Below are 57,509 nucleotides of genomic sequence, written 5' to 3' on the forward strand. Positions count from 1 at the left end.
CTTTCTATATTGATTCTGCTGGCCATTAAACTGACTCCGCTGGCACAGTTCTTTCCTTACGTGGAAAAACAGGGCATTACATTAGGCATTATCATTCTTACGGTGGCGGTCATGGCACCGCTGGCGAGCGGTTCGCTGCCTGCGTCATCACTGCTGAAGTCCTTTGCCAGCTGGCAGTCGATTGTGGCGATTCTGGTGGGCATTTTTGTCGCCTGGCTGGGCGGACGTGGCGTGAGTTTTATGAGCGTACAGCCTTCCGTTATTGGCGGATTGTTAATGGGGACGGTGATTGGTGTGGCGTTTTTCCGTGGCGTCCCGGTAGGGCCACTGATTGCTGCGGGCATTGTTTCCTTGTTTATCACCGCCAAATAGCGTTGAGGAGCATTCTGAAACGCCAAAAAGGGGGCGGACTTTCACAGTCAGTTGGCTATAATAACCGACACTCAACATACGACGACTAAAGGAATACCCGATGAGTTTGAACCAGGTGCCAGCAGGTAAAGACCTGCCAGAAGATATCTACGTAATTATTGAGATCCCGGCCAATGCCGATCCGATCAAATATGAAGTTGATAAAGAGTCTGGTGCCCTGTTTGTGGATCGCTTCATGTCCACTGCGATGTTCTATCCGTGCAACTATGGTTACATCAACCATACCCTGTCGCTGGATGGTGATCCGGTCGACGTGCTGGTACCAACCCAGTACCCACTGGAGCCAGGCTCAGTCATCCGTTGCCGCCCAGTTGGCGTGTTGAAAATGACCGACGAGTCAGGTGAAGATGCCAAACTGGTTGCCGTTCCGCACACCAAGCTCACCAAAGAGTACGATCACATTAAAGATGTGAACGACCTGCCAGAACTGCTGCGTGCGCAGATCACCCACTTCTTTGAGCACTACAAAGATCTGGAAAAAGGCAAATGGGTTAAGGTTGACGGCTGGGATAACGCTGAAGCGGCAAAAGCCGAAATCATCTCTTCTTTCGAGCGTGCGGCTAAGAAGTAATTCTGTTTCCTGGCTGCGTGATTCATCTCAGCTGAACAAATAAAAACACCGTCCAACTGGACGGTGTTTTTATTCAGGCTTTCGACTCCTCATCACGCTTCAGCCAGTCACCACTCATAATACGCTGGCGTCCTGAGACTGAACGTTGATAGACATAAAGCCATGCGCTACCGAACGGCGTCTGAATCAGATGACGTTTGTATTCTCCACCTTTAGTACGAAGCGCATCTAACTCGGCGAGGATGGAGGCATCAATCCGGTATACTTCGCAATATACCTTTCCTTCGCCATTAACCACGCCGGGATAGTGACCAAGACTGTAGAGTTCATAGCCCTCAATCTGATGGTCACCCAACCATTGCGCGTGTGTCATCCAGTGACTGTTTCCCTGTTTGCGCCGTAAACTGCCATAGACAATTATTCGCATTGCTAAAACTCAAACTGATAAAGCAAATCAAGAGCCTGATCCACACCGGACACGGCTTCCAAATAGAGTTTAGGCATCAGGCGGTAACGTAAGGTTAACGTTGCCAGTGAATCAAAGATGCCCACTCCGTATTTTACTTGTAGACCCGGCAGTACATAGCCACTGACCTGCACCTGCTGACTGTCGCCAACGCCGGTGGTATCAAGAGCAAGGTTACTGACGCCGAATGTCTCGCCGATTTTACCCACAACCTGACCACTTTGTGCAACCCCTAACCCCACTAACGCTGAAGTTAGTGCATTACCGTCACCGTCGCTCTTCAGTCCCTGACCCCGTAACAGGTAAGAAAGGGCTTCCTGCTGTGACATCGCCGGGTCCGAGAACACTTCAACTTTCGGCTCGTCCGCCAGTCCGGTAACGCGCAGGCCTGCCGTCACGCTGTCCTCCGTCGCATCCGGATTACGAATCGCCTCCAGGTTGATGTAAGGCTGATCCGGTGGCCCGGCGAATTGCAGCTCGCCTTTGCGTACGATTAAATCCTGGCCATAGGCATGGAAACGGCCGGAAGGAATGTTGATCTGTCCGTTCAGCCCAAGACCTGATTTATCCTGTACCATTTTCAGGTCGCCATTCAGTCGCGCTTTCAGGCCAAATGCGGACAGGCGCACGTCGTTGCCGACATGGATAATCAGGTTACTGTTAATCGGTATTGAAGCGGTTTGAGGCTCAATCGGTTTAAGGTTTTTATCCAGCATGACCTCGTCAGAGGAGACGCCCACCGCGCTCTCTGGCACCTCTTGTACCGTAATGCGTGCCCAGGGAATATCCACCCGGCCGTCAAGGTTAAAGGCGGCTGGCGTGGCTTCAAAGACCACATCCGGCGAGACATCCATCCGCACCATTGGCGGCACCGTAACCCGTACCCGACTTCCTTTGGCGGCGACACGTGCACGCCAGTTGTCCAGTTGGCTCCAGTCCGCATCACCCGTGAGGTTGATATTGCCCTGCGCGGTCTGCAGCAGACCATTCAGGGTTGAGCTCATGCCGTTGAACACCATGTTGAGGCTGGCGCGGGTTAAATCCACCGGCATAAAGTTGCCTTTCACATTCACATCTTTCAGGCCGAGTTGACCAAAGACCTGGGGCTGCTGTGCCGTTCCGCCGAGGCGTAGGTTACTGTTCAGATTGCCTTTAATGCTTTCACCCTGCATCAACGCCGGATTGATTATTGCCAGAGAGATATTGCGGATATTCACATTACCGCCCAGCGTTCGGCGCTGTTGCGGATCGGTGATCTGCACATTGCCATCCAGTTGACCGTTGTTAACGATACGAATCAGCCAGTCGAGCTGCGCCCGTCCATCGCGTAGTGCGGCATTGATATTGAGCGTGTTAAAGGCGACAGGCAGCGTATTGCCCTGCACATCCTGCGCGACTTTAACGCCGTTGCCCTTCAGCGCCAGGCTGCCGGTCGGCAGTTTGCCGTCCGCCGTCCAGTTTACTCGGGCATCCCCGCTAAACACGCCGCTCAGCTGTGTCTGGTTAGTGAGGAAAGGTTTTAACATCGCAAGGTCAAAACGGTTTAACACCACATGAGCATGGCCATCTGGCCCGGCTTCTATGGGTTCAGGCACACAGAGTTGCGCATTGGGGTTTTGCCAGCAGTGCGGGCCAATGGTGGCGGTCTGTTTCTGATTGACATAGTCGATCGCCATGGCGCGCGTCAGTCGCCATTCCCCCACCGGCGTATCAAAACGCGTATTGTTCAGATTGCCCTTCCACTGCTCGGTCTGACGGTCGAAGCTGCCTGTCAGCGCGAGCTGGCCTGACACCGGCTTGCCCTGCACGTTGAGTTTGAGCTGGTGCTGCTTTTCATCGCCATCGGCATTGAGCGTCAGCAGGCTGATATTAAGTGCATCCTGCGTCAACTGCTCAACCCGCAACTGCAGCTTACCGGCGATTTGCTCGCTGGAGCGCACATCACTCTTCAGGGTGATGCGGCGGACAAGCAGTTGCTGCCAGCGTAAACCGGTGGCGGTAAGATCGGCCAGCAGTTGTGGCGCTTTCAGCGTTCCCCGTGCCTTGATATCCCCTTTGACCACCCCGCCCAGCCCCGGCAGCGCATTATCGAGATGCGGAGCATCAACGCTGGCATCCAGGTTGAGTGTATCGGCCAGGCTGCCTTTTACATCCAGATGATTACGTCCCAGCGCTATCTTGATGCCGGGAATATCCCACTGGTTGTAGCTGTTGCCCCGCAAGGTGCCGTCAGCGCTTACCGCGTTCTGTTTAACGTTACCTTTTAGCATCAGCTGCGGTACGCTCACCTGCCAGCTGCCACCATACAGGCTGCCACGGGTGGTAATCTTACCGTCCAGTTTCGCCGGCCAGTCAGGATACTGGCGCGCGGTATTGATGCCGTCCAGCGTCAACTCACTGCGCCAGCTGATGGCTTTGCTCCAGTCCACCAGCGCGGTGAGATCGATGTTGCCCTGCAACGCCGCCACACGCAGCTTATCCAGACTGAACTGTTGTACGTTGCCTTTGCCATCCAGCGCGACCGTAGCAGGCGGCACTGATTCCCCTTTGACCGAGGTGCGCAGAGACATGACATAGTCTGTCGCCTTGCCTTTGAACTGATAGTTAAGGTTATCGGCCTGATACTGAATCGCCCCGGCCAGCGGCCAGCGCAACTGCGGACTGGTCAGGTTTAACGCCAGCGGTAGACCAGCCACGGCGGGCTGAGCGCTGGCATCAAGCTGTGCGCGTACCGGGCCGGAAAGGTTCAGCGCCAGTTTCAACTCGTCACGCATCGCCCCCTTTAAGGTCAAACTGAGTTTTTCCCCTTTGACAGGGTCAACGTTCACCTCACCGTTCAGGGCAAAATCAACGGGCCAGTTGTCAGCCAGCGTAGCCTGACCAGCGCCGTTCAGCTTGCCCAGATTTGAGTCAACCTCCAGCGTTTGCAACTGCATATGGCGGTCCAGCGTTTTCGCCTTAACCCGCAGTCGGCTAACCGAAATATCAGTATCACCGGTGATGCGTAGCTGCTCGCCCAGAATTTCCTGTACATCAATATCCAGCGGTAGCTGAAAGTCGGGCTGCGCGGGCAACAGCGGTTTTGCAAACAGCGCCTGTAAGGTTTCGCCCAACGGCTTCTCATCCGGCTGAGGCTGTTGTACTTTGGGTTGCACCACCTGCTCTTTAGCCACCTGCGCCGCTTTAGGCAGCGCTATCAGCAAACTTTGGATATGGGTGGGATTCAGCGTCAGGGCACGATCCTGCCACTGCAAGCCGGTGGTAAAATCCGCCAGCGAAATAGCGCTCTCATCGACTTTCACGCTGATGTTGTGCAGGCCCACATGACGCAGGCTGATCGGATAAGGTGTGCTGAGATTGCTGGTGCCGCTCTCTTCTTCCGGGGGTGCCGTCGATGGCGTCATCTTTTTGCTGTCGACCACCACACTGATATCTTTCAGCGTCAGATCGTTAACACAGACCGACGAGTGCAGCAGGCAGTTGAGATCCACAGCAAGATGGATAGTGCCCGCATTAACGCTGACGCCAGGCATCTCATAGCGCAATCCACTAAGGGTAAGATTACGCCAGCCGCCGTCCACTTTGTTGATCGACAAGCCCGGCACCCAGCGCGACGCGCCGTTTAACACCAGATGTAATCCCGGCGTCGTACCAATTAAAAATGCCAAACCCGCAAACAGCAAAACCAAAAAAATCAGAAAGCCAATCAGGACCTTTTTCCAGCGCTTCATAGTTCAGGCCCCAACCCTACGTAAAATTGCACACCATGCTCCTCGCTATCCCCAATGGGGCGGGCAATATCAAACTTAATGGGCCCCACCGGTGATGACCAACGCACCCCAATACCTGCACCGGTTTTTACATTGCTTTGCTTAATGTCATTGACCGCCTCGCCTGAGTCGACAAACACCGCGCCCCACCATTTGCCGCTGACGTTGTACTGATATTCCAGCGAGCCGGTAACCATTTTGGATGCGCCGGTCAGCTTGCCGTCACTGTCACGTGGAGAGACGTTTTTATATTTATAACCGCGAATACTGCGGTCACCACCGGCGAAGAAGCGCAGATCCGGCGGCACTTTGTCAAAGTCGTTGGTTTCAATCCAGCCCACCGTACCGCGGGCGATAAAACGGTTCTTTTCACCCAGCGTGCGAATCCAGACGTTTTGCGCCTGCAGGATTAAGAAATCGACATCCGAACCCCATGTGGTATCGGACACATCTGCGGAATAACGCTGCGAATCGCCCCAGGTTGGCATTAAGCCGCCGCGTGAACGGGTGCGGTTCAGACTGACGCCGGGATAGAGCAGCATCGTGGTATTGGTGACGTTACCCTGCGTAAAGTGATCCAGGCTCCAGCGCAGGTTAAGGGCTCTTTGCCAGCCGCTGCTGCTGTCCCAGTTGCGCGATACCGCCAGCGTACTGGTATCTGCTTTGGTGTCGTTAAGATCGGTGCGTTTCAGGCCGCCGGAAAAGGTGTAGTACTGCTCCAGTGGGCTTTTCAGCAACGGGACTTTGTAACTGAGATCGACCTGCTGCTCGGGGGCGGAAACATAGGCACTGGCGGCCATACTGTGGCCCCGATCGTTAACCCAGGGTTTTCTCCACGTTCCTTTCAGGCGCGGTCCAACATCCGTCGAATAACCGACACCGGCTTCAATGGTATTTTTAGCGCGGGGTGACACCACGGCATTTAAGGGCAGAACTTTGGTTTTACGGCCCTGCTTAAACTCGGGCGCAACCACCACTGACTGGAACCAGCCGGTCGCGGAAAGACGGCGGTTAAGTTCAGCCAGATCGCGGGAACTGTAGTAATCCCCCTCTTTGAAGGGCACTAAATTTTGCAAATAGGCTTCGCGGATCTGCGAGCCTTCAAAGGTGACATCGCCAAAGCGATAACGCGGACCGCTGTTGTAGTCCAGATCCCAAAAGGCTTCATGGCGGTCAACAGACACACCTAACTGGCTTTTTTCAAACTCACCATCGAAATAGCCGTTACGCAGGGCAAGGTTGGTAAAGCCGCTTTTGAATTTATCGTACTGGCCGTGGTTAAGCACCGTCCCGACTTTGGGCCGTCCCTGTGCAATCCAGTTTTTATAATCCGCATCGTTTTTCGCCTGACCGGTGACGACAATCGTACTGCCCGCAATTTTTATCGGCTGACCAGGCGTAACACGGGCGATTAACACCGGACGGCCACCCTGAGGAGGCGCGGGGCGCGATTCGAAGTCGATATCCGGCTCATAATAGCCAAGCGCGCGCAGTCCCTCTTTGATCGCCGAAGAGACGCGAGAGCGAAAGCGGCCGTCGTTGGTGACTTCGTCGCTGCTAATGGTCGACAGGCGTGCCCTGACGTTTTTTTGCAGTTCTCCGGTTAGCCCTTCCAGCTGTAGTCGAACCGGTGCCGCCCCGAAGGCGGGCGCGACGAGCAGCAAACCCGTCATGCAATAAACATAAAATCGTGGCACTTGTACTCCTGTCTGTCATGCCTGCCCCATTCCACAGGGCGCGTGTTAATCCTCGTTACCGATACAATCGCGACGGCAACTCACTCATCATAGCCGCACTTTTTGCCAACTGGCAGTGTACAACGAGATCTAAGCCAAATTGAGCATTATTGTCGGCAAAACCCACTTAGGTTACAACGGCGTTGTAACGTCCTGGGCGTCATTGCAGTTTGCCCGCTGACCGGGCGATTGATGACAGGCGGCGTAATCAACACGTCGAAAACGCTCTGCAGGCATTCCGTGGCGTCTTCCTGGCCCGGCTTCATGCCCGGATTGAGAGATGCTTCGTAGAGAATGTTTTCTTTCGGAATCTCGCTCCACAACCCAATGAGCGCCCTTAGATGCGCCTACGCGACGCTCTCAACATTCATATGAAAGGCATGGGAGATCACCCCGAACCACACTTAGAACATGGCAGGCATGTTGAGCCTCCTCGTCCTGTGCTGGTCTGTGTCGCCGTTCTGTTTATAATCTGATATACAGACCTTTAAGGGTTTTTAAATTCAGTATGAGGGAAAATGAAAGTCAGCGAAGAAACGCTTTTGCATGCCGGTTTTACACCTCGTGAGCTGGGCAGAATCAAAAAAAACACGCAGCGCGTTGGCGATACCTTGGGCGAAGCCATTCATGATCTGGCGAGACGCTTTATCATCGCCACCTGTGCTGTGCTGCTCTGCCTGGCAGTATTCCTCGTACTGCTTGCCTTTGGCTCGGCACCGTCAGTCGTTTCGGGTGGCATAGGCCTGGCATGTGGCGCGGCGGTGGCAGCCTTCTCACAGCCGCCGGTCATTGCTTTCAAGGCGTGGCGCTTCAGACGTGCTCAGCGTGACTGAGTTTTGTTATCACTGTCATGGATAAGCTCGAAAATGACGTTGGCTTTCAGGCCATAGTTCACTATCTTCATGGTCAACTGCGCCCGGAAGTATCCTCGCAGTTCATCAACCTGGGGTGGAATATCAGGCTGGTTCAGTCGCTCCCCATAAGCCATGACTGCCGCCGCTAACTCCTCGTTAGCAAAAGGAACAAGTTTTCTGCTCCTGATTACCTTCTTCGGCGCAAAGGAGCCGAAACTGAATCCGTTGAAGATTTTCCGTACCCGCTCTGATATCACCGATAGGGTGTTTAATGCGCGCTAGCGCATCAAGGTGCCAGCAGATGCCTGCCAATGGCACCGGACACAGGAAGCCATCGTTTGCCCTCTGGCGGCGGCATCGTCGCTGCTGCTATAATCACCCACCGCAGGCATCCCGCCTGTCTTCATTTCTGCCCCTGCACCTCACTGATATTGTTGAATGGGCGCAGACATTTTTGGCACGGATAGCTCCCCTTAAGTCGCCACTACAGGGAATGAGCGCATAAACCGCACGCTGCCCAGGCCAAAAATGACAAGTGAATAACTCTTTGGATCTCATATGCTTGATAGCCTACTTGTCATTCTGCTACTGATTGTAATCAGTGCTTTTTTCTCTCTGTCGGAAATCTCGTTGGCCGCCGCCCGCAAGATTAAGCTGAAACTTCTTGCTGACCAGGGCAACATCAACGCCCAGCGCGTTTTGAAAATGCAGGAAACCCCTGGCATGTTCTTCACCGTGGTGCAAATCGGTCTGAATGCCGTGGCTATCCTCGGTGGTATCGTGGGTGATGCAGCGTTTTCGCCGGCCTTTTCCAGCCTGTTCAACCGTTTTGTGTCACATGACCTTGCCGAACAACTCAGCTTTATCTGCTCGTTCACCATCGTAACCAGCCTGTTTATTCTGTTTGCCGACTTAACGCCGAAACGGGTAGGCATGATCGCGCCCGAAACCATTGCTCTGCGGATTATCAATCCCATGCGCTTCTGTTTGCTGGTGATGCGCCCGCTGGTGTGGTTGTTTAACGGTCTGGCCAACGTGTTCTTTCGCGTCTTTAAACTGCCGATGGTGCGCAAAGACGATATCACCTCAGATGATATCTATGCGGTTGTGGAAGCAGGCGCGCTGGCCGGTGTACTGCGCAAACAGGAACATGAGCTGATCGAAAACGTATTCGAACTGGAATCCCGTACCGTACCTTCATCCATGACCTCACGTGAAAACATCGTCTGGTTCGATCTGCATGAAGATGAAGTCAGCCTGAAAACCAAAATCGCTCAACATCCTCACTCCAAATTCCTGGTCTGTAATGGCGATATTGACCACATTGTCGGCTACGTTGATTCCAAAGAATTATTGCTGCGCGTTCTGGGTAATCAGAGCATGGCGCTGAACAGCGGCGTTCAAATCCGCTCTGCGCTTATCGTACCGGATACCCTGACGTTGTCTGAAGCGCTGGAAAGCTTTAAAACGGCAGGCGATGACTTCGCGGTCATCATGAACGAGTATGCGCTGGTGGTCGGCATCATCACACTTAACGATGTCATGACGACGCTGATGGGCGACCTTGTAGGCCAGGGCATGGAAGAGCAAATTGTCGCGCGTGACGAGAATTCCTGGCTGGTGGAAGGCGGTACGCCAATTGATGATGTTATGCGCGTGCTGGATATCGATGATTTTCCGCAGTCGGGTAACTACGAAACGATTGGCGGCTTTATGATGTATATGCTGCGCAAGATCCCGAAACGGACGGACTTTGTGAAGTTTGCAGGCTACAAGTTTGAAGTGGTGGATATCGACAGCTACCGAATTGACCAGCTGCTGGTAACGCGGATTGATGAACGACCGCCGATGCTGAATGTGGCAAAAACCGAAGAATAGAAAGACTAAGGGCGCCATCGGCGCCCTGTTTTTTAGTTGAACTCTAGCTTGAGACGAACGACCTGGCGGTTAATTTCTGACATCACGCTCAGGTGCTGTTTGTCTTTGACCCGTGGGATCAGGACTTTACCTTTATCAAACTCGAATGCGCCAACATCCTTGATGTATAACCTTCCTTTAAACAGCGTCTTAACATATTTTGCTATCTGTAGTGGATTATAGCGCTGGAAGATTTTCATACTGATTAACTCCTTCATTTTTAAGCACGCTTCACCGTTGCCAAATTCGGTACGGGTCCATGAAGCGCGAATTCGAGATAAACTATAGAACACTCTGTTTACTTCGCACGATAAGAAATAAGTTTTTTTACCGTTCTGACAGAACATTACAGAATACTCTGTTATTTACTTTTCACTATTCAGTATAAACCTTCATTCGTTACGGAATTGTGTAGTCGATAACAAAGCTGACAGCTTTTTGAGACAGGCGCATCATCCCTGCTTACTATTACAGTTGAATGACTAACTGGTCTGATCACTGGAGAGGATGATGATGCGTGTAACTCTGGCAGCACTGGCTTTATCACTGTTGATTCCCGTCAGCGCACTGGCTCACGATATTGAGCTGGGAAAACGTGTACCGGCGGTAGGCGTTAATGATAAAGGCGAGCTGATTTTACAGCAGGAAAAATTCAGTTATAAAAACTGGAACAGCGCCCAGCTAAGTGGAAAAGTGCGGGTGGTACAACATATTGCCGGACGCTCATCAGCGAAAGAGATGAACGCTGCGTTGGTTGAAGCAATTAAGGCAGCCAGGTTGCCTCACGATCGCTATCAGACCACCACGATTGTTAACACCGATGATGCTATTCCCGGCACCAGCATGTTTGTCCGCAGCAGTATTCACAGTAATAAGCAGCAGTATCCGTGGTCGCAGTTTATTGTCGACAGCCAGGGTAACGTGCAGCACGCCTGGCAATTGCAGCAGGGCGGCTCGGCTATTGTGGTGTTGGATAAAACAGGCCAGGTTAAATACGTTAAAGATGGTGCCCTGTCTCAGCAGGAGGTTGAGCAGGTGATGACCTTATTAAGGTCGCTGTTGCAAGAGTAGATAAAGATGAAGGCGGGAGGCTGATGCCTCCCGCACTGCATCAAAACAGTGAAACGCGAAAGCCCGGGTTAAGGAAAGACTCACGCGGCGCGTAGTCCAGCGTTCTTCCCTGCCAGTCATGTACGTGCGCACCCGCAGCAGCGGCTACGGCATGGCCCGCACCCGTATCCCAGATGTTGGTTGGCCCAAAACGCGGATAGAGTTGGGCTTTCCCTTCAGCCACCAGGCAAAACTTCAAGGAAGAACCGGTCGCAACCGTCTGGTGTTCACCCAGTTGCTTCAGGTATTCCTGCATCTCTTCATCGTCATTATGTGAACGACTCACCACCACTAACGGCGGACGCGCATCAAGCACATGAATTTGCTGTCGCTCTCCGTTCTCTTCTTTCCAGGCTTTGCCCTCTGCGGCGGAATACATCACGCCCAGTGCGGGCGCGTAAACCACGCCCATGACCGGCTTACCCTGCTCAATCAATGCGATGTTCACGGTAAACTCACCGTTACGTTTGATAAATTCTTTGGTGCCATCCAGCGGGTCGACCAGCCAGTAGCGCTGCCAGTGCTGGCGGACATCCCAGCCAGGCGGATCTTCTTCTGACAGGACCGGGATATCCGGCGTCAGCCGTTTTAGGCCCGATACAATCACATCATGAGCGGCCAGGTCTGCCGCCGTGACAGGAGAATCATCCGCTTTGTGGGAAATCTCTGCCGGAACAGAACCGTTGTAGACCTGCATAATCGCGTCGCCTGCTTCACGCGCCAGTTGGCTTATTTGCTCTAACATTTTTCACCTCATGTATGCGAATGCTACGCGTTAACTGTCATACCCATTGGAGTACAGTCTAGCAGCTTCATGCTTACCGCTGATTTCAGGCAAACATTCTGAATCATTTTTCAGCTATATCAACACAATAGACAGAAATAGCAACGATCTTATTCGGCTTAAGCGATGAGATCGACGGCCCGAGCGCGACGGATGGCAGGCTCAAAACGTTACATCCATCACGATTTAATCTGCCCTTTCATCAGACTTTTACATTATTTTTGTAGCCTTGATCTTTTAGCTTTGGGAGAGAGCATGTTTAAGGCGGGAATGATGTTACTGGCGTTGAGCGTTTCAGTTGCAGTACAGGGAGCCACCGTGGATTTGCGCGTGCTGGAAACAACCGATCTGCACAGTAATATGATGGACTTCGACTATTACAAAGATACGCCCACAGAAAAATACGGTCTGGTGCGCACGGCGTCGCTGATCCATGCAGCACGTCAGGAAGTCACCAACAGCGTATTAGTGGACAATGGCGACCTTATTCAGGGCAGTCCCTTGGGCGACTATATGGCAGCCAAAGGACTTAAACAGGGCGATGTTCATCCGGTCTATAAAGCCATGAACACACTGGACTATAGCGTGGGTACGCTGGGCAACCATGAATTCAACTACGGCCTGCCCTATCTGCACAAGGCACTGGCGGGCGCGCGTTTCCCCTATGTCAATGCAAACGTCATCGATCTTAAAAGCGGCAAGCCGCTTTTTACCCCTTATCTGATTAAACCCACTCGCGTGACCGATCGTGACGGGAAAACGCATACTTTGCAGGTAGGCTATATCGGCTTTGTTCCCCCGCAGATTATGGTGTGGGATAAAACTAACCTGCAGAACAACGTTCGGGTAGATGACATCACTGAAACCGCACGCCGCTACGTGCCAGAAATGCGAGCAAAAGGCGCGGATGTGGTTATCGCCCTTGCCCACTCGGGCCTGAGCAGCGAACCCTATCAGGCGATGGCCGAAAACTCTGTCTACTACCTCAGCGAGGTTGCAGGCATTGATGCCATTATGTTTGGTCATGCGCATGCCGTGTTCCCGGGCAAGGAGTTTGCCGGGATCAAAGGTGCGGATATCGAGAAAGGCACACTAAACGGTATTCCTGCGGTGATGCCAGGCATGTGGGGCGATCATTTGGGTGTGGTAGATCTGGTGCTAAACAACGGTGATGGTCGCTGGCAGGTCACTGGCGGTACAGCACAGGCGCGCCCCATCTATGACACCGCCCATAAAAAATCGCTGGCCGCTGAAGATCCCGCACTGGTTAAGGTTCTGAAAGACGATCATCATGCTACCCGCGAATTTGTAGCTCAGCCCATCGGCAAATCGGCTGATGTGATGTACAGCTATCTGTCACTGGTTCAGGACGATCCGACCGTACAGATTGTGAATAATGCGCAGCGTGCCTATGTTGAACATTTTATTCAGGGCGATCCCGACCTGGCGAAGCTGCCGGTGCTGTCAGCGGCGGCCCCCTTTAAAGCCGGCGGGCGCAAGAACGATCCTGCCAGCTATGTGGAGGTCGAGAAAGGCAACCTGACGTTCCGTAATGCGGCCGACCTCTATTTGTATCCCAACACCCTGGTGGTGATGAAAGTCAGCGGCGAACAGGTGAAAGAGTGGCTGGAATGCTCTGCGGGCCAGTTTAATCAGATCGATCCTGCCAGCAGCCGGACGCAGCCGTTGATCAACTGGGATTTTCGCACCTATAACTTCGACGTTATCGACGGTGTCAGCTATCAAATTGATGTGACACAACCGGCCCGTTACGACGAAGAGTGCAAACTGATCCATCCTGATGCTTCACGCATTAAAGATCTGCGCTGGCAGGGGAAACCTGTCGATCCTAAAGCGACCTTCCTGGTGGCGACCAATAACTACCGTGCCTACAGCGGAAAATTTGCCGGAACAGGCGATAAGTACATTGCTTTTGCCTCGCCGGATGAAAATCGCGCAATACTGGCGGCTTATATCAGTGCAGAAACCAAAAAGAATGGCGAGGTCCGTCCGCAGGCCGATCATAACTGGCGACTGGCCGCGATACATAGCGCACAGCCTCTTGATATTCGTTTTGAGACCGCACCTGGCGATAAAGCAACTCGCTTTATTCAGCAGTATGCGCAATATCCGATGAAGGCAACAGGGAATGACGAGACGGGATTTGCTATCTGGCAGGTAAATCTACAACAGTAAAATACCTAAGGGCGGCACGGTGCCGCCCTTATCCTTTACAGGATTTCCAGCAGTTCAACTTCAAAAATCAGGGTGCTGAACGGCGGAATGGAAGCACCGGCACCGCGCTCACCGTAAGCGAGGTCGTGCGGGATCACCAGTTCCCACTTAGAGCCAACAGGCATCAGCGTCAGCGCTTCGATCCAGCCTGCAATCACGCCAGTCACCGGGAATTCAGCGGGTTCGCCACGGGCAACGGAGCTGTCGAATACGGTGCCGTCAATCAGTTTGCCGGTATAGTGCACACGTACGCGGTCCTGACGGGAAGGAATCGCGCCTTCGCCCTGGGTAATCACGCTGAACTGTAAACCTGACTCGGTGCTGCTGACGCCTTCACGCTGGGCATGCTGCTGCAGGAAAGCCTGGCCTTCTGCGGCCATCGCTTCCACGCGCTCACGACGCACGCTTTCAGCCCGCTCATGAACTTCACGCAGCGCGCGGTGAACCACATCAACAGGCACCGCGGGTGAGTTCCCTTCCAGCGCGTCGCGCAGGCCCGCGAGCAGTGCTTCTGGCTGCAGCCCCTGCAGACCAGACTCCAGCAGCTGCTGGCCAACCTGTAAACCAATACCGTAACTTGCTTGTGCTTCGACGCTGTCGAAAGAAGGGGTAGTCATCTTCGTTCCTTTCACTCTCGGATATAGTAAGACGGGCAGCATAGCAGCGCAGGCCGCTGGCGTAAAATCCGCAGCGTCGTAGATGACTTTTGCTGGCGAAAGAGAAACAATACGCAGGTCAAATTTATCAATGCTGGCAGGCACTTCGCGTCCACATTGCCCATACTGTATAAGTGACACGTTTCCCCTTATCAGTGGCACAATAAGAAAGAGAGAAAATATGGGCCAGATTGCCCCTCGTCGCCGCAGGATGCTCGCACGGCGTATGTTAACCCGGTTACAAGCTCGACTGCCGCAACGAAAGCAGCCGCAAGGTGCCGGAGCGGAGGAACCCGATATGACTTCAGACGTCCCGTCTCGCCTGCCAAACTGGCTGTATCGCCTCTGGCATTTTACAGACGATATTCGCTGGATGGACCCGTTGCCGGCGTTGCACCGCCGTGGAATTGTGATTGCCGTATTCATCCTGTTGCTGGCCTTCCTCTGGCCGTCCAGCACACCGCAGTATCCGGTAGAGCGTCCCGTTACCCCCTCGGCTGAAAAAGAGGTACCGATGCAGGCGGACATTTATGATAACAAACCCGCTAAATCCACCTCCCAGCCGGAGGCAAAAGCCGATTCGCAGGGCGACTGGCGTAGCTACCAAATCGCCTCCGGGCAGACGCTGGCGCAGCTGTTCCGCGACAATAACCTCCCGGTTAATGACGTGTTTGCGATGGCGCGCGTGGAGGGCAACGGTCAGCCGCTCAGTACGCTGAAAGAAGGTCAACAGGTGAAAGTACGTCGGGATGCGAAAGGTGTGGTAACAGGATTAACGCTGGATGGTACGAACGGCCCGGTGCTGTTTACCCGCCAGCCAGACGGCAGCTTTCTGCGCGTGGAATAAGCGACAACCGGTGGCGAAACGCCACTGGATGGGCGCTAACACGGTTGTTTGATGTTCTTTACCAGCACGCTTCCCACGCAGACCCGCAGCGCAAGTAAAGACAGGATGATTTCAGCCTCGGCAGGAAAGCGCGCCGGGCGCAGCGTTCCGGCTACAGGAACAGAGACAGAGACAGAGACAGAGACAGAGACAGAGACAGAGACAGAGATTTGGCACCCGGTTGGCCAACAATAAAATAGCGCTGCATTCTGTGTTGAACATGTCGATGCTTGTGCGGTGCGGCAAGCGGGCAAAAGGAAGGTTATTCAGGGCTTAAAACAAAAACGCCGACACAAGTGTCGGCGTTCAGGTGCGGCAGATTAATAAAATTAACCTGCTACTACGTTCACGATCAGTTTCGCGAATACTTCGCTGTGAACCTGGAAGTCCACTTCGTGCTCACCGGTGGTGCGCAGAACGCCGTTCGGTAAACGAACTTCGCTCTTAGCCACGTCAACGCCAGCTGCAGTTACAGCGTCAGCGATGTCGCGAGTACCGATGGAACCGAACAGTTTACCTTCATCGCCTGCTTTAGACGTGATGGTAACGGTGCCCAGTGCGTTGATTTTTTCTGCGCGCGCATTTGATGCTGCCAGAACGTCAGCCAGTTTGGCTTCCAGTTCTGCACGGCGTGCTTCGAAGAATTCAACGTTTTTCTTGGTAGCAGGAACAGCTTTACCCTGTGGAACCAGGAAGTTACGAGCGTAGCCCGCTTTAACGTTAACCTGATCACCCAGGCTGCCCAGGTTTGCTACTTTATCAAGCAGAATAACTTGCATTACCTTATCCTCTTAAAGTCGTTAATGGACAGTTGCCGATTACTGATGACGATCAGTGTACGGCAGCAGAGACAGGTAACGCGCGCGCTTGATAGCACGAGCCAGCTGACGCTGGTATTTTGCGCGAGTACCAGTGATACGGCTTGGTACAATCTTGCCGCTTTCAGTGATGTAGTTTTTCAGCGTTGCGATATCTTTATAATCGATCTCTTGAACGCCTTCCGCGGTGAAACGGCAGAACTTGCGACGACGGAAATAACGTGCCATTTGGCTAGTCTCCAGAATCTATCAATTCAATCTGCTCGGCATGTAACACCATTTTACTCTGACCATTTCGCGCCTGATGGCAGCTGATAAAGCCTTCGAGAATGAGTTGCGTGCCGACCGTTATATGTTGAGTAATCACCTGATGGGCGCTGCCGCTAATAATAACAGGCATTCGACACCAGGCTTGCCGGTGAAATCCGGCCTCCTCCTGCACCGAGTTGTGCTCAAGCACGAACTGACAGTGCGGAATTCCTGACGGGCTAATTTTCCGAACTGGCGTCTTACACACAGTGCCAGACAAGCGCAGCCGATTAACCGTCACGATGGATTACTCTTCAGAATCCCCAGCATCTGAGTCATCAGCGGATTCGTTAGCAAAATCTTCGCGGCGCTCACGACGCTCGTCTTTCGCTTTAACCATCGGTGATGCTTCAGTTACCGCGTTTTTAACGCGCATAACCATGCTACGGATAACGGCGTCGTTGAAGCGGAAGTTCGTTTCCAGCTCATCGATCGCTTCCTGCGGCGCTTCTACGTTCAGCAGAACGTAGTGTGCTTTGTGCAGTTTGTTGATCGGGTAAGCCAGCTGACGACGGCCCCAGTCTTCCAGACGGTGGATCGTGCCCTCTGCACCAGTGATAGCACCAGTGTAACGCTCGATCATGCCCGGAACCTGTTCGCTCTGGTCAGGATGAACCATAAATACGATTTCGTAATGACGCATCGAAATTGCTCCTTACGGATTATTCAGCCTCCTGTCAGGGTCAGCTGCGGCCCACGGAAGCAAGGAACGTTATAGGTTGTGAATCATTGAAATGACACACACCTCTGAATGCAGCTGAAAAATTGACGCGTAATCATACTGGCGACGCCGGACAAACTCAAGCGGGGATTTCATGTAAATGGCCAGAAATCGCCCTGTTCCCCGCCCTTTTGTGCGGAAAGCGGGAACAGGGCAATAAACCGTGGCAGACGCAGGAGGTGATGGCGTTGACGGCTACAGCTGACGCTTAAAAAAGCTGACCAGCGCGGTCAGGCCCGACGGCGTGATTTTGTGGCCGATATGCTTTTCAGACAAGGTGATCAGATGAGCATCAAGCCCCTGTTCGCGCAGAGCGCGATCCAGCCGCTGGGTTTCCGCGAAAGGCACCACTTCGTCAGCCTCGCCGTGCCATAACAGGAGCGGCCGGTTCGCAAGATTCGGCAGACGGCTTGAAGGATCATACTCCGCCAGCGGAGCCATGCGTTTCGTGAACAGGGCTTTCTGCTCTTCGCTCGTCACCGTGACGGGAGGGAAAAGCGTCTGGCTGAGCTGCATAAAATAGCCGGAACCCATCATACAGGCGACGCTGTGAATATGCGGATAGCGCGCCATAATGCCCAGCGCCGTCATGCCGCCCATGGACGCGCCCGCCACGGCAAGACGTTCACCGGCAATCAGATCGTCGGCGCGCAACGCCGTTTCTATCAACGGGAATTCATCGATGTTCTGTTTAAGAATGTCCCAAAAATGCGTAAACCGCGTGTCGGCATCGCCATTGTAGCGCGCGCCGTGCATATCGGCGTCGGGCATTAGCGCACGAAATCCCGCCTGTGCCAGTGCCACAGCAAAGTAGGCGTACACCTCTTTCGACGAGGTAAAGCCATGATAAAACACTACCGTTGGCAGTCGCTGCTGGCGCTGGCCCGCAGGTGCCGCATGCAGACATTCAATACCTGCAAACCTTTCCGTGGTGAGTTCTATCATTTTGTCTCCTGAAACAGGGGCTGATTAGGACGCCTCGCCAGCAAACATAAGCCGGGTGAGGGTTTTCAACATTACAATAGTAATAATTTCTTAACTAAACATTTCCGCTGCGCTGCCGTTGTTAATGCATATTTGACAAGAAAACAAAGGTATTCTATGAAACGTTTCTCTCTTAGCCGCACTAGCCTCGGAGTGAAGCTGTGCGTCATAACGTCCTTCAGTGTAGGCGTTTTGTTGTTGGCTTTGACACTTATTCAAAGCCAGAATGCTTCACGCCAGCTGGAAAGTCTTGCCGTAGATGACATGGTCAATCAGGTGCAGGGCATCACTGAAATGACGTCCATGTTTAATGCGACGCTGACCCAGGAAGTGGGCAACTACACTCAGCTCTTCGTCAGCTTTTTACCTAAGCGCTTCAGCCGTGATGAAACCTCACGTATTCAGGTTGGTGAGTTTTCCACCCCGACGCTGCGCGCCGGACTTAAAACCCTTAACCTTGATCAGACTGCCGTTGATGATTTTACAGATCGCACCGCGGCAGTCGCCACCATCTTTGTCCGTGATGGTGATAATTTCATCCGGATTTCAACCTCACTGAAAAAGCAGGATGGTAGCCGGGCGATCGGTACCCAACTGGACCGCGCCAGTGCCGCCTGGAAAAGCGTGACGAAGGGGGAAACCTACCGCGGACTGGCCACCTTATTTGACCACCGCTACATCACCCAGTACCAACCGATAAAAGACGACAGCGGCACCGTCATCGCGATTTTATTTGTCGGCGTACAGATCGACAAACAGTATGGCCTGATTCGCGAAAAAGTGCTGGCTCGCCGTCTTGGCGATAGCGGACATTTTTATGTGCTAAACGGCTCGCCGGGCGCAGCGCAAGGTCAGTATCTGTTTGATAAACAGAACGAAGGCAAACGTCCAGACTGGCAGGATAGCGTCATGAAGCAGCTGCTGACCCAGCCCGAGGGCGTGCAGCAAGCCGAGATCGACGGTGAAGCCAGGATGCTGGCCTGGCAACAGTTGCCCGGCTGGAACTGGATTGTGGTCGGTGAAGTTAACCGTGACAGCCTGCTGGCACCGGTTATTCACAGCCGAAATATGTTTCTTATCACCGGACTGATTCTGGTGTTGCTGTTTGCCCCCTGCTTTGTCTGGTACAGCCGCCGCGCCATCACGCGCCCATTGCAACAGGTTATTCACTTAGCCGAGCAGTATGCCGCCGGTAATTTGCTGGAGCACCTGGACACCAGGCGCCATGACGAAGTTGGCCAGTTGATTAACGCGATCAACGGTATTGGCGAAGGTCTGGAGAAAATTGTCGCTCAGGTTCGCAGCGCCGCGCAGGAGATCAGCGACGGCACGGATACGATTGCGGCCAGCAGCCACAACATTAGTGCGCAGATTGGACGCCAGGCCAGCAGTGTCGAAGAGACATCGGCCAGCATGGAGCAGTTTGGTGCAACCGTTGAGCACACCGCCGATAGCCTGCGTCAGGCGATGTCTCTGGTCGCCGAAGCCAGCGGTATCGTGAATAACGGCAACCAGACGGTGACGCGCTCGGTCAGTACCATGTCGGCGATTAACGTATCGTCGCAGAGCATTGCTGACATTACTCATGTCATTGAGTCCATTGCGTTCCAGACCAATATTCTGGCCCTGAATGCCGCCGTTGAAGCCGCGCGTGCAGGTGAACACGGTCGCGGATTTGCCGTGGTGGCCGCCGAGGTGCGCGCGCTGGCACAGCGTTCGGCTCAGGCAGCAAAAGAAATCGATACGCTGATTGCGACCTCGATACGTCACGTCGCGGAAGGTCATACGTTATCCGAGCAAACCCGGGATGCGATGAGTAATATCGTGACGCATATTGAGCAGGTACAGGCATTGATGGGTGAAATTAACGTGGCCGCGCAACAACAGTCGGCGGGCATTGGTCAGGTTAACCTGGCGATGAACCAGATTAGCCAGGCGACGCATCAAAATAGCGAGTTGGTGGCACAGGCAGAACAGACGGCGCAGAGCCTGAGTGACAAAGGTCATCATTTGACACAGTTAGTCAGCGTGTTCTCAATCAAGTCGTGATGATTGCGAGCCAGTGGCTTACACTTGTCCTGTTAACATGACTGCCAGGAATCTGCTATGCGTTACGCTCTGTTACTGACGTTAAGTCTGTTTTTAAGTGGCTGCTCGCTGTTCCAGGATACGCCAAAAGCCCCGCCCGCGCCGACTGGCGAGGCGCAGTCCATTACCCGTGCCCAAAGTTACGGTTTACCGAAGCTGGGTACCATTAGCGCCAGCGTACGCGGCTCGCCCGATGACGCGGAGCGCGCCATTGCCGCGCGCGCCAACCAGGCCGGTGCCGTTTACTATCAGATTCTGATGGTTGATGAGACGATCACGCCAGGCATCTGGTACACGACCGCTATCCTGTATGGCGCCTCACCTGCCGCTGGCGCGCGCCAGTAACCGGTCAGTCAGTGGGCCCTCGAGTAAGCGCATACCGCGCCTGTCGAGCCACTGACTGCACCACGCATCCGCCAGCAAGGGCTCGGCATGCTTCAACAGCTGCGTTGCCGTTGCCAGATGCAGCAGATTTTCGCTGAGTTCGCGGGCCTGAACCTCATCAATTTTCCTCAGGCCCAGGGCTAACTGTCGCCAACTGCGATCGAAATGGCGATTACATCCTTTCACTGCGTCAAATTCCTGTTTGAGCATGTCCAGCATGCCGCCCTGTTTGGTCAAAACCCGCAGGACGTCCAGGCACATCACGTTGCCCGATCCTTCCCAGATGCTGTTTACCGGGATGTCACGATAGAGGCGAGGCAGTTCACTCTCTTCGCAGTAGCCTGCACCGCCCAGCATCTCCATCGACTCGGCGATAAAGGGCGAGCCCGCTTTGCAAATCACGTATTTTGCCGCTGGGGTAAATAACCGGGCAAACGCCGCCTCATGTGCATCGCCCGGCGAGGACCACGCGCGTGCCAGCCGCATCAGCAGTGCCGTTTGCCCTTCTAACTGCAAAGCCTGACGTGCCAGCACTTGCCGCATCAGCGGCTGATCCACCAGATTTTTCCCCATAACCTGACGCTGATGCGTGTGATAAAGCGCGACGGAAAAGGCGCGGCGCATTTGGCCGTGGCTGCCCAACGCGCAGTCAAAACGCGTCATGCCCGCCATCTTGAGGATCAGGCGCACGCCGTCTCCCTCGTCGCCCAGCAGCCAGCCGGTCGCCTCTTTGAACTCAACCTCGCTGCTGGCGTTGGATCGGTTACCGAGCTTGTCTTTTAGCCGCTCAATGAAAATGGCGTTACGAGATCCATCCGGCAGTAAGCGGGGTAAAAAGAAGGCGCTTAGCCCCTGTTGGGTTTGCGCAAGAATCACATGCGCATCACTTTGTGGCACAGAGAAAAACCATTTGTGGCCGACGATTCGATACGCTTCGCCACTTCCGCGCCCATTAAGAGGCTCCGCACGCGTCGTATTGGTCAGCACATCGCTGCCGCCCTGCTTTTCGGTCATGCCCATGCCAATCAGCAGTCCACGCTTTTGATCGCCCGAAACCGCATGCGTATCATAATGATCGCTGAGTAAAGGATCGATCCAGGATTCAAAATGGGCAGGCAGATAGCGCTGTAGCAAGGGAATCGCAGCGTGGGTCATGGTCACCGGGCAGAGCGTCCCGGCCTCGACCTGGGCATGTAGAATAAACCGGGCCGCACGGGCCACACTGGCATTGGGTAGTACGTCGGGCTGCCAGCTAAGGTTATGCAGGCGGCTGGCGCAAAGGCCCTGCATCAGTAAATGCCAGGCCGGATGAAAGCGGACGTCATCCAGCCTGACACCGCGAGCGTCGTAACGATGGAGTTCCGGCGGACAGGCATTGGCGAGCCTGCCCAGCTCCAGGGATTCGGCGCTGCCCAGTTGCCTGCCCACCGACGCCAGCCATTCACTGTCCCATCCGCCGCCTTCACGTAACAGTGCGTCACAGAGGGGAACATCGGACAGAAACAGGTTGCTGTTACTGAGGGGAAAAGGTTGATTGAAAACGGTGTGCGTTGTCCAGGTCATAACGGCTCCTCGCGGATGTCACCCACTTAGTATGTAAGGTGCGTTACCATTATGACCTGACAGAGAAACGAATTTGCGGCAGCGATCACGCGTTGCGCTGACGTACCGCTTCAAACAGACACACGCCAGTGGCGACTGAGACATTGAGGGATGAAACGCTTCCGGCCATCGGAATGCTGATCAACTCATCACAATGCTCACGTGTCAGGCGGCGCATACCTTCACCTTCTGCGCCCATCACCAGCGCCATCGGGCCGGTCATCTTGCTTTGGTAAACGGTATGGTCTGCTTCGCCGGCGGTGCCGACAACCCAGATGTTATATTCCTGCAACAGGCGTAAGGTGCGCGCCAGGTTCGTCACCCTGATCAGGGGAACGTTTTCGGCAGCACCACTGGCGACTTTTTTCGCGGTCGCGTTCAGCGGTGCGGAGCGATCTTTGGGAACAATCACGGCATGGACACCGGCAGCATCGGCGCTACGTAAGCAGGCACCGAGGTTGTGCGGATCGGTAACGCCGTCCAGCACCAGCAGGAATGGCTTCTCCAGGCTCTGTAACAGGTCGGGCAGATCCCCTTCCTGATACTGGCGGCCGGGCTTCACCCGCGCCACAATCCCCTGATGCACGCCGCCTTCTACCTGGCTGTCCAGCCATTTACGGTCGGCCAGCTGAATCACGATCCCTTGAGCTTCTAACGCGGTCACCAGCGGTTGCAGGCGACGATCGTCGCGGCCTTTGAGAATAAAGACGTCCTGGAAACGCTGAGGATCGCGTTCCAGCAGTGCCTGCACGGCATGGATACCAAAAATAATTTCGCTCATCAATCTGCTCAGTGGTTGGAAATGAATGGATAACAGCCCCTGCGCGCTTGCAGGGGCTGATGTGCGCATCAGGCAGGCTTCGCCTTCTTCGCGGCACGCCTGGCCTTAGTGGCGGCGGCGATTTTACGGGTTTTCTCTGAAACTTTTTTACTTTTTTTCTCAGTCCGGGCCTCGGCAGGCTTACTGCTGCTGTTGCGGAAGGCTGAATCCGGCTCGAAATTGGTTTTACGGCTGGCCTGGCGACGATGTTTTGTCGGCGCTTTGCCATCACGCTTCGCCTTATCCCGTTCGGTTTTGCCTTCACCACGAACCTGGCGCTTACTGGACACCAGCGCAAAGTCGATTTTACGCTCGTCCATATGGACCGCTTCGACCCGCACTTCAACGGTATCACCGAGACGATAGGTACGACCGCCGGATTCACCAATCAGTCGCTGTCCTACGGGATCGAAACGATAGTAATCGTTGTCCAGCGTCGAGACGTGAACCAGCCCGTCGATAAACAGATCGCTAAGGCGCACAAAGAAGCCGAACCCGGTTACGCTGGAGATCACGCCATTGAAGACGTTGCCCACCTGATCCTGCATAAAGTCGCACTTCAGCCAGTCCGCAACGTCGCGGGTCGCTTCATCGGCACGGCGCTCGGTCAGGGAACAGTGCTGGCCCAGCTGCAGCATTTGCTGCATGTCGTAGTGGTAACCGCCGGTTTCCGTGGTCAGCCCTTTCACTTCGCCCTGCTCTTTTGCCAGCAGATACTTGATGGCGCGATGCAGCAATAAATCCGGATAGCGGCGGATTGGCGAGGTAAAGTGGGCATAAGAGGACAGCGCCAGACCAAAGTGGCCGCGGTTTTCTGGATCGTACACCGCCTGTTTCATGGAGCGCAGCAGCATAGTTTGCAGCATTTCCGCATCCGGACGATCGGCAACCTGCTTCAGCAGCGCGGCATAATCGATCGGTTGTGGTTTATTACCGCCCGGTAAGCTCAGGCCCAGCTCATTCAACACGGTGCGGAAGCTCTTGATGCTGTCATCGCTTGGACGATCGTGATCGCGGAACAGCGCCGGCTCCTGGTGCTTCTCAACGAAACGCGCGGAGGCGATGTTCGCCAGAATCATGCACTCTTCAATCAGCTTGTGAGCATCATTACGCGAGGTACGCTCGACGCGTTCGATGCGACGTTCCGCGTTAAAAATAAATTTCGCTTCTTCGGTTTCAAATGAGATTCCGCCGCGCTCTTCACGCGCGGTTTCCAACACCTGATACATGTTGTGCAGTTCCTGCAGATCTTTCACCAGCGGCGCGTATTGCTCGCGCAGTTCCGGATTGCCCTGCAGGATATTCCAGACTTTGTTGTAGGTCAGACGTGCGTGGGAATTCATCACCGCTTCGTAATGTTTAAAGCCGGTAAGCTTACCTTTTGACGACACGGTCATTTCGCACACCATACACAGGCGATCGACCTGTGGATTCAGTGAACACAAACCGTTCGACAGCACTTCTGGCAGCATCGGAACGACCTGCGAAGGGAAATACACCGAGGTACCGCGCTGCTGCGCTTCGTTATCCAGCGGTGTACCGGGGCGCACGTAGTAACTCACATCCGCAATGGCAACCCACAGCCGCCAGCCGCCACCGCGTTTTTTCTCGCAGTAGACCGCATCATCAAAGTCACGCGCATCTTCGCCATCAATGGTCACTAACGGCAGATCGCGCAGGTCAACGCGGCCTTTTTTCGCCGATTCTGGTACTTCTTCATTCAGTTTGCCAACCTGCGCCTCAACTTCTGGCGGCCAGTTGTGTGGAATCTCATGGGTGCGCAGTGCCATATCGACCGCGAGGCTGGTGCCCATGTCATCGCCCAGAATCTCGGCGATTTTGCCAATCGCCTTCGAGCGACGCGTGGGACGCTGCAACAGTTCGACCACCACCACGGAGCCCATACGGGCATTCATGGTTTCTTCAGGGCCAATCAGGATGTCGAAGCTGAGACGACTGTCGTCTGGCACCACAAAACCGACACCTGCGTCCGTAAAATAGCGGCCGACGATCTGATTGTTACGCGGTTCCTGCACCCGCACCACGCGGGCTTCACGACGACCTTTGCGATCGGCACCCAGTGGCTGAGCGAGAATCACATCGCCATGCATACAGAATTTCATCTGTTCAGCCGACAGGTAGAGGTCATCCTTTTGTCCTTCTGCACGGAGAAAGCCATAGCCATCACGGTGACCAATGACTTTTCCACGAAGCAGATCGAGACGTTCTGGCAGGGCATAACACTGGCGGCGGGTAAAAACTAACTGACCGTCACGTTCCATCGCACGTAGACGACGGCGCAAGGCTTCGAGGTGCTCTTCTTCCTGCAGGTTCATCTCTTGTGCCAGCTCTTCACGGCTGGCGGGTTTTTCTCGTTTTTCTAACAGAGCCAGAATAAATTCACGGCTCGGAATAGGGTTTTCGTACTTTTCAGCTTCTCTGTCCAGAAAAGGATCTTTTGACATTAGGGTTCCTCCGATGTCATTTAATATTCATTGCCACCGGCGGTTCGGACAATATAATTTCATATAAAGGTGTATTACCTTCCACTAAATCTGCCAGCGTATAGCCATCCAGCTCCTGTAAAAACAGCTGCACGGCATCATGTAAGGCCTTTTTGAGGCGGCAGGCAGGCGCGATGGAACAGGTCGTGCAATCGACTAACTGTAGTGGCTCCATTTTGCGTACCACTTCACCAATCACGATGTCGCTGGCGCGCATTCCCAGCCGAATACCACCGTTTTTGCCCCGGATGGCCGAGACAAACCCTGCACGACTAAGCTGATTGATAATTTTGACCATATGATTACGCGATACGCCATACGTATCGGTGACTTCAGAAATATTGGTCAGCCTGCCTTCAGGCAAGGTGGCCATATAGATCAGCGCCCGCAGGCCGTAATCGGTAAAACTTGTTAGCTGCACAGTGACCTCAGTCAATCATCCGGTGGCACGTCTATGCTCGCCCGTCCTGCTTTTTATTTCAATATTGAACTGGCTCTTACGTATCGAGCTACGATGATAAACCAGACTGATGACGGCTGTGTATTTTTTTCAGCCAGTGAAAGGTTTGACAAGCGAAGGGGCATTTAGTGGCATTAAATAACATAAAAAACAAAGGCCGGACAATGTCCGGCCACAGGATGATTAGGCGTTGAAAGGATCGCGCAGAATCATCGTTTCGCTGCGATCGGGACCTGTTGAAATAATATCAATCGGTACACCCGTCACGTCTTCTACGCGTTTAATGTAGTTACGCGCGGCCTGAGGCAGGCCTTCCAGCGTTTTGACACCAAAAGTGGTTTCGCTCCAGCCCGGCATGGTTTCATAGATCGGCTCAATGCCTTCCCAGTTTTCCGCTGCCAGCGGCGTGGTGGTGACTTCGCTGCCGTCAGGCATGCGGTAAGCCACACAAATTTTCACTTCTTTCAGACCGTCCAGTACGTCCAGCTTGGTCATACAGAAGCCGGAGAGCGAGTTGATCTGCACGGCACGGCGTACCGCGACCGCATCCAGCCAGCCTGTGCGACGACGGCGGCCAGTTGTGGCACCAAATTCGTTACCCTGCTTGCAAAGGAACTCACCGGTTTCATCGAATAACTCAGTCGGGAACGGACCTGCACCCACACGCGTTGAATACGCTTTAACGATACCCAGCACGTAATCCACATAGCGTGGACCAATACCTGAGCCGGTCGCAACGCCACCTGCAGTGGTATTAGAGGACGTGACATAGGGATAAGTACCGTGGTCAATATCCAGCAGTGTCCCTTGCGCGCCTTCGAACATAATCAGATCGCCACGCTTGCGCGCCACGTCCAGCAGTTCAGAAACGTCAACGACCATACCGGTGAGAATGTCGGCAACCGCCATCACATCACTCAGCACTTTGTCGTAGTCAACGGCTTCTTCTTTGTAGTAATGCACCAGCTGGAAGTTATAGAGATCCATGACTTCTTTCAGCTTGGCGGCGAAGGTTTCTTTATTAAACAGGTCGCTGACGCGCAGTGCACGACGGGCAACTTTGTCTTCATAAGCCGGCCCAATACCGCGGCCTGTTGTACCAATGGCTTTCGCACCGCGCGCTTTTTCACGCGCCATATCCATGGCCACATGGTATTGCAGGATTAACGGACAGGCTTCAGAAATCAGCAGACGTTCGCGTACCGGAATCCCACGCGCTTCCAGGCCTTTCATCTCTTTCATCAGAGCTTCAGGTGAAAGCACCACACCGTTACCAATAATGCTGGTCACGTTGTCGCGCAGAATGCCAGAAGGGATTAAGTGGAGTACGGTTTTTTCACCGTTGATGACAAGTGTATGGCCCGCATTGTGGCCGCCTTGATAACGCACAACGTAATTAGCGCGCTCAGTCAGAAGGTCTACAATCTTACCTTTACCTTCGTCACCCCATTGGGTGCCCAGTACGACGACGTTCTTACCCATTTCTCAAAATCACCGATTGCTTAAAAAAGGATTCTACCATCTGATTTTGCGGTTTTCAGCACTTTTAGCATACGATTGCGCGCTTTTTTGCCTGGGTTTTGATCACTACAACATCCAGGGGTAAAAACAAGGCTGAGATACCATTCAGACGGCGATACTGACCCATTACAGCTCGCCATGCAGCCGCAACATACAATAGATCACCATACCTGCCACCACTAAGCCACCGCCAAACCGATGTAACAGGCGATCGGGTAGCTGCGTCATGCTCAAAATCACCCGTCGCCACAGCCGTGGCATAAACATCGGCCCCAAGCCCTCAAGCACCAGCACTAACGCCAGTGCCATCCAGATATTCACGTTCATACTGCATCCAAAAAAAAGGCCGACAACATTGTCGGCCTGTTAGTTATATCAGTTCTTAACGCGTGGCGTTAGAAGGTGCCTTCATGTAGCGGAAGAAGTCGCTATCCGGGCTCAGTACCATCACATCCTGATTGTCATTGAAGCTGTTTTCATACGCGCGCAGGCTGCGGATAAACGCATAGAAATCCGGGTCCTGACTGAATGCGTTGGCAAACAGCTTCGCAGCTTCTGCATCACCATCACCGCGGGTAATCAATGCCTCACGCTGTGCTTCTGCAAGCGTACGGGTAACCTGGTAATCGGCCTGAGCACGAAGTTTTTCGGCCTCTTCCTGACCCTGCGAACGCTGGCTTCGTGCAACGGCTTCACGTTCTGCACGCATACGGTTAAAGATCGCATCTGACACTTCTGTTGGCAGATTGATCTGTTTAATCCGCACATCAACCACCTGAATGCCTAACGCCGCCATACTGTTTGGATTTGGCGCAGGCTCACTGCTGTTGGTTTCACGCTCGACACGCGCGGCCGCACTGGCGATAGCATTATCCGCTGCAGGCGTGGCCACTTCATCGTCGCCCCCCGCCGTGCCGGTATTCAACGCATCACGGACATCGGTGGTTAAACGCCCACGGGAATCGGTCACGATGTCTTTGACATCAAGACGTCCCATCTCTGAACGTAAACGGTCACTGAATTTGCGTTTCAGCAGCACTTCGGCCTGAGAAACATCACCACCGCCGGTCGCCAGGTAGTAACGACTGAAATCGCTGATGCGCCACTTAATGTAAGAGTCCACGATCAGGTCTTTCTTCTCTTTGGTCACAAAGCGATCGGCCTGGTTGTCCATGGTCTGGATACGCGCATCAAGCGTTTTCACCGTTTCGATAAACGGAATCTTGAAATGCAGACCCGGCGCAAACACCTGCGGTTTGTTTTCGCCGTCGCGCAACACTTTACCAAAGCGCAGAACAATGCCTCGCTCACCTTCCTGTACCACGAACAGCGACGCATAAAGTGCCACCAACGCGATAATGATTAGTACAATTACTGGCTTACGCATTGATTACTCTCTCCCTTCGCGCTGGGTATCGTTGCGCTGAGCATTAGCCCGACGCTGATCCATGATGCTGTCTGGACTGTATGACGAGGTGTCACTGCGGCTGGCACTGCGATCGCCAAGCGATGGCAATGTTGAGCTGCTTTTCTGTCCACTTTTCGCGGATGAAGACTGACCGCCACGCATCAGTTGATCAAGAGGCAGGACCATGAGGTTATTACCACGGTCGCTTACCAGCACTTTCCGTGTATGGCTCAGTACGCGCTCCATGGTCTCAATGTACAGGCGCTCTTTAGTGATTTCTGGCGCAGCTTTGTATTCAGGTAAAATCTTGGCAAAACGCGCCACTTCACCCTGAGCTTCCAGAACCGTACGCTCTTTATAAGCGCGCGCTTCTTCCAGAACACGTTGTGCCCGACCGTTCGCACGCGGCTGAACTTCGTTGGCATAGGCTTCGGCTTCACGTACGTATTGCTCACGGTTTTCACGTGCGGCAATCGCATCGTCAAAGGCAGACTTCACTTCTTCCGGTGGACGTGCCGCCTGGAAGTTGACGTCAAGCACCGTGATGCCCATATCGTACGGACGAATGGTTTCGTCGATTTCACGTTGCGTTTCGCTACGCACGACCGTACGACCTTCAGTCAAAATACGATCCATGGTAGAACGGCCAATCACGCCGCGCAGGGCGCTGTCGGTGGCCTGGCGCAGGCTGTCATCAGCACTGGTCACAGCAAACAGATAGCGTTCAGGATCGGTTACGCGATACTGCACGTTCATTTCAACGCGCACGACATTTTCATCCGAGGTCAGCATCACGCCAGACGCGGCCAGTTCGCGAACGGCCTCGACATTGACGGCACGAACCTGATCGATAAAGGTCGGTTTCCAGTTCAGGCCGGGCTCGACCAGGTGGCTGAACTTACCAAAGCGAGTAACGACGCCGCGCTCCGCTTCTTTAATGGTGTAAAATCCGCTCGCGGCCCAGATGACGATGGCCGCCACGGCGACGATGCCAAAAATTTTGCCGCTACCGCCGGCACTGCGCTGACCGTTATCACCTTTTTTGCCACCACCGAATCCGCCGAGCTTTTTGCTCAGTTTACGGAAGATATCATCCAGATCAGGAGGCCCAGATTCCTTACCTCCCTTATTCCCCCCAGAGTTGCCGCCTTGATTATTGCTGCTTCCCCACGGGTCGCGGTCCTGTCCGTTATTTCCGGGCTGATTCCACGCCATGTCATTACTCCATTTATAGTTTTAGCGGCTTACCCGTTGTATTTGATATTGTCACAGCGCGGGTTGTGCTCCTTGCCTGACCGTAAGCAAAATCGCAGTCAGAGATGAATCAACCCACACCGCACGACAACATAAAATCCTCAGAGTAAGTTCGATTTGGCAATATCAAACAATATAACTGGTCAGCGACGGCTCCTGCTTGCATAAGCGGCGCCAGTCAATAATCGGCATTCGCACATGCAAACCAACACTGCCGTCTTCTTCATTCCACTCTTTTTCAATCGCCTGCAACTGGTAGAAGCGGCTGCGTAAGCGACCCGCATCCGGTGGCAGACGTAAATCATACTGCGCAATCTCACCTGACAGTCGCTCGGAAAGCGCCTGCCATAATAAGGGAATACCGACACCGGACTGCGCGGACAGCCACACGCGAACCGGCATATTGTCTTCATCACGGTCAATGCGTGGCTCGAAACCGTCCAGCACATCGATCTTATTCATGATCAATAGCGTGGGGATTTCATCAGCTTCGATTTCTTCCAGCACCTCATTAACCGCATCGATATTTTCGTTAACCCGCACATCGGCAGCATCGATGACGTGCATCAGCAGTGTGGCCTGACGCGTCTCTTGCAGAGTGGCTTTAAAGGCGGCAACCAGGTCGTGCGGAAGATGGCGAATAAAACCGACGGTATCGGCCAACACCACTTCGCCCACATCGGCAACGTTCAGCCGACGTAGCGTCGGGTCCAGCGTTGCAAAGAGTTGATCCGCGGCATAGACATTGGCAGACGTGATGGCATTGAAGAGGGTAGATTTACCGGCGTTGGTGTAGCCCACCAGTGAAACGGTCGGCACATCGGCTTTGGCACGCGCCTGTCGTCCCTGCTCGCGCTGTTTCTCAACACGTTCAAGACGCGACAAAATTTGGCTAATGCGCCCACGCAGCAAACGGCGGTCAGTTTCTAACTGGGTTTCACCCGGGCCACGCAGGCCGATACCGCCCTTCTGGCGTTCAAGGTGAGTCCAGCCACGTACCAGACGTGTTGCAAGGTGACGCAACTGCGCCAGCTCAACCTGCAATTTACCTTCATGGGTACGCGCGCGTTGGGCAAAGATATCAAGAATAAGGCCAGTGCGGTCGATAACACGGCACTCGCACAGGCGCTCAAGATTACGTTCCTGAGCGGGCGTTAAGGCATGATCGAAAAGGACGACCGATGCTCCACTTGTTTTTACCGCATCGGCAATTTCAACGGCCTTTCCTTCACCGACAAAATACTTGGGATGTGGCGCTTTACGACTGCCGGTAATAACCTGCAGTGCTTCAACGCCAGCAGAAGACACCAGGGTTTCGAATTCCTGTAAATCTTCCAGCTCTTTGTCTTGGGAGAACCAGATGTGTACCAGTACGGCCTGCTCACCGGCATCATAACGGTCAAACAAGCTATAACCTCGCTTATATAAAAAGACCAGGACGGAAAGCATGACGCTTTCCGATCCTGGTGAAACGGTGCCGCTTTACTCTGCGTTATCACCGTCTTGTTGTGGCTGCGACTGAGCAGAAGTGCTGCTGCCGCTATGATGGTAATTATTGCTGCTGCCACCGCCAGGATTATTGCTATGGTGAGAAACCGGGCGTGAAGGCACAACGGTAGAAATGGCATGTTTATAAACCATCTGACTTACCGTGTTTTTCAACAAAATTACGAACTGATCAAAGGATTCAATCTGACCTTGCAGCTTAATACCGTTGACCAAATAAATCGAAACCGGAACACGTTCACGACGCAGTGCGTTCAGAAACGGGTCTTGTAATGATTGCCCCTTAGCCATTCTATCTTTTCCTTATATGCTTGTTGTTTGTTGCTTGTAGAACACAGTGGTTCTGAAAAAAACTGCGTAAAAATTTGCGCACGTAACTTGCCAATTGTACACAATCACCCATGCTTCGCACTAACAACCTTCAGTACTGTATCACGCGCTAAGTGAGGTTCATCACTGTCTAGCCAGTGAATATTCTCCCAACCACGTAACCAGGTCATCTGGCGTTTAGCGAGTTGCCGGGTTGCGCAAACTCCCCGATAAACCATTTCGTCGTAATCGATCTCGCCAACTAAATAAGACCACATCTGGCGATAGCCAACACAACGAATGGAAGGCATATCCGTATGCAAATCACCTCGTGCAAACAGGGCCCGAGACTCCGCTTCAAATCCTGACGCCAACATCTGCTCAAAACGCAATGCGATGCGCTGATGCAACAGCTCGCGACTCGCGGGGGCGATAGCAAACTGATGGACATCGTAGGGTAACGCTTCACCAGAAATTTTTGTCAGTTCCGTTAAAGTTTTACCCGAAATAAAAAAAACTTCCAGTGCTCGCGAAAGTCTCTGCGGATCATTCGGATGAATACGACTGCCTGCGACCGGATCAATTTCGCAAAGTTGACGATGTAAAGCTTCCCAGCCTCTTTCATTCGCCATTTGCTCTATTTTTTGACGAACCTCCGGATCGGCCGAGGGCAGCGGCGACAATCCTTCAAGTAACGCCTTGAAGTAGAGCATAGTTCCACCAACAAGCAACGGAATTCGTCCATGCTGAACGATATCCGCCATTTCTGCTAACGCATCACGTCGAAACTCTGCCGCCGAATAGGCTTCAGCCGGATCGCGAATGTCCAGCAAACGATGAGGCGCCTGTGCCAGCTCTTCAGCAGAAGGTTTTGCCGTACCGACATCCATCTGACGATAAATCAAAGCCGAATCAACGCTGATAAGCTCTACAGGCAAGAGTTTGCGCAGTTCAATCGCAAGTGCGGTTTTACCTGACGCTGTAGGCCCCATCAAAAATATTGCCTTAGGCCGGCCAGCCTGGTTCAGTTCACTCATGCTTCAACGCGTTTACCGCGCTCTCAATCTCGATGGCTTGTACTAAGCCAGAAGGTGGCGATTTAAGTAACTGCGGACAAAGCCTTTCAAGCTCAGCCAACAGGGTAATCGCCTGGGAGTGATTCCAGTTTTGAGGCTCTGCATCTTCACGTCGCGCCAGCCACTGGGCCAGTTGCGTAGCAGAGTTCTCTTGCTGCCGGGCGAGATAGCCTAACAGTTCAGGAATCAAGATTTGTAAATTTTGTGTTCGTAACGGTAAAGGCACCGCCCGCAAAATAATGTGGTCACCCTCAGGGTGTAAATCAATGCCCATCTGATTAAGCAGGCTCAGATTTTCCTGGGCTGCTTTGCGTTCGGCAGGGGCGATTTTTAAGCGCACCGGAATCAACAGCGGCTGTGATTTCAGCCCACTTTCGCGGGGTTCTAGCTGTGCCTGCTTTAACCAGCGGGTCGCCACAGGCAGCGCCATCAGCAGTAAACTCTGGTCCTGTTCAAGCAGGGCATATTGCCCGTCAAGCACGGTTAACACACGACCAAAGCTATGGGAATGGGCCGCCAAAGGCGGTGCGGCACTGACTGGCGCACGTGCCGCAGGCTCTGCACTTTTTGCTGCAGGTGCACTGGCAGGCGTTTTCAGCAGTTGCTGGTAAACCCGGCCTTCGCGCTGACTGTATCCCGGCTCTTTGCTTTGCCAGGCGGGAGCTGCCGATGCCGATGGCCCGGCAGCCTTCGCCGTGACAGCCGGCTGGCTAAAATGGTTGCCGCCCGCCGCCTGACGGTTTTCTTGCTGCCAGCGCGGAGACGGTTCTTCCGCCTGCAACGTCGGCAGGACGGGCGAGGCACTTTCCTGCAACACACTCATCACGCCCTGATAGATGAAGTCGTGCACCAGACGCGACTGATGAAAGCGCACTTCGTGTTTTGCCGGATGCACATTCACATCCACCTGATGAGGATCTATCTCTAAATACAACACGTAGGCAGGTTGTTGGTCATCCTGCAGCTGGCTCTGAAACGCCTGGCGAATGGCATGATTAATCAGCTTGTCACGCATCATGCGACCATTCACATAACAGTACTGTATATCGCTCACCTGACGCGACCCGGCCGGATCGGCAACCCAGCCGCGTAACGCCAGATCATCATGCTGCCACTCAATGCGAAGCGCATGCTGCATAAATGTCGTGCCGCAAATCGCCCCCAGCCGACGCTCACGTTGCCCTTCATCGTTGACAGCCCGGTACTGACGCATCAGTTTGCCGTTATGGCTCAATGAGATAGCAACATCAAAGCGCGCCAGCGCGATGCGTCGGATCACTTCATCAATATGACCAAATTCGGTTTTTTCGGTGCGCATAAATTTGCGACGAGCCGGCGTGTTGTAAAACAGGTCGAGCACTTCCAGCGTAGAGCCACAAGGATGGGCGGCGGGTTTAACGGTAACCGCCATATCACGCCCTTCGGCGTAGGCCTGCCAGGCTTCGGTTTGTTCGGCCGTGCGCGATGTCAGGGTCAGGCGAGAAACCGAACTGATACTGGCTAAGGCTTCACCGCGAAAGCCCAGACTCATGATGGCTTCAAGATCGTCCAGCGAAGCAATTTTACTGGTGGCATGGCGAGCCAGCGCCATGGCCAGTTCGTTCTTTGCAATCCCACAGCCGTTATCGCGGATACGAATCAGTTTTGCGCCGCCCTTCTCAATATCCACATCAATGCGCGTTGCACCTGCATCAAGGCTGTTTTCCACCAGCTCTTTGACAACCGATGCGGGACGCTCAACCACTTCTCCGGCGGCAATCTGGTTAGCAAGTTGCGGCGGCAAAATTTGTATTGGCATGCTGGATATCCTTGTGGCTGGCAACCCGGCGCAGAGGCCGGGCTAACAATCAGGATGCAGGGATTTTCAGATTCTGACCCAACATCACGTTGGTGGATTTCAGGTTATTCGCCTGGAGAATCGATTTTGGGCTGACGCCATAATGGGCGGCGATACTGCTCAGCGAGTCACCGCGCACCACTTTATGTCGCACCGGACGGCGCGCCACTGGCGAAGCGGGCGCAGTGCGGCTTGCCACGGCACTGGCAGGCACTTTCAACCGCTGACCGACCCAGACCACATCCCGCTTCAGGGTATTCATTTGCCGCAAGGTGGCCATGCTGACGCCATATTTCGCTGCAATCCCTGAGAGCGTTTCGCCGCGCGTCACGGTATGACGCTGAATAGCCCCCGTATACTGCGTCTCGCCGGTCGCCGGATTACTGGCTACGCTGACCGCTGGCGGCGTATCCAGCGGCCGGTTTTCCTCCTTTGGGACCGATTGTAGCGGGTGCGCCAGGAAATAAGCGCGCAGTCCTTTATATATCGACTGAGCAATCTTATCCTGGTGTGCGCTACTGCCGAGCAGTCGCTCCTCCGAGGCATTACTGATAAAACCGGTTTCCACCAGAAGCGAAGGAATATCCGGCGAACGTAACACGCCAAGGCTGGCATGCTCAGGTAAACGCTTGTGTAAGGACGTCACGCCACGCAGTTGCTGTATGACCTTTGTGGCGATGTCGTAGCCGACGCGCTGCGAGTGACCAAACTGCAAATCCAGTACGGCCTGACTCAGGTAAGGATCGGCCTGGCTGTTCGCCAGCAAATCACCGGCTCCACCTAAGAGCTCAGACTGTTTCTCTTTCTGTTCCAGCCAGTTGGCCATTTCACTGTTGGCACGACGGTTGGATAATACCCAGACCGAGGCTCCCGTTGCTGCATGACTCGGTGCCGCATCGGCGTGAATCGACACCAGTACGTTAGCATTTGCTTTACGCGCAACATCCGAGCGGCCCATCACGGAGATAAAGTAGTCGCCATCACGGGTTAAAACGCCTTTAAACATCGGGTCGTCGTTTAACAGCACTTTCAGTTTGCGCGCGATGGCGATGGTGACGTTTTTCTCTTTAAGCCCATGCTGGCCTATCGCCCCAGGGTCCTGACCGCCGTGACCGGCATCAATCGCCACGATCACCGTATCATCCCGGTTGGCCACACCACCCGGACGGGCGGTGCTGTTAGTGTTGGTTACCGTGGTCACCGGATTAGCGTTAAACGGATTGCTGGCGGCGGTTTCCCGCGCACGCGATGGCTGTGCTTCCGTCGTGACAACAGGCGCACTGCGTGTGACGGCAGGACGTTTGCCCTGAATGGTGAAAACCACGCTGTAGTTATTACCATTACGTTGCGTGACGGCACGGGTTTTTCCCGACTGAGTCAGCTCAAAGACCAACCGTATGCTTTGTTTATCTTTCGGGGTACTGGTACGAATGCGCTTAACGATGTTATCGCCACTAAACGTCAGCGGTAAGCCTTTAATGACACCGCTTTGGCGAATATCCAGCACCACGCGATCGGGATTGTGCAATGGAAAATAGGCGTAAATCGGCTGACCGGAAAAACTCAGCGTCACCGTGGCCTGATTTCCACCGTTTGATACCTGAATATCAGACAGATTCGCCGCAAAAAGAGGCCTGGCGATAAGTAGCAATCCTGCCAGTACAAGCATTTTCATCCATGACATCATGCCTGCGCCCTGCCTTGTTCAATCTGTTCAACCCAGCGCTGCCCCAGCGCGGAATGCGCTACCAACTCGGCTTCACGTGCCTCATTGACGTAACGCAGCGTCAGCGCGACATCCGGCGGTGGCAAAATGCCTGCGCCCTGCTGAGGCCATTCGACCAGACAAATAGCGTCATTCGTGAAGTAGTCACGAATGCCCATGAATTCCAGCTCTTCTGGATCGGCAAGGCGATAGAGATCGAAATGATAGACGGAACGCCCCTCCAGAGCATAAGGCTCAACCAGGGTATAGGTCGGGCTTTTCACATTGCCCGCGTGACCGGATGCCTGCAAGAAACCGCGGCTGAATGTGGTCTTCCCCGCGCCGAGGTCGCCATAAAGATAGATCACCGCCGCATTGCCGCAGGCATGCGCCAGTTGAGCACCCAGTTCGAGTGTTGCCGCCTCATTGGGCAAAGGTATAACACAGCTCTTCATGCTTCTTGATTCATCTCTGGATTAACAAACTGCCACAGCAGATCAAATAAGTCTGATGCCAGCATGCCGCGCGTGCCCCGCTGCTCAGCCAACGTATCAGCGGCAGCACCGTGAACAACGCAACCTGCACAGGCAGCATCAAACAGCGCCAATTTTTGTCCCATTAACGAGGCAATAATACCGGTGAGCACATCACCCATACCACCCGATGCCATCCCGGCATTACCCACATCGGCAAAAGCCATTTGCCCGCTTTCACTGGCGATAATCGTGCCCGCACCTTTTAAGACAGCCACACCACCATAGCGTTTCGCCAGATCCCGAGCAGCTTGTAAGCGGTCACTTTCAATTTCGCTGGTTTTGACGCCCAGTAAGCGAGCAGCCTCACCAGGATGCGGCGTTATAATGCGATTCTGACGTTTCTCCGCGCTTATTGCCAGCAAGTTAAGTGCATCTGCATCCCAAAGCATGGGCTTTTCAGTGCTTTTAACCTTTTCGAGTGCCTTTTTGCCCCATTCCCGCTGTCCCAGCCCCGGCCCAATTGCGATAACGTCAGCCCACGCGAGTGCTTCATCCAGTCGCGCCTCGGTTAACGCATCCACCATGATCTCAGGGCGCGCAGTCAGGATGGGGAGAATATTATCTTTGTGAGTAAGTACTCGCACCAATCCACTTCCCGTGCGCAGTGCGGCTTCTGCCGACATCCGAATAGCGCCTGCCGTCCCGCTGTCGCCGCCAATCACCAGCAAACGGCCCTGATCGCCTTTATGGGATGTCGCCTTACGCGGTGTCAGCCAGTGAGACAGGAAACGCGCATCGTAGCGGGCCATGGGCGGCTGCTGTACCGCCAGAAAACCCTGTAATCCCAGGTCGGCAAGGTAAAGCGATCCAATACAGTCACGGGCTTTGCCGGTAAGCTGCCCGGGTTTCAGCGCAATAACGCTTAACGTGTGCGTGGCATTCATGACGCTTCCCGGCGTATTTCCCGTTGCTGCAGACAGGCCGGAAGGAATGTCCACCGCCATCACCGGCGCGGCATGCACGTTTGCCTGGTCTATCAGGGTGGAAAAAGGGTCGCCGGGCGCACGGCTGATTCCCGTCCCCAGTAACGCATCGACGATAATATCGACCTTTTCGGGCCAGACCGCATGAGGCGCATGGATCTCACCGCCCGCTTCAAGCCAGCTGCTTCTGGCGGTTTCTGCTTCTTCGGGCAAGGATTTGCTGCCTTCGCAGGCCAGCAGCGTTACCTGTTTGCCTGCGGCCTGTGCCAGCCTCGCAACGACGTAACCGTCGCCCCCGTTATTGCCGGGTCCACACAAAACCAGCCAGTGCTCTGCATCCGGCCAGTGCGCACGAATATGCTCATAGACCGCCTGACCCGCACGTAACATCAGTTCATACAGGGTGATGCCGAGTGCATCTGCCCCCTCACGCTCAAGTTGCGCCAGTGCCTGCGCAGGCCAGACAGAGTGTGGTAAGCTGTCGGCGTTTCTCTTCGAATTCTGGTTAGTCATGTCATACCCTCTCGATCTTGATCAACTCGCTCAACACATTAAACAGTGGGGACGCGATCTGGGCTTTCAGCAGGTCGGCATTGCCGACACCGATCTCAGCGCTGAAGAGCCGCGCCTGCAGGCCTGGCTGGACAAGCAGTACCATGGCGAGATGGAATGGATGGCACGCCACGGAATGATGCGTGCCCGTCCGCATGAACTGCTACCCGGTACGCTTCGGGTTATCAGCGTTCGCATGAACTATCTGCCTGCCAAAGCCGCTTTCGCCAGCACACTGAAAAATCCCCAGTTAGGTTATGTCAGCCGCTATGCGCTGGGCCGTGATTACCACAAAGTATTGCGCAATCGACTGAAAAAGCTTGGAGAAATGATTCAGGCCCACTGCGGCGAAAGCCATTTTCGGCCGTTTGTTGATTCTGCCCCCCTGCTTGAGCGTCCTCTGGCGGTGAAGGCGGGATTAGGCTGGACTGGCAAGCACTCGCTCATTCTGAACCGGGAAGCGGGCTCATGGTTTTTCCTGGGTGAACTGCTGATTGACCTGCCCCTTCCCGTCGACACACCTCAGGAAGAACAATGTGGACGCTGCGTGGCCTGCATGACCATTTGCCCGACAGGGGCCATTGTCGCGCCCTATACGGTGGACGCCCGACGCTGCATCTCCTATCTGACGATTGAACTTGAAGGTGCCATCCCCGAAGCGTTGCGACCACTAATGGGGCACCGGATTTATGGTTGTGATGACTGCCAGCTCATCTGTCCCTGGAACCGTTATGGACAGTTGACAGATGAAGAGGATTTTTCACCTCGTGCAGCACTGCATGCGCCAGAGCTAACGGCGCTGTTTCAGTGGGATGAAGCCAAATTCCTGCGGATTACTGAAGGCTCTCCCATCCGCCGTATCGGCTATCAGCGCTGGTCACGCAATATTGCGGTGGCGCTGGGCAATGCGCCCTGGAGCACTGAGATCCTCACCGTACTTGAACAGCGACGAGGTGAAAGTGATTTGCTGGATGAGCATATTCAATGGGCTATTACTCAACAACAGGTTAAGCGGAAACGCGATGAGATTGACGTTCAACCCGCGCAGCAGAAAAGGCTGGTCAGGGCTGTTGAGAAGGGATTACCCCGTGATGCTTGATTGCGCAACGTTCGCAAGCTATAGATTTCCACATCCTGTGAATAAAAATAAAAATACCTTGTCATTCAATCGTAATAACACAAGTGACAGAATCAAATAACATAATGAAATATTATTAATTCTTTATATATCATTAAGTTAAATAAAATTTGTGTTATTTTGCAAATAAGGCTAGCGTCTGGCTTAATCCATAAAGCTGTGGATAACTCTGTTTAAAAAAGTTTTACGGAATGGCAAAAGTGGCGTGGACAGTAACCTGCCTGCTGTGGATAACTCTGATTGTCGTGCTGAAGATCTTCATTCAGCCTGTAACACTGAGACGAAGTAAGTGACAAAAAACTGGAGCGGGAAACGAGACTCGAACTCGCGACCCCGACCTTGGCAAGGTCGTGCTCTACCAACTGAGCTATTCCCGCATAGAAGGGCACTACTAAACACATTTTGGAGCGGGAAACGAGACTCGAACTCGCGACCCCGACCTTGGCAAGGTCGTGCTCTACCAACTGAGCTATTCCCGCATAGAGGGTACTGCTAAACATAATTTGGAGCGGGAAACGAGACTCGAACTCGCGACCCCGACCTTGGCAAGGTCGTGCTCTACCAACTGAGCTATTCCCGCGCCTTGTACCGTAATAAATTCTTCACCGGTACGGGGTGCGCATTATACGAGAAATCGCTGCTGCTGCAAGATGCTTACAGCAAAATTTTGCGCTTTTGATGCGTTTGCTGATAATTGCAGCAACCTGGCGATTTCCTGCGCACCCTTTGCGGTTTAAAGCTGCAAAAAGTGTTGGCGGTAGTACGCCAGCTCGGCAACAGACTCGCGAATATCATCTAAAGCCTGGTGCGATCCGCTCTTTTTGAAACCCGGAAGAATGTCTGGCTTCCAGCGACGAGCCAGTTCTTTCAGCGTGCTGACATCCAGATAACGGTAATGGAAATAGGCTTCCAGCTCCGGCATGTACTTAAACAGGAAACGGCGATCCTGCCCAATGCTGTTGCCGCAAATCGGGGACGTATTGGCTGGCACCCACTGCTGCAGGAATTCGATGGTCGCCTTTTCTGCTGCGCGATCGTCAATCTTGCTGGCCTTCACTCGTTCCACTAAACCGCTATGAGTATGTGTACGGACGTTCCATTCGTCCATCAAGCCCAGCTGCGCATCTGACTGATGAACCGCCATGACCGGACCTTCTGCCAGAATGTTAAGGTCGGCGTCGGTAACGATAGTGGCAATCTCAATAATGCGATCGCGTTCCGGATCGAGTCCGGTCATTTCAAGGTCAATCCAAATTAGATTATTTTCGTTTCCAGTTGCCATGCTGTTACCTGTGGTTGCTGAGTCGTCATTCATCGTGAATAAGGTGTATCATAGACGTTTTGCCCCCCAGGGCGAAATCCAGCTAAACCAGTGAGGGTGAGTGAGTAAAAATAAACTGTCGAAAGGTCAACAACGTCGCGTCAGCGCTAACCACGATCGCCGTTTAAACCAGCGCAAAATGCGCCCGGAAGCGGACGATAATATGTTCGGGCAGGACGCAGAAGGCGTGGTGGTCAGCCGATTTGGCATGCATGCCGATGTCGAGGACAGTGCAGGCCTGACGCACCGTTGTAATATTCGCCGCACGATCCGCTCACTGGTCACAGGCGATCGCGTGGTGTGGCGTCCCGCGTTAAACGGCGGCAAAGGTATTGTTGAGGCTGTGCATGAGCGTACCAGCGTTCTGACGCGTCCCGACTTCTATGACGGCGTGAAACCCATTGCCGCGAACATCGATCAAATTATTATCGTGTCAGCCATTCTGCCAGAGCTGTCATTGAACATTATCGATCGCTACCTGGTGGCCAGCGAAACGCTGGATATTGAGCCCCTGCTGGTGCTGAACAAAATCGATCTGCTGGATGACAACGCGCGTGCATTGGTTGATGAGCAGATGGAGATTTACCGCAAGATTGGTTATCGCGTCTTGATGGTTTCCAGCCATGCGAAAGATGGCCTGAATGCGCTGCAGAATGCGTTGACTGACCGGATAAGCATCTTTGCGGGTCAGTCTGGCGTAGGCAAATCCAGTCTGCTGAATGCCCTGCTCGGCTTCGACCAACAGAAAGACACGGCCATTCTGACTAACGACGTTTCTGACGTATCCGGGCTGGGTCAACACACGACCACCGCATCCCGGCTTTATCATTTTCCAGAAGGCGGGGACGTTATTGATTCTCCCGGCGTACGTGAGTTTGGTTTGTGGCATCTTGAGCCGGAACAAATCACGCGTGGATTTGTCGAATTCCGTGCATTCTTAGGTGATTGTAAGTTTCGTGACTGCAAACATGACACCGATCCGGGCTGTGCGATTCGTGAAGCCGTTGAAAACGGAAAAATCGATCAATCTCGCTTCTATAACTACCACCGTATTCTGGAAAGCATGGCACAAATGAAAAGCCGGAAAAACTTCGCTGAGAGTGAAGATTAAGGCCCGTAACGACGTATTCGCCATCTGACTGGGGCGCTGTTACAATCCGCTCCCTTTTTGTCAATGTTATGAAAGATAGCCAGGAGGCTAGGGTGTTTGATCGTTTTAAACTCGGCTTGAATCACATTCTCCCAAAAAAATGGCTGACTGAACTTGCAGGTTGGGGAGCAAGCCGTCGCGGCGGCTGGCTGACAAAACTGGTCATTGATGGTTTTGTCTGGTACTACAACGTCGATATGGCGGAAGCGCGTAAACCTGATACAGCCAGTTACCGCACCTTTAACGATTTTTTTGTGCGCCCGTTGAAAGACGATGCACGCCCGATCGATACCGATGCCAGCCTGATCGTCCTGCCTGCTGATGGCGCAATAAGCCAGCTCGGATGTATTGAAGGCGACCAGATTTTCCAGGCGAAAGGCCACTATTACACGATTGATGCCCTGCTGGCCGGTAATGAGCAAATGGCCGCCCAGTTTCGTGATGGCGCATTCGCCACCACCTATCTGGCCCCGCGCGATTATCACCGCGTACACATGCCATGTAACGGTATCCTGCGGGAAATGATCTACGTGCCCGGCGATCTTTACTCCGTTAATCCGCTGACCGCGCGCAATATCCCTAATCTCTTTGCCCGTAACGAGCGCGTAATTTGTTACTTTGAGACCGATATGGGACCTATGGTGCAAATTCTGGTGGGTGCCACCATTGTCGGCAGCATTGAAACGGTTTGGGCGGGCACAGTGACGCCGCCACGCGAAGGGATTATCAAACGCTGGCATTACCCGGCAGCCGATCATGACGGTGCCGTCGTATTACTTAAAGGTCAGGAAATGGGCCGCTTCAAACTGGGTTCAACCGTTATCAATCTGTTTGCGCCTGGCAGGATCAAACTGGCAGAAAGCCTTGAGGCCGAAACTAAAGTTCGGTTGGGCCAGCCTATGGCGATCGCCCTTCCACTGACGACTACCGCGCCTGACGCTGTCGAGTAGAACCTATGTTCGTGCGTTCGATCTTTTGTCTGCTGCTGAGCCTCTGGCTCAGCACCGCCACGCTAGCCGCCACTCTGCCTGATGCCAGCCAACTCAAACAGCAGTTGGAAGAGGTCAAAGCAGCGAAAAATTCCGCCGCGCAAACCGAGCAAATCCAGTCGCTGGAGGCCGCCCTGGCCTCGCTTTCTGAACGCGATGATGCTATCGAACGCGCGCAACAGTACCAGCAGGTTATTGATGACTTCCCGCGCCTTGCCCGTGAGCTGAGGCAGCAGATCGCCACGCTTAACGACAACGCTAAGAGCGTGCGCAGCACCATGAGCAGCGCGGAGCTGGAACAAGAGATCCTGCAAATCAGCAGTCAGTTGATCGAAGAAGGACGCCAGGCGCAGCAGGAGCAGGACCGCGCCAGGGAGATCAGTGACTCCTTGTCGCAGCTGCCGCAGCAGCAAACAGAAGCGCGCCGTGCGTTAACCGAGAGTGAGCGGCGCTTACAAAGCGCGGGCAGCGCTGCCACACCGGCCGGTCAGGCCCAGCTAATGGCACGCCAGGCAGAAAATGCCGCGAACAAAGCCAAAGTGGATGAGTATGAGCTGGCGCAGCTGTCAGCAAATAATCGTCAGGAGCTGGCTCGCATGCGCGCCGAAGTGCATCAGCGCAAAGTGACCCAGCTCGATAATTATCTGCAGGCTTTGCGTAATCAGTTGAACGAGCAACGTCAGCGCGAGGCGGAAACCGCGCTGGCACGGACGGAACAGCTGGCGGAAAACAGCGGCGATTTACCGCCCGCGATTAGCGAGCAGTTTCGTGTTAACCGCGATTTATCTGGTGCGCTGAACCAGCAGGCGCAGCGCATGGATCTGGTCGCGTCGCAACAGCGCCTCGCGACGAATCAAATTATCCAGGTACGTCAGGCGCTGTCGACGTTACGGGAGCAGTCTCAATGGCTGGGCGCCTCTAACTTACTCGGTGATGCGCTTCGCGCGCAGGTTGCGCGTTTACCTGATATGCCGAAGTCGCAGCAGATCGACAATGAAATGGCACAGCTGCGCGTCCAGCGCCTGCATTATGAAGATCTGCTTGAACGTCAGAACGCACTGCGTAAAGCGCATCAGGCAGACGGGCAACCTTTTACCAGTGACCAAAAGCGTATTCTGGATGCACAGCTAAAAACGCAACGAGAACTGCTGAATTCCCTGATTTCTGGCTGCGATACGCTGATTCTGGAAATCACCAAACTCAAGGTTGCCAATACTCAGCTTCAGGATGCGTTAACCGAAGTTAAAGATGCCACGCATCGCTATCTATTCTGGACGGCTGATGTTAGCCCTATTTCATTAAGCTATCCTCTGGACGTGGCGAAAGGCCTGTCCCATTTGCTGACCCTGGATACGCTGGGGCAGCTTGGCAAAGCCCTGGCGATGATGTTTACCAGTCGCAGCACCGTCTTACCCATTCTGGGTGCAGTGCTGCTGGTCGGTTTTAGCCTTAGCACACGTCGTCACTTCAATGCTTTTCTTGAGCGCTCAGCCAGCAAGGTCGGCAAGGTCACTCAGGATCGCTTCCGCCTGACCATCCGAACCGTGTTCTGGTCGATTCTGGTGGCGCTTCCGCTTCCCGTGCTTTGGGCAACCCTGGGATACGGCCTGCAAAATGCCTGGCCCTATCCTGTCGCTGTGGCCATTGGCGATGGCATCACAGCTACCCTGCCTCTGCTGTGGATATTCATGGTCAGCGCCCAGTTTGCCCGTTCTAACGGCCTGTTTATCGTGCACTTCCGCTGGCCGCAGGTGCGCGTGGCACGCGCGATGCGCTACTACTCATTGAGTATTGGCCTGATCGTGCCCTTGATCATGCTGCTGATAACTTTTGACAACCTTGACGATCGCCTGTTTTCAGCAACGCTTGGCCGGCTGTGTTTTATTTTAATCTGCGGTGCCCTGAGTATTGTCACGGTGAGCCTGAAGCGAGCGGGTATTCCGCTTTACCTTGATAAAGAAGGTAACGGCGAAAATATGATTAACCGCCTGCTGTGGAATATCATGATCGCCATTCCGTTGCTGGCGGCGCTGGCCTCAATGATTGGCTACCTTGAAACGGCTCAGGCGCTGCTGGCGCGTCTGGAAACCTCCGTGGCAATCTGGTTTTTCCTGCTGGTTATTTACCATATCATCCGCCGCTGGATGCTGATTCAACGGCGCAGGTTGGGTTTCGATCGCGCACGTCAGCGTCGGGCCGACATGCTGGCCAACCGCGCACGTAATGAAGAAGAAAAAGATCAGGCGCAAAACACTGACGTCATTGAAATTGAAGAGCCCGTGATCGATTTAGATGCAATCAGCGCCCAGTCACTGCGTCTGGTGCGTTCGATTCTGACGCTAATTGCACTGGTCTCATTTATTGTCCTGTGGTCAGAAATCCATTCTGCGTTTGGTTTCCTTGAGAATATCCGCTTATGGGATGTGAACACCTCCGTACAGGGCGTGGAAAGCATTCAACCTATTACGTTGGGTGCCGTCCTGATCGCCATTCTGGTGTTCGTGATTACTACGCAGTTGGTGCGTAATATGCCCGCCCTGCTTGAGCTGGCGCTGTTGCAGCATCTTGATTTGTCGCCAGGCACAGGTTATGCCATCACCACACTGACTAAATATCTGTTGTTGCTGATTGGTGGCTTGCTGGGCTTCTCATTGATTGGGATTGAATGGTCGAAGCTACAATGGCTGGTGACCGGCCTGGGTGTTGGCCTGGGATTTGGCCTGCAGGAGATTTTTGCAAATTTTATCTCCGGTCTGATTATCCTGTTTGAAAAACCCATTCGTATCGGCGATACCGTCACTATTCGCGATCTGACTGGCAGTATTACGCGCATTAACACCCGTGCCACCACAATTACCGACTGGGATCGCAAAGAGATTATTGTGCCCAATAAGGCCTTTATCACAGAACAGTTCGTTAACTGGTCGCTGTCAGACTCCGTCACCCGCGTGGTGCTGACCATCCCTGCGCCTGCGCAGGTAAGCAGCGAGGAGGTGACTACCTTGCTGAAACTGGCGGCTGAACGTTGCAGCTATGTCCTGGATACACCACCGCCGGAAGTCTTCCTGGTGGATTTGCAACAGGGCATACAGTTGTTTGAACTGCGTGTGCATGCGGCCGAGATGGGCCATCGCATGCCGCTTCGCCATGAATTACATCAGCTTATCCTGCATGGCTTTGCCGAACATGGCATTGAAATGCCGTTCCCACCGTTCCAGATGCGTGTCGAAACCTTAAGCAGAAAAAGCGCTGCCGGGACGGGGGCACCAACAACACGGACCTTCAGATCAGGCGGGCTGTAAAATAAAAAACGCCCGGTCAGACCGGGCGTTTTCCTGTTCGGGCGGTAATATTATTGCTTCACAAACGCTTCGCCCTGGGCGATATCTTTTTTCAGGGTTTCCAACATGCCTTCCAGCGCCTGCTGCTCAAACGGACTCAGCGCACCGATAGCTTTATGCTCCGCGATACCGTTCTTACCCAACAGCAGCGGTTGCGAGAAGAAACGGGCATGCTCACCCTCGCCTTCAACGTAGGCACACTCCACAACATTCGCTTCGCCGTTTAAAGCACGGACCAGTGACAGACCAAAACGTGCGGCGGCCTGCCCCATAGATAACGTTGCTGAACCCCCGCCGGCCTTCGCTTCCACCACTTCTGTACCGGCATTCTGGATACGTTTGGTGAGATCTGCGACTTCCTGCTCGCTGAAGGTGACGCCAGGAACCTGAGACAGTAACGGCAGAATAGTGACACCAGAGTGCCCACCGATCACCGGGACTTCTACTTCGCCAGGTTTTTTACCTTTGAGTTCAGCCACAAAGGTGTTGGCGCGAATAATGTCCAGCGTCGTTACGCCAAACAGACGATTCTTGTCATAAACACCGTGTTTCTTCAGCACCTCAGCCGCAATCGCCACTGTGGTGTTAACAGGGTTGGTGATCACCCCAATCAACGCTTTAGGTGCCGTAGTGGCAACCTGCTCAATGAGATTACGCACAATGCCGGCATTGACGTTAAACAGATCGGCGCGATCCATACCGGGTTTGCGTGCAACCCCGGCGGAGATAAGCACGACATCAGCACCTTTTAAAGCGGGGGTGGCATCTTCTCCACTGAAACCCTTGACCTTAACCGCGGTAGGAATGTGGCTAAGATCGACCGCAACGCCCGGTGTAACGGGAGCAATGTCGTAGAGAGAAAGTTCTGAACCTGCGGGAAGCTGGGTTTTGAGTAGAAGTGCTAGCGCCTGGCCTATGCCACCAGCGGCACCGAGTACGGCAACTTTCATTCATAACTCCTTATTAAGATGGGGCAGAGAAAAGCAGAAATTCCATCTGTGTCAGACCTAAATCAACTGCTCAGGCGATGACGCGCATCCGCGACTATTTTACGTGCTTACGCACTTAATCTCCGGATTAAAAACGCACGTAATCATCTCACTATCTTCCTCACGCCGGATTGCAGTCAGATGGCAGACCTGTTCGTCCCGTCAGCATTACCTTGGGTAAGTGACATTCACAAATGCAGCCTTTCCACCCGGTAACCCTCCAGAGTGTGATCGATATAACCTGAGACCGACAATCTTGACGTCGGCAGACAGAGAACGGCAGTGTACATTTTTATTTTCTTACCTCATCAATAATATAACACCTTTGCAACCTTTGCCTTTTCAGGCTGTGAGCTGGGTTTTGGTCTGAGTAAATTCTTTGCTATTATCGCCGCCCGCGATGGATACCGCTTCGTACAATTAACAACCGATTGCATAAAAATTCATTTATATGCATAATAATGACTTTACTGCGACCCGAACCGCGGTTTTTCTTACGTTTACTGGTAACTTATGCGAAACCCATCGAAACAAGACGATCTGATCAAAGCCTTCAAGGCTTTATTAAAAGAAGAAAAATTCAGTTCTCAGGGCGAAATTGTTCAGGCGCTGCAGGAAGACGGCTTTGAGAACATCAACCAGTCTAAAGTTTCTCGGATGCTGACAAAGTTTGGCGCGGTGCGCACCCGCAATGCCAAAATGGAAATGGTGTACTGTTTACCCGCCGAACTCGGGGTGCCTACCACGACCAGCCCTCTGAAGAATCTGGTTCTGGACATTGACTACAATGACGCGCTGGTGGTGATCCATACCAGTCCTGGTGCCGCACAGTTGATTGCTCGCCTGCTGGATTCTCTGGGTAAGTCCGAAGGTATCCTTGGCACCATTGCTGGTGATGACACTATCTTTATTACCCCAGCACGCGCCTTTACCGTCAAACAACTTCACGACGCGATCCTTGTGCTGTTTGAACAAGAGTTGTAGTCGTTACGCCTGACCGGCAGCACACTGCCGGTTTACCCTGCCCTTTCTCTTTCATCCCTTCTCCAGACCATCGCTCGCCAAATACATTACTTTTCAATGAATTAACATTAAGCCGTGATGCTTTCAGAACAAGAAATATTGGTCATACCTTTTATGCCACTTACCATTACGCGCTATTTTACACTGCTTTACATTCAAATAGTGGCGCTATCACCCAGACCAAAATAGTTAAGCAGCCAGATCGACCATGATTTTTCGCACTAAAAGTTAAAGTCACGCATCTTACTGTTTTTATGCGTAATTACCTGCCTGAGATAGGTTTTTCACCAATTTTAATAACTTTTGGTTATAAAAAAATCCCATAAGGTTAAATTGAGTCAACAAAACATTATTAGGCAGGTATTAATTTCTTCCGTTATTAGTCCTATACTTACTTTCGTGATGTGAATCACACTAATAAAAAAGAAGAACAACCACGACGAGGACATCTTTTATGAAAATTAAAACTACCATCGCTGCCTTAAGCATTTTATCTGCCCTGTCATTCGGCGCTTCAGCAGCAGATTATATCTCTGCTTCGCAAGCACAGAATCTGCAATCTGTCGGCACAGTCAGTGTCAGTGGTGTGGCCGGTGCGCCATCCGATATCAGACAGCAACTGAGCGATAAAGCCGATCAGCAAGGTGCAAAAGCCTTCCGTGTTATTGAGGCCTACAACGATGGCAACTATCACGCGACCGCTGAGCTGTACAAATAAAATCGTTGGTACTGACAGGTAACCAGCTGCTATCCACGCGTTCGCTGGTTAAACATTATTACCGGAGAATGAATCATGAAAACCCAATTAACGATTGCCGCGCTGAGCCTGGCTTCACTGCTCTCTTTTGGTGCTAACGCCGCCAGCATGGTAACGAATCAACAGGCGCAGGATATGAACCTGCAGCCGCTGAATCAAACAATTAGCGTGAGTGGTATCAACGGCGACCAGACCAATATTCGCCAGGTACTGTCGCAGAAAGCCGATGCACAAGGTGCAGGCCACTACCGCGTCATTGAGAACAACCGTGACGATACCTTCCACGTCACCGCTGAACTGTACAAATAAGCTATCCGCGGCCAGGCGGCCGCCCCTGACAAGATCGACGACCCGCTCTATGTTATTCATTCCGCAGGTTGTTGATATAAATGAGGAAAAATCATGAAAATCAAAGCAACCATCACAACTGTTAGTCTGCTCTCCGTAATGACTTTTGGCGCTTCCGCAGCGCAACTCGTGACAGCAGACCAAACGCAGAACTTGCAACCTGTGGGAACCGTAAGCATCAGTGGCGTTGCAGGTGCCCCTGTCGACTACCGTTCACAGCTGTCTCAGAAGGCAGATGAACAAGGTGCCAGCGCTTATAAAATTATCGAAGCGAACACCGGTGACAGCTATCACATCACCGCGCAGCTGTATAAATAGTTCCTCGTCTTAAGTATGACGAACCCTTTAGCCCCGCTCGCCGGGGCTTTTTTTATGTCCGTCAAACAGAGAAAGTCCGGCATTTGTCACGATCATGCCGGGAACACGAAGCCGTTCTGGCAGCATAAAAGGGGTTATCGCGGTGTTCAGGGATGTCAGTAGGCAGATATCGCGAGGCGGTGGCGGAAAGCCGTTCATGACCGCCGATAGGCTCAGTACGCCAGCGGCTAACAGAGAGAAACGTTAGTGAGAAAGCTGTGTCAGATCCTCATCGGACAGCCCTGTCATTGTGATAACGGTGCTGCGATCGAGTCCACTTTTCAGCATGGTGTGAGCGATTTTAAGTGCGGCGGCACGTTCACCCTCACTGCGTCCTTTCTCAAGACCACGTTGTTCACCGAGCTGAATACCTTGCTCGAGGCCTTTCTCAATGCCTTTCTGCTCAAGTTGCTGGGCAATGGTCATTAGTGCGTCCCCGTGTTGCGGCACTCGCTGTGCCAAATTACGTAAAAAAGCGTCGGCATCAGACGCTTCGCCCGCCTGCACGATATAGTGTACCAACGATATAACCTGTGATGAAGAAAGATATCCGGTGAGTAAAACAGGGGCCAGTTTATCAATCAGCTCAGCCAGATCGCGTTGATGGATATGCTTCTGCAGTAATGTCAGCGCGGCCATGCTGCGATGACCGACAATATCATCATCCGGTATGACGGTAACATCCACCAGCGGGAAGGCGCTACCGTACAGCTTAGCGGCGAGCGCAGGCGTTGTGAATTCGTCCAGCCATCGGGTACTGAAAGGGTAAGGACTACGTTTACCACTGTAGAATAAAACCGGTATCACGAGTGGGATCGTTTTATATCCCGCATCAAGATGGCGCTGCATGGCCGCTATTGCATAGCGCATCATCCTGAATGCCATATGCCTGTCCGGAGAAGACTGATGTTCAATCAGCACATGGATATATCCCTCATCGCGGCGCGTGGTTTTTAAGCTGTAAAGCACATCACTAAAATACTGACGTAGATCCTCTTCAACAAAAGATCCTGACTCCAGCTTCAGCGTGCTCAGATCGCAAATAGCGAGAAACTCCGCTGGAAGATGCAGTTCCATAAAATCACGCGCGATGGCGGGCTGAGACAGAAACTGCCGGAATGTCGCATCGTGGGGCGTGAGTGGGCTTTTTTTTCTTTTCATTTAACCTGACCAGACCATAACGGGCGCAGGTTATCACGCTCTAAAAATTTGAAGAGAAACCAAACAAGAGGTTGCGAGGGCTGTCGAGAAATGTCGATTTTCTGCCGTAGCTGCACGCTTCCGGCGACCGGTTAACCCACCGAACGCTGAGGATGTCTTAACGTGGTGACATGCTATCGAGCGATAGGTTATACGACGTTAAACTGGAGCTGTCCTTCCAGCTCTTCTTCAGCCTCGTCGAACAACAGAATTAAAGCGCCATAGCGGCGTTTTTGCCCCTGGCCAAGATTCACAAATTCAATTTTTAACGGCATGGGTAGCCCCTGGCTGACAATGACGTCCCAGAGCCCATCGAGATCGCAGATAAACCGCGCTTTCAGGGCGAAGCGATCGCAGAACTGGCGTAAGAAATGGGCCTGATCGACAATCTCATTAAAATCAAAACGCTCGACTCTCATACTGACGACTCCCGTTATCCGGCTCTGGGCGACCTGAGGCCGCCCGGATATTCATCTAGCTTAAACCGCCGAGGTGCAGCGCTTTGACCTCCAGGTACTCATCCATCCCCAGCACCGATCCTTCACGTCCCAGGCCCGATTCTTTCACGCCGCCAAAGGGTGCCAGCTCTGTCGAGACAGCACATTCATTAATGCCAATCATTCCGCTCTCCAGCGCCGAAGATACCCGGAATACACGCTGCAGGTTTTGCGTGTAAAAATAGGCCGCCAGGCCATATTCAGTCTGGTTGGCGCGACGGATCACCTCTTCTTCATCATCAAAGCGGAAGCAGGCTGCCACTGGGCCAAACGTTTCTTCCTGGGCCAGCTTCATCCCTTCATGTGCATCGCCGATGACGGTGGGTTGCCAGAAGTTTCCTCCCAGCGCATGTCCCTTGCCGCCAGCCAGCACCTTGCCGCCCTGAGCCACCGCATCCTTGACATGCTCTTCAACTTTTTCCAGTGCTGAGGTTTCAATCAACGGACCGACAATCACACCGTCCTCCATCCCGTTTCCGACCTTGAGCTTGTCCACTTCTGCTGCAAGCTGAGTGGTAAAACGTTCGTAGACCGCACTGTGGATGAAAAAACGGTTAACGCTGACGCAAACCTGACCGGCATTACGGAATTTGTTAGCAATGGCGCCCTGCACGGCCGCATCAATATCCGCATCCTCAAACACGATATAGGGTGCGTTGCCGCCCAGCTCCATCGAGACTTTTTTCATCGTCTCTGCAGCGTTACGCATGAGCGTTTTCCCTACCGCCGTTGAACCGGTAAAGGAAATTTTACGGACGGCCTTGCTGGCCATAATGGCATCGCTAATGGCATGTGTGTCGCCAGCCACCCCATTAAGCACGCCATCAGGGATACCGGCTTTTTTTGCCAGCGCCAGTAAGGCAAATGCGGAAAGCGGCGTGTTATTCGCAGGTTTAATAATGCCTGTGCATCCTGCTGCCAGCGCGGGACCTAACTTACGTGTCAGCATCGCCATCGGGAAATTCCATGGCGTGATAGCGGCGACTACGCCGACCGGCTCACGGGTTGCCAGAATACGCGACCCCGCTTTGGCGGGCGGAATAATTTCACCATTGGCGCGTTTAGCCTGCTCGGCAAACCACTGAATAAAGCTCGCCGCGTATTCCACTTCGCCCTCTGCTTCCTTGAGCGGCTTACCTTGCTCCGTTGTCATCAGCTCAGCCAGCCAGCGTTTATTTTCAATGATCAACCTGTACCAGCGGTAAAGCAGTTCTGAACGCGCCTTCGCGGTCTGTGCACGCCATGCTGGAAAGGCCTCTTGTGCCGCCTTAATCGCTGCTTCCGTTTCGGTTTTACCCGCTTTGGCTACCTGAGCCACGCGCTCACCGGTGGCAGGGTTGGTCACGTCAAAGGTGGACGCCGTTTGCAGCCACTGACCGTTTACCAGATAGCCCGTCTGGAACAGTTCGCTGTCTTGCAGTGGAGAATGCATTGGGTTGCTCCTGTCAGTTTTGTCTTCTGTCAGGAAAGTATAGATGGCAAAAATGACAGGTCAGGTAACAGGGGGCAGCATCATGGCCGCCAGCACCTGTGGCAGCCATAATTCAGATTTGGACGAGCGTGTTTTGATATTTTGTCAGCATCTCAGCCAGCCGCTTCACCGGCTCGGTCACGCTGTCCGGCGCGTCATAGTGCGCCAGCTTATGCTGATAGACATCCAACTCTTTGAGTAACCGTTCAAAATAATAACGTCGCTTTTCATCACTGCGCACCGAGATAACCCGATCGGCAGTGTGCCGTAACTGGCGGTGATAGGCGGATAAATCGGCGTTAACCGGCACATCTGCAGCGCGCAGGCGTTGATGACCAATAATTAAGGTCAGCGCAATGCGATATTTATCAATATCCCCAGGGAACAGGTTAAGCAGCAAAAAGAGCTGCTGATAGAGCGCCGGAAGATGATTTTCACGGCGGCGAGCCTGGTTTGTCGTCATCGCCGAAACCGCCGCATACATGAAGCGGTTAAGCAGTTTACGTCCCGTGCGCGCTTTGGATTTATCCCGAATTAACAGGATGACCATCAACGCAACAAAACTGCCTATCCACTGTCCCAGTGCACTGTCGATGAACACGGTGAAGTTGAACTGCATCGGATTATCCAGCACCAGGACGTTAATTGTGCCGACCATGGCACCGAGTGTTCCGATCTGTCGGCGCTGAATTAACATGCCTGAAATAAACCCTAACAGGCCAATGGCAATGCACAGCAGCGTGGCGCTTTGTTGGGTATTGGGCAAAATATACATAAAATAGAGCGCCCCCAGCGGCACAGCCACCGTCATACCGTAAACAAAGTCTTTGGCCATCATCAGCGGATTGGGCATCCGCATCGCCAGTGCCGTAATCACACCCAGCATAACCATGCAGCCGCTTCCTGAGGTCCAGCCAGTATACAGCCAGAACAACGAACCGAGGGCGGTGGCCACGAAGGTGCGAATACCGTTAATCATCGCATGATGGGTTTCCGCAGAACGCGCCTGGATCACCACCTCGCGCTGAAGAATACGCTCTTCCAGGTCGGTAATACGGCCATTGCTTTTGATGCCGTTAATCAGCAGCTGATATTCCGTTGCGGCCTCAACCCAGCTTTCCAGCGTCTCTGGTGCCGTTTTACTGCCGGCGGCGATTAACCGTCGCAGCGTTTTCATACGCTTGTGTACAGCTTCTGCCGTGGCGGCTTCTTTTCCGGTCAGCACGCGATACTGAGTAGGAATGTAGTCAGGCCTTGAGTTTTGGATTAAGAACGTTTCGGCGGCCTGAGTAATCAGCGTCAATGACAGAGTATTCAGCATTTGCAGCCGGCGGCTGGTATTCTGCCAGCGCGAAGACTCCATCATTAACTGACTGCGCATGCTGCTGAGCGCCGTGGTACGCCGCACCAACGCACCCCAGGCTTTATCGACTTCTTCTTTGTCCTCATGCGCGACACACAGTTGTAGCAACCTGTAATGCGCCACCAGCAGCGACTCGACTTCGGCATCAATCACTTTCTTAATCGAACGTGGCGAGAAAATCATATCGGCCAGAATGGCGCACAGAATCCCCAATATGATTTCGCTACAGCGTTCCACGGCATATTGCGGGACCAGCGTCAGTCCACTATTGGCATTTGCCGTGACGACAATGATTAATGCGGTGTAGCCTGCCAGCCCGAGCGCATAGGAATTCTCTACCTTAATCAGTGAAGACAGCCATACGCACAAACCCGCCCAGATACAACATAGCAGCAGCATAACGACCGGCGCGCGTACGGTCGCAATCATGATGACCAGCGCGGCGATACAACCGATAAACGTCCCGATGATACGAAGAATACCGCGATAGCGTAATGCACCGGAATAGGGATCGCCGCCTGCCGCAAACGCCGTTCCGCCCGCCACAATCCCCGCAGTCATGACCGCCCAGCGGGGGGTTTCAAGGTTAAGATGAAAGCCGATCATCAGCGCGGCAACCAGCGCAAAGGTCAGCTTTATCGGGAAACGCAGGAACTCAATCATATCGCCCTCTTAACCAAACTCACGCAGACGGTTAAGGAAGGACATGATGGGCGAGGTCTCAGTATGCTGACGATCGTGTGCTCCGGTGATGACCACGGTGGCCGTCGTCCCGGCGGGATAAAGATTGCCCGGCTCCTGATCGAGACGGATGCGTACCGGCACGCGCTGCGCCAGGCGCACCCACTCCAGATTCGACTGCACCGTTGCCATTCCTTTACTGTCAACGCTGCTACTGCTGTTGGTCACGCCTGCCGCGATGCTGTCAACCGTACCGCGCAACGTCACGTTGCTGCCCAGCGGGGTAATTTCAGCCCGGAAGCCGGGTTGTACGCCGTGCAGTTTGGTCTCTTCCAGATAGGCCAGCACGTAAAATGAGCGCTGCTGTACCAGCGCGACGGCAACTGAGCCACGCGTAATAAATTCGCCCTGGTAGACATTCAGGTTAGTTACCCATCCATCTGCCGGGGCCTTGATGGTGGTGCGCTCCAGGTCGATCTTCGCCAGATCGCGGGTAGCGATAGATTTTGCCAGTTGGTGTTCGCTGGTTTGCAAATCGTTGTTGGATTGTTCAATTGCTTCACGTGACATCGCAGACGTGCCGAGTCGGTTTCGACGTCCGGCCTCTCGGCGTTTTTCATTAACCAGCGCCTGGTAATATTCCACGTCGGCCTGTGCTTCATCTAAGGCTTTTTGATAGCGTGGGCGATCGACCACAAACAGCGTGTCGCCTTTTTTTACCAGTTGGTTATCGCGAACGGGGACTTCGGTAATCAACCCGGTGACATCAGGTGAAATCGCAACGACATCGGCCGCAAATCGTGCATCGCGCGTCCAGGGCGATTCGGTGTAGAACACCCAGGCACGGAATATGATAATGACAGCGATGATGACCAGCAAAAGGGTGATGGCGTAACGCGCGATTTTTCTTATAAGCGTGTTCACGTAAACCTCAAACAAATAAACGGGATACCAAATAAAATACACAGCAGTAAAGGGCTGTATTGAAGAGTGCCGGGTGCCAGACAAGATCGTAGATACCGCTGGGCGTCAGCACGCGTTTCACCAACCAGAACAGCATGAGTGAAACAATGAGTTCGATGAAAATGGGCGGAAAAGAGAGCCCAAACATGACAAATACCGGAAGTACACTCATTAAAAATCCTTAGTTCGATACGGCCGGGATAATTCACCGCCTGAAGGACGCAAACGCCAGTGCGCCATAAGCCACATCTGAACTACGGCTGGCTTAATAATAGCGTATCATCGGGTGTTTTCAGGTAATGAAGCGTCGCCAGGTCATACCCCGGTAGGCTTATAGTAACGCGCTTAACTATACGTTTTCTACTGAATGTGATCTAAATCACTTTTTAGCCAGAGTAAACAATGGAACGACTTAAAGGTATGTCGATATTCGCGAAGGTGGTAGAACTGGGTTCTTTCACCGCGGCCGCACGGCAGCTTCATCTTAGCGTGTCATCGATCAGCCAGATCGTCGCCAAACTCGAGGATGCGCTCCAGGTTAAGTTACTTAACCGCAGTACACGCAGCATAGGACTTACTGAGGCCGGTAAAATCTATTATCAGGGCTGCCGCCGCATGCTGGCAGAGGCTAACCAGGTTCATGAACAGCTGTATGCCTTTAATAACACGCCGATCGGTATATTACGTATTGGCAGCTCTTCCACCATGGCGCAGAACGTGCTGGCCGGTATGACCAGCGATATGCTGCGTGATTATCCCGGATTGAGTGTCAACCTGGTGACCGGCATTCCCGCGCCAGATTTGATTGCGGACGGGCTGGACGTGGTGATCCGGGTGGGAGCATTAAAGGATTCCAGCCTGTTCTCGCGCCGACTTGGGGCGATGCCGATGGTGGTCTGTGCCGCTAAACACTATCTGACGCAGCACGGGACGCCGGAAAAACCTGGCGATATCGCGAAATTTGCCTGGCTGGAATACAGCGTCAGACCTGATAACAATTTTGAGCTGATTGCCCCCGAAGGCATCGTCACCCGTCTGTCGCCACAGGGACGTTTCGTTACCAATGATTCTCAGACGCTGATCCGCTGGCTTAAGGCCGGCAATGGCATCGCCTATGTACCGATGATGTGGGTGGCGGATGAAATCAAGAAAGGCGAGATTGATATTTTGTTCCCGCAGTACCAATC

At 53.4% G+C, this 57,509-nt stretch carries 53 protein-coding genes and 3 tRNA genes (2 of these 56 cut by a window edge); 18 read left to right on the plus strand and 38 right to left on the minus strand.

All coding sequences use genetic code 11. The features are described from left to right. Window positions 1-372 carry the 3' portion of a DUF441 domain-containing protein gene (locus tag CMR03_RS07760; RefSeq protein WP_063881038.1) on the plus strand. The gene continues 78 nt to the left of window position 1, outside the view, so only the last 372 of its 450 coding nucleotides appear in the window; the start codon falls outside the window, past its left edge; the stop codon is at window positions 370-372. Between the two features lie 100 nt (window positions 373-472). Beyond that, window positions 473-1,003: an inorganic diphosphatase gene (gene ppa, locus CMR03_RS07765; RefSeq protein ID WP_063877393.1), complete on the plus strand. Its 531-nt coding sequence runs from the start codon at window positions 473-475 to the stop codon at window positions 1,001-1,003. 73 nt (window positions 1,004-1,076) lie between these two features. Here the strand turns inward: ppa and CMR03_RS07770 are convergent, their stop codons facing one another. The 3 genes from CMR03_RS07770 to tamA are packed head-to-tail and all read right to left on the minus strand — an operon-like array spanning window position 1,077 to window position 6,912. Further along, on the minus strand, window positions 1,077-1,430 hold the full coding sequence (locus CMR03_RS07770; protein ID WP_063877394.1) for a gamma-glutamylcyclotransferase family protein: 354 nt from the start codon (window positions 1,428-1,430) through the stop codon (window positions 1,077-1,079). Between the two features lie 2 nt (window positions 1,431-1,432). Then, entirely contained in the window at window positions 1,433-5,200 is a 3,768-nt protein-coding gene (gene tamB, locus CMR03_RS07775; RefSeq protein WP_096011239.1) for an autotransporter assembly complex protein TamB, read from the minus strand. Then, window positions 5,197-6,912: an autotransporter assembly complex protein TamA gene (tamA, locus tag CMR03_RS07780; protein WP_172823915.1), complete on the minus strand. Its 1,716-nt coding sequence runs from the start codon at window positions 6,910-6,912 to the stop codon at window positions 5,197-5,199. Before tamA ends, tamB begins: the two co-directional genes overlap by 4 nt. Window positions 6,913-7,493: 581 nt before the next feature. Here tamA and CMR03_RS07785 point away from each other — a divergent pair. Continuing rightward, window positions 7,494-7,808, plus strand: coding sequence for a hypothetical protein (locus CMR03_RS07785; RefSeq protein WP_096011240.1), 315 nt, complete (start codon window positions 7,494-7,496; stop codon window positions 7,806-7,808). Here the strand turns inward: CMR03_RS07785 and CMR03_RS25205 are convergent. Continuing rightward, on the minus strand, window positions 7,796-7,963 hold the full coding sequence (locus CMR03_RS25205; RefSeq protein ID WP_158087011.1) for a hypothetical protein: 168 nt from the start codon (window positions 7,961-7,963) through the stop codon (window positions 7,796-7,798). The genes CMR03_RS07785 and CMR03_RS25205 overlap by 13 nt on opposite strands. Window positions 7,964-8,387: 424 nt before the next feature. Here CMR03_RS25205 and paeA point away from each other — a divergent pair, with 424 nt between their 5' ends. Then, window positions 8,388-9,707 carry a polyamine export protein PaeA gene (gene paeA / locus CMR03_RS07790; RefSeq protein WP_063877397.1) on the plus strand — a complete coding sequence of 440 codons (1,320 nt, stop codon included), beginning with the start codon at window positions 8,388-8,390 and terminating at the stop codon, window positions 9,705-9,707. Window positions 9,708-9,739: 32 nt separating this feature from the next. Here the strand turns inward: paeA and CMR03_RS07795 are convergent, their stop codons facing one another. Beyond that, complete coding sequence (locus CMR03_RS07795; protein ID WP_003855513.1) at window positions 9,740-9,946, minus strand: DUF1107 domain-containing protein; 207 nt, start codon at window positions 9,944-9,946, stop codon at window positions 9,740-9,742. Between the two features lie 313 nt (window positions 9,947-10,259). On the opposite strand from CMR03_RS07795, the gene CMR03_RS07800 reads away from it, so the two are divergent. After that, window positions 10,260-10,817, plus strand: coding sequence for a YtfJ family protein (locus CMR03_RS07800; protein ID WP_063881039.1), 558 nt, complete (start codon window positions 10,260-10,262; stop codon window positions 10,815-10,817). A 40-nt stretch (window positions 10,818-10,857) separates the two neighbouring features. Here CMR03_RS07800 and cysQ read toward each other — a convergent pair whose 3' ends face one another. After that, window positions 10,858-11,601 carry a 3'(2'),5'-bisphosphate nucleotidase CysQ gene (gene cysQ / locus CMR03_RS07805; protein ID WP_063877398.1) on the minus strand — a complete coding sequence of 248 codons (744 nt, stop codon included), beginning with the start codon at window positions 11,599-11,601 and terminating at the stop codon, window positions 10,858-10,860. A 294-nt stretch (window positions 11,602-11,895) separates the two neighbouring features. Between cysQ and CMR03_RS07810 the strand changes: the two genes are divergently transcribed. Beyond that, complete coding sequence (locus tag CMR03_RS07810; RefSeq protein WP_096011241.1) at window positions 11,896-13,836, plus strand: bifunctional 2',3'-cyclic-nucleotide 2'-phosphodiesterase/3'-nucleotidase; 1,941 nt, start codon at window positions 11,896-11,898, stop codon at window positions 13,834-13,836. Window positions 13,837-13,871: 35 nt separating this feature from the next. Here CMR03_RS07810 and bamJ read toward each other — a convergent pair whose 3' ends face one another. Next, window positions 13,872-14,492, minus strand: a complete 621-nt coding sequence (bamJ, locus tag CMR03_RS07815; protein WP_063877400.1) for a BamJ family beta-barrel-assembly machinery protein — start codon at window positions 14,490-14,492, stop codon at window positions 13,872-13,874. A gap of 220 nt (window positions 14,493-14,712) precedes the next feature. On the opposite strand from bamJ, the gene CMR03_RS07820 reads away from it, so the two are divergent. After that, on the plus strand, window positions 14,713-15,378 hold the full coding sequence (locus tag CMR03_RS07820; RefSeq protein ID WP_156506640.1) for an OapA family protein: 666 nt from the start codon (window positions 14,713-14,715) through the stop codon (window positions 15,376-15,378). A gap of 368 nt (window positions 15,379-15,746) precedes the next feature. Here the strand turns inward: CMR03_RS07820 and rplI are convergent, their stop codons facing one another. The 5 genes from rplI to yjfP form a co-directional block, all read right to left on the minus strand. Continuing rightward, complete coding sequence (rplI, locus tag CMR03_RS07825) at window positions 15,747-16,196, minus strand: 50S ribosomal protein L9 (protein ID WP_006120926.1); 450 nt, start codon at window positions 16,194-16,196, stop codon at window positions 15,747-15,749. A 39-nt stretch (window positions 16,197-16,235) separates the two neighbouring features. Continuing rightward, entirely contained in the window at window positions 16,236-16,463 is a 228-nt protein-coding gene (gene rpsR / locus CMR03_RS07830) for a 30S ribosomal protein S18 (RefSeq protein WP_000135199.1), read from the minus strand. A gap of 4 nt (window positions 16,464-16,467) precedes the next feature. Next, entirely contained in the window at window positions 16,468-16,785 is a 318-nt protein-coding gene (gene priB, locus CMR03_RS07835; protein WP_013027390.1) for a primosomal replication protein N, read from the minus strand. Between the two features lie 6 nt (window positions 16,786-16,791). Then, window positions 16,792-17,187: a 30S ribosomal protein S6 gene (gene rpsF / locus CMR03_RS07840; protein WP_063877403.1), complete on the minus strand. Its 396-nt coding sequence runs from the start codon at window positions 17,185-17,187 to the stop codon at window positions 16,792-16,794. 273 nt (window positions 17,188-17,460) lie between these two features. Next, a complete protein-coding gene (gene yjfP, locus CMR03_RS07845) occupies window positions 17,461-18,210 on the minus strand; it encodes an esterase (RefSeq protein ID WP_096011242.1) in 750 nt (249 codons plus the stop codon). A 156-nt stretch (window positions 18,211-18,366) separates the two neighbouring features. Between yjfP and CMR03_RS07850 the strand changes: the two genes are divergently transcribed. Both CMR03_RS07850 and bsmA read left to right on the plus strand, forming a co-directional pair. After that, the gene (locus CMR03_RS07850) at window positions 18,367-20,298 is read left to right on the plus strand and encodes a methyl-accepting chemotaxis protein (protein WP_096011243.1); all 1,932 of its coding nucleotides are present in this window, start codon (window positions 18,367-18,369) and stop codon (window positions 20,296-20,298) included. A gap of 57 nt (window positions 20,299-20,355) precedes the next feature. Continuing rightward, entirely contained in the window at window positions 20,356-20,682 is a 327-nt protein-coding gene (bsmA, locus tag CMR03_RS07855) for a biofilm peroxide resistance protein BsmA (protein ID WP_063877406.1), read from the plus strand. Here bsmA and CMR03_RS07860 read toward each other — a convergent pair. The 15 genes from CMR03_RS07860 to nnr form a co-directional block, all read right to left on the minus strand. After that, entirely contained in the window at window positions 20,656-22,284 is a 1,629-nt protein-coding gene (locus tag CMR03_RS07860; protein WP_096011244.1) for an isovaleryl-CoA dehydrogenase, read from the minus strand. The two genes, bsmA and CMR03_RS07860, sit on opposite strands and share 27 nt — an antisense overlap. An 85-nt stretch (window positions 22,285-22,369) precedes the next feature. Then, complete coding sequence (rlmB, locus tag CMR03_RS07865; protein WP_096011272.1) at window positions 22,370-23,104, minus strand: 23S rRNA (guanosine(2251)-2'-O)-methyltransferase RlmB; 735 nt, start codon at window positions 23,102-23,104, stop codon at window positions 22,370-22,372. A gap of 68 nt (window positions 23,105-23,172) precedes the next feature. Further along, on the minus strand, window positions 23,173-25,608 hold the full coding sequence (gene rnr, locus CMR03_RS07870) for a ribonuclease R (RefSeq protein ID WP_096011245.1): 2,436 nt from the start codon (window positions 25,606-25,608) through the stop codon (window positions 23,173-23,175). Between the two features lie 16 nt (window positions 25,609-25,624). After that, complete coding sequence (gene nsrR, locus CMR03_RS07875) at window positions 25,625-26,068, minus strand: nitric oxide-sensing transcriptional repressor NsrR (protein ID WP_063877409.1); 444 nt, start codon at window positions 26,066-26,068, stop codon at window positions 25,625-25,627. A gap of 222 nt (window positions 26,069-26,290) precedes the next feature. After that, window positions 26,291-27,589 (minus strand): adenylosuccinate synthase, encoded by a 1,299-nt coding sequence (locus CMR03_RS07880; protein WP_063877410.1) that lies wholly within the window; start codon window positions 27,587-27,589, stop codon window positions 26,291-26,293. 165 nt (window positions 27,590-27,754) lie between these two features. After that, window positions 27,755-27,955 carry a DUF2065 domain-containing protein gene (locus CMR03_RS07885; RefSeq protein ID WP_013027400.1) on the minus strand — a complete coding sequence of 67 codons (201 nt, stop codon included), beginning with the start codon at window positions 27,953-27,955 and terminating at the stop codon, window positions 27,755-27,757. Window positions 27,956-28,010: 55 nt separating this feature from the next. After that, window positions 28,011-29,015 carry a protease modulator HflC gene (hflC, locus tag CMR03_RS07890; protein WP_063877411.1) on the minus strand — a complete coding sequence of 335 codons (1,005 nt, stop codon included), beginning with the start codon at window positions 29,013-29,015 and terminating at the stop codon, window positions 28,011-28,013. 3 nt (window positions 29,016-29,018) lie between these two features. After that, the gene (gene hflK / locus CMR03_RS07895) at window positions 29,019-30,251 is read right to left on the minus strand and encodes an FtsH protease activity modulator HflK (RefSeq protein WP_096011246.1); all 1,233 of its coding nucleotides are present in this window, start codon (window positions 30,249-30,251) and stop codon (window positions 29,019-29,021) included. A 165-nt stretch (window positions 30,252-30,416) separates the two neighbouring features. Next, window positions 30,417-31,697, minus strand: coding sequence for a ribosome rescue GTPase HflX (gene hflX / locus CMR03_RS07900; protein WP_096011273.1), 1,281 nt, complete (start codon window positions 31,695-31,697; stop codon window positions 30,417-30,419). Window positions 31,698-31,772: 75 nt separating this feature from the next. Then, a complete protein-coding gene (gene hfq, locus CMR03_RS07905; protein ID WP_096011247.1) occupies window positions 31,773-32,087 on the minus strand; it encodes an RNA chaperone Hfq in 315 nt (104 codons plus the stop codon). A 104-nt stretch (window positions 32,088-32,191) separates the two neighbouring features. Beyond that, the gene (gene miaA, locus CMR03_RS07910) at window positions 32,192-33,142 is read right to left on the minus strand and encodes a tRNA (adenosine(37)-N6)-dimethylallyltransferase MiaA (protein ID WP_096011248.1); all 951 of its coding nucleotides are present in this window, start codon (window positions 33,140-33,142) and stop codon (window positions 32,192-32,194) included. Then, the gene (mutL, locus tag CMR03_RS07915; protein WP_096011249.1) at window positions 33,135-34,979 is read right to left on the minus strand and encodes a DNA mismatch repair endonuclease MutL; all 1,845 of its coding nucleotides are present in this window, start codon (window positions 34,977-34,979) and stop codon (window positions 33,135-33,137) included. Before mutL ends, miaA begins: the two co-directional genes overlap by 8 nt. A gap of 49 nt (window positions 34,980-35,028) precedes the next feature. Beyond that, on the minus strand, window positions 35,029-36,705 hold the full coding sequence (gene amiB, locus CMR03_RS07920; protein ID WP_063877416.1) for an N-acetylmuramoyl-L-alanine amidase AmiB: 1,677 nt from the start codon (window positions 36,703-36,705) through the stop codon (window positions 35,029-35,031). Beyond that, window positions 36,702-37,178 carry a tRNA (adenosine(37)-N6)-threonylcarbamoyltransferase complex ATPase subunit type 1 TsaE gene (tsaE, locus tag CMR03_RS07925; protein WP_096011250.1) on the minus strand — a complete coding sequence of 159 codons (477 nt, stop codon included), beginning with the start codon at window positions 37,176-37,178 and terminating at the stop codon, window positions 36,702-36,704. Before tsaE ends, amiB begins: the two co-directional genes overlap by 4 nt. After that, window positions 37,175-38,695: a bifunctional ADP-dependent NAD(P)H-hydrate dehydratase/NAD(P)H-hydrate epimerase gene (nnr, locus tag CMR03_RS07930; protein ID WP_096011251.1), complete on the minus strand. Its 1,521-nt coding sequence runs from the start codon at window positions 38,693-38,695 to the stop codon at window positions 37,175-37,177. The genes tsaE and nnr overlap by 4 nt, the downstream gene beginning before the upstream one ends. Between nnr and queG the strand changes: the two genes are divergently transcribed. Continuing rightward, a complete protein-coding gene (queG, locus tag CMR03_RS07935) occupies window positions 38,694-39,833 on the plus strand; it encodes a tRNA epoxyqueuosine(34) reductase QueG (RefSeq protein WP_096011252.1) in 1,140 nt (379 codons plus the stop codon). The two genes, nnr and queG, sit on opposite strands and share 2 nt — an antisense overlap. A gap of 340 nt (window positions 39,834-40,173) precedes the next feature. Here the strand turns inward: queG and CMR03_RS07940 are convergent. The 4 genes from CMR03_RS07940 to orn form a co-directional block, all read right to left on the minus strand. Further along, window positions 40,174-40,249 (minus strand) — tRNA-Gly (locus CMR03_RS07940). 26 nt (window positions 40,250-40,275) lie between these two features. Then, window positions 40,276-40,351, minus strand: a tRNA-Gly gene (locus CMR03_RS07945). 25 nt (window positions 40,352-40,376) lie between these two features. Beyond that, window positions 40,377-40,452, minus strand: a tRNA-Gly gene (locus CMR03_RS07950). Window positions 40,453-40,605: 153 nt separating this feature from the next. Further along, window positions 40,606-41,154, minus strand: coding sequence for an oligoribonuclease (orn, locus tag CMR03_RS07955; RefSeq protein WP_063881043.1), 549 nt, complete (start codon window positions 41,152-41,154; stop codon window positions 40,606-40,608). 100 nt (window positions 41,155-41,254) lie between these two features. Here orn and rsgA point away from each other — a divergent pair, with 100 nt between their 5' ends. The 3 genes from rsgA to mscM all read left to right on the plus strand — a co-directional run bounded on the left by rsgA (window position 41,255) and on the right by mscM (window position 46,634). Continuing rightward, the gene (gene rsgA, locus CMR03_RS07960; protein WP_096011253.1) at window positions 41,255-42,304 is read left to right on the plus strand and encodes a small ribosomal subunit biogenesis GTPase RsgA; all 1,050 of its coding nucleotides are present in this window, start codon (window positions 41,255-41,257) and stop codon (window positions 42,302-42,304) included. 92 nt (window positions 42,305-42,396) lie between these two features. Beyond that, entirely contained in the window at window positions 42,397-43,293 is an 897-nt protein-coding gene (gene asd, locus CMR03_RS07965; protein ID WP_096011254.1) for an archaetidylserine decarboxylase, read from the plus strand. Window positions 43,294-43,298: 5 nt separating this feature from the next. Beyond that, window positions 43,299-46,634: a miniconductance mechanosensitive channel MscM gene (gene mscM, locus CMR03_RS07970; protein WP_172898037.1), complete on the plus strand. Its 3,336-nt coding sequence runs from the start codon at window positions 43,299-43,301 to the stop codon at window positions 46,632-46,634. A 50-nt stretch (window positions 46,635-46,684) separates the two neighbouring features. On the opposite strand, the gene mdh is transcribed toward mscM, so the two are convergent. Then, complete coding sequence (mdh, locus tag CMR03_RS07975) at window positions 46,685-47,623, minus strand: malate dehydrogenase (RefSeq protein ID WP_096011255.1); 939 nt, start codon at window positions 47,621-47,623, stop codon at window positions 46,685-46,687. A 552-nt stretch (window positions 47,624-48,175) separates the two neighbouring features. On the opposite strand from mdh, the gene argR reads away from it, so the two are divergent. From argR to yhcN (CMR03_RS07995), 4 genes are all read left to right on the plus strand, one after another. After that, entirely contained in the window at window positions 48,176-48,646 is a 471-nt protein-coding gene (gene argR, locus CMR03_RS07980) for a transcriptional regulator ArgR (protein WP_013027416.1), read from the plus strand. Between the two features lie 493 nt (window positions 48,647-49,139). Then, window positions 49,140-49,403 (plus strand): peroxide/acid stress response protein YhcN, encoded by a 264-nt coding sequence (yhcN, locus tag CMR03_RS07985; RefSeq protein WP_063877422.1) that lies wholly within the window; start codon window positions 49,140-49,142, stop codon window positions 49,401-49,403. A gap of 75 nt (window positions 49,404-49,478) precedes the next feature. After that, window positions 49,479-49,751 carry a YdgH/BhsA/McbA-like domain containing protein gene (locus CMR03_RS07990; protein ID WP_063877423.1) on the plus strand — a complete coding sequence of 91 codons (273 nt, stop codon included), beginning with the start codon at window positions 49,479-49,481 and terminating at the stop codon, window positions 49,749-49,751. A 93-nt stretch (window positions 49,752-49,844) separates the two neighbouring features. Next, window positions 49,845-50,108, plus strand: coding sequence for a peroxide/acid stress response protein YhcN (gene yhcN, locus CMR03_RS07995; protein ID WP_096011256.1), 264 nt, complete (start codon window positions 49,845-49,847; stop codon window positions 50,106-50,108). Window positions 50,109-50,351: 243 nt separating this feature from the next. Here the strand turns inward: yhcN (CMR03_RS07995) and CMR03_RS08000 are convergent, their stop codons facing one another. The 6 genes from CMR03_RS08000 to aaeX form a co-directional block, all read right to left on the minus strand. After that, on the minus strand, window positions 50,352-51,308 hold the full coding sequence (locus CMR03_RS08000; RefSeq protein WP_096011257.1) for an Rpn family recombination-promoting nuclease/putative transposase: 957 nt from the start codon (window positions 51,306-51,308) through the stop codon (window positions 50,352-50,354). Between the two features lie 188 nt (window positions 51,309-51,496). Further along, window positions 51,497-51,766 carry a barstar family protein gene (locus tag CMR03_RS08005; RefSeq protein ID WP_096011258.1) on the minus strand — a complete coding sequence of 90 codons (270 nt, stop codon included), beginning with the start codon at window positions 51,764-51,766 and terminating at the stop codon, window positions 51,497-51,499. Window positions 51,767-51,821: 55 nt separating this feature from the next. Then, window positions 51,822-53,276: an NAD-dependent succinate-semialdehyde dehydrogenase gene (locus tag CMR03_RS08010; protein ID WP_096011259.1), complete on the minus strand. Its 1,455-nt coding sequence runs from the start codon at window positions 53,274-53,276 to the stop codon at window positions 51,822-51,824. Window positions 53,277-53,388: 112 nt separating this feature from the next. Beyond that, window positions 53,389-55,341, minus strand: coding sequence for a p-hydroxybenzoic acid efflux pump subunit AaeB (gene aaeB / locus CMR03_RS08015; protein WP_063877428.1), 1,953 nt, complete (start codon window positions 55,339-55,341; stop codon window positions 53,389-53,391). A gap of 9 nt (window positions 55,342-55,350) precedes the next feature. Continuing rightward, on the minus strand, window positions 55,351-56,283 hold the full coding sequence (gene aaeA / locus CMR03_RS08020) for a p-hydroxybenzoic acid efflux pump subunit AaeA (protein WP_063881045.1): 933 nt from the start codon (window positions 56,281-56,283) through the stop codon (window positions 55,351-55,353). Window positions 56,284-56,290: 7 nt separating this feature from the next. Then, window positions 56,291-56,494: a p-hydroxybenzoic acid efflux pump operon protein AaeX gene (gene aaeX / locus CMR03_RS08025; RefSeq protein WP_006120970.1), complete on the minus strand. Its 204-nt coding sequence runs from the start codon at window positions 56,492-56,494 to the stop codon at window positions 56,291-56,293. Between the two features lie 230 nt (window positions 56,495-56,724). Here aaeX and aaeR point away from each other — a divergent pair, with 230 nt between their 5' ends. Then, on the plus strand, window positions 56,725-57,509 hold the 5' portion of the coding sequence (gene aaeR / locus CMR03_RS08030) for an HTH-type transcriptional activator AaeR (protein ID WP_063877429.1). 133 nt of this gene lie beyond the right edge of the window; only the first 785 of its 918 coding nucleotides appear in the window; its start codon is at window positions 56,725-56,727; the stop codon falls past the right edge of the window.

Origin of the sequence: Pantoea allii (assembly GCF_002307475.1) — a bacterium.
GTDB lineage: Bacteria > Pseudomonadota > Gammaproteobacteria > Enterobacterales > Enterobacteriaceae > Pantoea > Pantoea allii.

What these genes read in the sequence shown, in the direction of transcription:
- ppa (WP_063877393.1), top strand. Translation starts at nt 473, where the DNA reads ATGAGTTTGAACCAGGTGCCAGCAGGTAAAGACCTGCCAGAAGATATC.
- CMR03_RS07770 (WP_063877394.1), bottom strand. Translation starts at nt 1,430, where the DNA reads ATGCGAATAATTGTCTATGGCAGTTTACGGCGCAAACAGGGAAACAGT.
- tamB (WP_096011239.1), bottom strand. Translation starts at nt 5,200, where the DNA reads ATGAAGCGCTGGAAAAAGGTCCTGATTGGCTTTCTGATTTTTTTGGTT.
- tamA (WP_172823915.1), bottom strand. Translation starts at nt 6,912, where the DNA reads ATGACGGGTTTGCTGCTCGTCGCGCCCGCCTTCGGGGCGGCACCGGTT.
- CMR03_RS07785 (WP_096011240.1), top strand. Translation starts at nt 7,494, where the DNA reads ATGAAAGTCAGCGAAGAAACGCTTTTGCATGCCGGTTTTACACCTCGT.
- CMR03_RS25205 (WP_158087011.1), bottom strand. Translation starts at nt 7,963, where the DNA reads ATGGCTTATGGGGAGCGACTGAACCAGCCTGATATTCCACCCCAGGTT.
- paeA (WP_063877397.1), top strand. Translation starts at nt 8,388, where the DNA reads ATGCTTGATAGCCTACTTGTCATTCTGCTACTGATTGTAATCAGTGCT.
- CMR03_RS07795 (WP_003855513.1), bottom strand. Translation starts at nt 9,946, where the DNA reads ATGAAAATCTTCCAGCGCTATAATCCACTACAGATAGCAAAATATGTT.
- CMR03_RS07800 (WP_063881039.1), top strand. Translation starts at nt 10,260, where the DNA reads ATGCGTGTAACTCTGGCAGCACTGGCTTTATCACTGTTGATTCCCGTC.
- cysQ (WP_063877398.1), bottom strand. Translation starts at nt 11,601, where the DNA reads ATGTTAGAGCAAATAAGCCAACTGGCGCGTGAAGCAGGCGACGCGATT.
- CMR03_RS07810 (WP_096011241.1), top strand. Translation starts at nt 11,896, where the DNA reads ATGTTTAAGGCGGGAATGATGTTACTGGCGTTGAGCGTTTCAGTTGCA.
- bamJ (WP_063877400.1), bottom strand. Translation starts at nt 14,492, where the DNA reads ATGACTACCCCTTCTTTCGACAGCGTCGAAGCACAAGCAAGTTACGGT.
- CMR03_RS07820 (WP_156506640.1), top strand. Translation starts at nt 14,713, where the DNA reads ATGGGCCAGATTGCCCCTCGTCGCCGCAGGATGCTCGCACGGCGTATG.
- rplI (WP_006120926.1), bottom strand. Translation starts at nt 16,196, where the DNA reads ATGCAAGTTATTCTGCTTGATAAAGTAGCAAACCTGGGCAGCCTGGGT.
- rpsR (WP_000135199.1), bottom strand. Translation starts at nt 16,463, where the DNA reads ATGGCACGTTATTTCCGTCGTCGCAAGTTCTGCCGTTTCACCGCGGAA.
- rpsF (WP_063877403.1), bottom strand. Translation starts at nt 17,187, where the DNA reads ATGCGTCATTACGAAATCGTATTTATGGTTCATCCTGACCAGAGCGAA.
- yjfP (WP_096011242.1), bottom strand. Translation starts at nt 18,210, where the DNA reads ATGATAGAACTCACCACGGAAAGGTTTGCAGGTATTGAATGTCTGCAT.
- CMR03_RS07850 (WP_096011243.1), top strand. Translation starts at nt 18,367, where the DNA reads ATGAAACGTTTCTCTCTTAGCCGCACTAGCCTCGGAGTGAAGCTGTGC.
- bsmA (WP_063877406.1), top strand. Translation starts at nt 20,356, where the DNA reads ATGCGTTACGCTCTGTTACTGACGTTAAGTCTGTTTTTAAGTGGCTGC.
- CMR03_RS07860 (WP_096011244.1), bottom strand. Translation starts at nt 22,284, where the DNA reads ATGACCTGGACAACGCACACCGTTTTCAATCAACCTTTTCCCCTCAGT.
- rlmB (WP_096011272.1), bottom strand. Translation starts at nt 23,104, where the DNA reads ATGAGCGAAATTATTTTTGGTATCCATGCCGTGCAGGCACTGCTGGAA.
- rnr (WP_096011245.1), bottom strand. Translation starts at nt 25,608, where the DNA reads ATGTCAAAAGATCCTTTTCTGGACAGAGAAGCTGAAAAGTACGAAAAC.
- CMR03_RS07880 (WP_063877410.1), bottom strand. Translation starts at nt 27,589, where the DNA reads ATGGGTAAGAACGTCGTCGTACTGGGCACCCAATGGGGTGACGAAGGT.
- CMR03_RS07885 (WP_013027400.1), bottom strand. Translation starts at nt 27,955, where the DNA reads ATGAACGTGAATATCTGGATGGCACTGGCGTTAGTGCTGGTGCTTGAG.
- hflC (WP_063877411.1), bottom strand. Translation starts at nt 29,015, where the DNA reads ATGCGTAAGCCAGTAATTGTACTAATCATTATCGCGTTGGTGGCACTT.
- hflK (WP_096011246.1), bottom strand. Translation starts at nt 30,251, where the DNA reads ATGGCGTGGAATCAGCCCGGAAATAACGGACAGGACCGCGACCCGTGG.
- hfq (WP_096011247.1), bottom strand. Translation starts at nt 32,087, where the DNA reads ATGGCTAAGGGGCAATCATTACAAGACCCGTTTCTGAACGCACTGCGT.
- miaA (WP_096011248.1), bottom strand. Translation starts at nt 33,142, where the DNA reads ATGAGTGAACTGAACCAGGCTGGCCGGCCTAAGGCAATATTTTTGATG.
- mutL (WP_096011249.1), bottom strand. Translation starts at nt 34,979, where the DNA reads ATGCCAATACAAATTTTGCCGCCGCAACTTGCTAACCAGATTGCCGCC.
- amiB (WP_063877416.1), bottom strand. Translation starts at nt 36,705, where the DNA reads ATGATGTCATGGATGAAAATGCTTGTACTGGCAGGATTGCTACTTATC.
- tsaE (WP_096011250.1), bottom strand. Translation starts at nt 37,178, where the DNA reads ATGAAGAGCTGTGTTATACCTTTGCCCAATGAGGCGGCAACACTCGAA.
- queG (WP_096011252.1), top strand. Translation starts at nt 38,694, where the DNA reads ATGTCATACCCTCTCGATCTTGATCAACTCGCTCAACACATTAAACAG.
- nnr (WP_096011251.1), bottom strand. Translation starts at nt 38,695, where the DNA reads ATGACTAACCAGAATTCGAAGAGAAACGCCGACAGCTTACCACACTCT.
- orn (WP_063881043.1), bottom strand. Translation starts at nt 41,154, where the DNA reads ATGGCAACTGGAAACGAAAATAATCTAATTTGGATTGACCTTGAAATG.
- mscM (WP_172898037.1), top strand. Translation starts at nt 43,299, where the DNA reads ATGTTCGTGCGTTCGATCTTTTGTCTGCTGCTGAGCCTCTGGCTCAGC.
- mdh (WP_096011255.1), bottom strand. Translation starts at nt 47,623, where the DNA reads ATGAAAGTTGCCGTACTCGGTGCCGCTGGTGGCATAGGCCAGGCGCTA.
- argR (WP_013027416.1), top strand. Translation starts at nt 48,176, where the DNA reads ATGCGAAACCCATCGAAACAAGACGATCTGATCAAAGCCTTCAAGGCT.
- yhcN (WP_063877422.1), top strand. Translation starts at nt 49,140, where the DNA reads ATGAAAATTAAAACTACCATCGCTGCCTTAAGCATTTTATCTGCCCTG.
- CMR03_RS07990 (WP_063877423.1), top strand. Translation starts at nt 49,479, where the DNA reads ATGAAAACCCAATTAACGATTGCCGCGCTGAGCCTGGCTTCACTGCTC.
- yhcN (WP_096011256.1), top strand. Translation starts at nt 49,845, where the DNA reads ATGAAAATCAAAGCAACCATCACAACTGTTAGTCTGCTCTCCGTAATG.
- CMR03_RS08000 (WP_096011257.1), bottom strand. Translation starts at nt 51,308, where the DNA reads ATGAAAAGAAAAAAAAGCCCACTCACGCCCCACGATGCGACATTCCGG.
- CMR03_RS08005 (WP_096011258.1), bottom strand. Translation starts at nt 51,766, where the DNA reads ATGAGAGTCGAGCGTTTTGATTTTAATGAGATTGTCGATCAGGCCCAT.
- CMR03_RS08010 (WP_096011259.1), bottom strand. Translation starts at nt 53,276, where the DNA reads ATGCATTCTCCACTGCAAGACAGCGAACTGTTCCAGACGGGCTATCTG.
- aaeB (WP_063877428.1), bottom strand. Translation starts at nt 55,341, where the DNA reads ATGATTGAGTTCCTGCGTTTCCCGATAAAGCTGACCTTTGCGCTGGTT.
- aaeX (WP_006120970.1), bottom strand. Translation starts at nt 56,494, where the DNA reads ATGAGTGTACTTCCGGTATTTGTCATGTTTGGGCTCTCTTTTCCGCCC.